The organism is Bradyrhizobium sp. 2TAF36 (assembly GCF_052114925.1).
Lineage (GTDB): Bacteria > Pseudomonadota > Alphaproteobacteria > Rhizobiales > Xanthobacteraceae > Bradyrhizobium > Bradyrhizobium barranii.
Genome location: NZ_JBFRFR010000012.1, coordinates 55,765 through 110,911, shown reverse-complemented (window position 1 = coordinate 110,911; position 55,147 = coordinate 55,765). Strand labels below are relative to the sequence as shown.

The window sequence follows — 55,147 nt, the reverse complement described above, 5'->3', positions numbered from 1 at the left end:
TGGCCTATCCAAACGCGAGACTGTTGCGGTTGGGCAAATACGGCCTGGAGCCGACGACGGTGGAGCAAACCGATCATTACCGGGTGATGCGCGAGTTCTGTGACGATCCGCGCGGGTTCGTGGAGGCGACACTGGCGGAGTAGGCGAGGGCGCGCTCCCACGGCACTCGCTCTTCTCGTGTCCCGGACGCGCTGCAGCGCGTAGCGGTGCGGCGCAGAGCAGGGACTCACGCAGTCACACGCTCGCTGATGCATGGGCCCCGGCTCTGCAGCGCACCGCCGCACTGGACGATGCTGCGCATCGCCAGGGAAGCGCTGCGCTGCGTCCGGGGCACGCGAGCAGCTTCTATCTTTGCATTCGAATTCAAATCGCACGCACGGATTCGCATCCTCGCGGCAAGATCTGCCCGAGCTCTGCTGTATTCATCGCCCCCAAAAGTGCCGAGGGCGCGGGGAAGGCCGGGTGCCGGCTGGCACCCGCGGTCCACTGTGCGGAAATTGCGCTACGAAGTTTGCACAGTGGCATAYAGGTGAAGCCAAACATCCGGCCTTCCCTGCGCAGTGGTTTTACGGCTTATGCCGAGCTCTCCCCGGGGAGYGATGCACTATTGCCCCCGTCGCCTTGCGGATGACTGATGTGCGGGCCCGGTCGGGCCGCCACATCACCGCAAGACTTGGCGCACAGGCTCCGGGCGCCAGGACGGCACGGTTTTACCGTACACAGGCTGCACCGGTCGTGTGCGCGCGGCGTTCGCTCACGGTTGCCCGCCCTGCAAACCACCTTCGCGCCGACGCCGCCTGCGTCCACCACGTCCCACCCCGCGTGTCGTGACGATCGCGATAACGCCCCTCGGCCCGGGGTGGGATGGCTTTCTATATGATAATCCGAAATGCGGATAAAGAGAATTATTTCTGCGTGGTGCGGTTGACCCGCCCATTGGGTGTTTTGCCCGACGGGCGGCGCAAGGGGTTGTGGGACGCGCGAGCGCGCGCCGCAACGCCGCCATGAACAGGTCTCCCCACGGCCGCAAAATGCGCTACCATGATCGCAGCGCGCCTCAAGTCGCGCACGATCCACGAGACGCATGAGGAAACGAGATGAGGGTGACGATTGGACGGCGCATGGTCATGGGCGCGGTGCTGACTGCCGCGGGCGCGGTGGCTTTGACGGCGGCGTTTGGCCCGGCTTGGGCACATGGGCCGACCCGGCAGAAGGTGCGCGAATCCATCGAGATCAACGCGCCGCCGGCCAAGGTGTGGGCCGCGATCGGCAATTTCCAGGACATGAGCTGGCTGCCGCCTGTCACCAAGACCGAGGGCGAGAAGGGCAATGAGATCGAAGCGACGCGGCGGCTGACCCTGACGGGAGGCGCCACCGTCGATGAGGAACTCTACAAGTTCGACGCTGCCGCGATGACCTATTCCTACCGGATCACCAAGGTGGACGTGAAGGTGCTGCCGGTCACCAATTATTCCTCGACGCTGACGGTGACGCCGAGCGCCGACGGCAAGGGCGCGACGCTGGAATGGGCGGGCGCGTTCTACCGCGGCTTCCCCAACAACGATCCGCCGCCGGAGCTCAGCGACGAGGYCGCGGTGAAGGCGGTGAAGGGGCTCTATCAGGCCGGCCTCGAAGCGCTGAAGAAGAAGATCGAGAGCGGAAGCTGACCGTGCGGGCGCGGATCCTGGCGGCGCTCGCCGCCAGCCTTTGCGCTGCCAGTATTGGCAGCGCGTCCGCCGAAGAGGCGTTCGTCACCAACCAGCTCAGCGACGATCTGATGGTCGTGGACCTCGCGACATCGCGCAGCGTCGCGACCATCCCGATCGGCGGCAAGCCGGCCGGCGTGGCCGTCAGCGCGGATGGGCGCTTTGCCTATGTCACGAGCCCCGACGCCAAGGCGGTGACCGTGGTCGACGCCGCAACGCGGCAGGTCTCGGGGCGGATCGAGGTCGGCGGCGGGCCGCTCGGCATTGCCGTGACGCCCGATGGCAAGACGGTCTACGTCGCGGACTGGTATGCGGCGGCAGTGCGGGTGATCGATACGGCCTCGCGCAGTATCACGGCCAGCATCGCGGTCGGCGCATCCCCGTCCGGCCTCGCGGTGACGCCTGATGGCAGGCTGCTGCTCTCGGCGGACCGCGACGACGACAGCGTCTCGGTGGTCGATACCGCGACGCGTGAGCGCAGGGCGACCATCAAGGTCGGGACCCGTCCGTTCGGCGTCACCATCGATGCCGAGGGAAAACGCGCCTACACCGCCAATGTCGGCTCCAACGACGTCTCGGTGATCGACATCGCCGCGAGCCAAGAGATCGGCCGCGTGCCGGTCGGGATGCGTCCTTATGCGGTGGCGCTGACGCAAGGGCGCGGCTTCGTCACCGACCAATATGGCGGCACCGTCAGCGTGTTCGACCTGGCGACGCTGAAGCCGGTCAAGCGGATCAATGTCGGCGACTATCCCGAAGGCATCAATGTGACCGCCGACGGCAAGCGCGTCATCGTCGCCTGCTGGGAGAGCAACACATTGAGCATCATCGATGCCACCGAGCTGAAGGTGATCGGCGAGGTCAAGACCGGCGACGGCCCGCGCGCGTTCGGGGCGTTCCTGCGTAGGACGGAGTAGGGGGCGCGGAGCATCTGTAGCCTGCATGGAGCGAAGCGGAATGCGGGGACACTTTCCCGGATTGCGCTTCGCTCCATCCGGGCTACGGCGCTAAACCACTCTTAGATCCGGCAAACGCCTTCAACTTCAGGAAAAAGTCCTTCAGGATCGGGTTGCGATCCACATAGGTCACGTAGCGGATCGGATGCCGCCGGCGATCGATGCTCCACGTGATCTGATCCGTGAGAACCGGAGCCGGCACGATCACGCTCGGCGCCCAATCGGGATTGAGAAGCCAGCCGACCGGCGCCATGTCCCAGATCTCCTTGGCCCAGCCCAGATGGTCGGACGAATAGTCCTTGAAGCGCATGGCGAGGAACGCGCCGATGCTGCCATGCGGTTCGACGTAGCGCTCGATCTCCGGCACCGTGCTGTGAAGGTGCGAGGTGACGCCCTTGCATGGCACGAGCACGAGCGGCACGCCGCTGTCGAACAGCACCTGCGCGCCGCCGACGTCCTGCCTGAGGTTGAACTCGATCGTGTGCGGCCATTCCAGCGCGTGACCGCCAAGCCAGACCACCACCACGCGGTCGATGATGTCGGGGGCCTCGAGCAGTGCCGAGGCGACATTGCTGATGGCGCCGATGGCAATGACGTAGAGCGGATTGTCAGGGGAGCCTGCGCGCGCCCGGGCCACGAGGTCGTTGACGGCGGGGGCCGCCTGCGCCGTCTTGCCGGGACCGACATAGTCGGTGACGCCGCGATGGACGAGGCCGTCCGGCGCGACGTTGAGGCGCTCCAGCAGGCGAAGGATTTCCTGGTAGCTCAGCYCCATGCCGTGGCCGGGACTGTCGGCGCGTGTGTTGAAGAACGGCGCGGCGTAGATCGCCTCGACGTCGAACCGGTCCTTCGACAGCAGCATCTGCACCAGCGCGAACTGATCGTCGATCTCGTTGTAGGTGTCGGTGTCGAGCACCACGCGCACCTTGCCGACCGGCGGCTCCAGGAGTTTGAGGCGGGCTGCGTCCGAGAGTGTCATCACCGTCTCCTTGGGCCGGGGGGGCCGATTGCGGATCAGGCCTTGAGCGAAATCCGGCAGACCACGTCTGCGATCTCATCCATCTGCGCGAACATGTGATCGGGCGCAAGCGCCCGCAGCGCCGCCGGCGCGGCGTAGCCCCAACTCACCGCGCCGCAGGCAATCCCTACCGCGCGCGCCGCCTCGATGTCGCGGACCTCGTCGCCGATCGCGATCACGCGGCCTGGCTCCACGCCCGCGCGCCGGATCACGCGGCGGAATTTCGCGGGCTTGCCGAACAGCGACGCCGCGCAGTCGAAATGCGCGAACAGGGCGGCGGACTCGCCGAGCTTCTCGCGCGCATTGGCTTCGCTATCCGACGTCACCAGCGCGAGCTGCACGCCGTTCCCGGCCAGCGTCTGCAGCATCGTCTCGACGCCGGCGAATAGGGGAATCTCCGCCGCCGCCTCCGCCTTCAGCCGCCGCGCATGCCGCGCGATCGCCGGCAGCTTCCACAGCGGCACCTCGAGCCGGGCGAGGATCTCGCGCGACGAGGCATGTCGCAGCGCTTCGATTTCGTCATCCGCGACGCGGCGAAAATTGAAGCGATCGGCGACATCGTTGATGGTGCGCAGGAACCACGGAAAGCTGTCGGCCAGTGTGCCGTCGAGATCGAAGATGGCGAGGGAGTAGTGCATGGAGGAGGTTTTGGAGTTCGCTGACAAACGAGACGTGGCGGCTATTATTTAGAAGAATTCGAGGACACCCATGCGACACGAGCGCATTGAAATCAACCCTGCGATCATGGCCGGCAAGCCCGTCAGCCGTGGGACGCATGTGCGTCACCGCAACCTGCGCACGTGAACATTGATGTCGAGATYGATGTTGCTGACGCAGGTCTGAGTAGTCCGGTGAGAGCCGCCCTCGTGCCAGGGGCCATCGCGCGTGCGGGCGTTGGTGATATTGGCGAGCTTCAGGCATCGCCATTGCGGCAGCGGTCCGCTGCTCTCGCCGCCAAATTGCCAGGCGAGGACGGCTTCCTCACCCATCTTGTTGGTGCCGATGATGTGGGGGCAGAGCTCGCGATAACGCCCCTCGTAGATGCAGGTTACCTGCTGCTCGGCGAGGATTGCCTTGCGGAAGAGCATGTAGGTGCGGCTGGGCATCGCGGACACTTGCAGCCTTTCCCCGATGATCCCGCGGACGAGGCGGAATGAACTCTACTCCGCCGCCTCGCTCGTGCTCCTCCGCTTCGGCTTCCGTGCCTTCTTCAGCACCGGCTCCAGAAACTTCCCCGTGTAGCTCCGCGGCGCTTTCGCGATGTCCTCCGGCGGGCCCCAGGCGACGATCTCGCCGCCGCCGTCGCCGCCTTCGGGGCCGAGGTCGATGACCCAGTCGGCCGTCTTGATGACTTCGAGATTGTGCTCGATGACGACGACCGTGTTGCCCTGTGCGACGAGCTCGTGCAGCACCTCAAGCAGCTTCTTGACGTCGTGGAAGTGCAGGCCGGTGGTCGGCTCGTCCAGGATGTAGAGCGTGCGGCCGGTGGCGCGCTTCGACAGCTCCTTCGCGAGCTTGACGCGCTGGGCTTCGCCGCCCGACAGGGTCGTCGCCTGCTGGCCGACATGGATGTAATCGAGCCCGACGCGGTGCAGGGTCTGGAAGGTCTCGCGCACGCGCGGCACCGCCTTGAAGAAGTCGGCGGCTTCCTCGACGGTCATGTCGAGCACGTCGGCGATGCTCTTGCCCTTGAACAGGACCTCCAGCGTCTCGCGGTTGTAACGCTTGCCCTTGCAGACGTCGCAGGTGACGTAGACGTCGGGCAGGAAGTGCATCTCGATCTTGATGACGCCGTCGCCCTGGCAGGCCTCGCAGCGGCCGCCCTTGACGTTGAAGGAGAAGCGGCCGGGCTCGTAGCCGCGCGCCTTCGCTTCGGGCAGGCCGGCGAACCATTCGCGGATCGGCGTGAAGGCGCCGGTATAGGTCGCGGGGTTCGAGCGCGGGGTGCGGCCGATCGGCGACTGGTCGATGTCGATGATCTTGTCGATGTGCTCGAGGCCCTCGATGCGATCGTGGGGTGCGGCGCCTTCGCTAGCGTTGTTCAGCTTGCGGGCGATGGCCTTGTAGAGCGTGTCGATCAGCAGCGTCGACTTGCCGCCGCCGGAGACGCCGGTGACGGCCGTGAACAGGCCCAGCGGAATCTCGGCCGTGACGTTCTTAAGGTTGTTGCCGCGCGCGTTGACCACCTTGATGGTGCGGCGATGGTTCGGCGGGCGCCGCTCCGGCACCTCGACCTCGAGCTCGCCGGTGAGATATTTGCCGGTGAGCGATTTCGGGTTGCGCATGATCTCGGCGGGCGTGCCTTCGGCGACGATGTTGCCGCCATGCATGCCGGCGCCGGGCCCGATGTCGAGGACGTAGTCGGCAAGCAGGATCGCGTCCTCGTCATGCTCGACCACGATCACGGTGTTGCCGAGGTCGCGCAGGCGCTTCAGCGTATCGAGCAGGCGGGCGTTGTCGCGCTGGTGCAGGCCGATCGAGGGCTCGTCCAGCACGTAGAGCACGCCAGTCAGTCCCGAGCCGATCTGCGAGGCGAGGCGGATGCGCTGGCTCTCGCCGCCGGACAGCGTGCCGGAGGAGCGGGACAGAGTGAGGTAGTTGAGGCCGACGTCGAGCAGGAAGGTGAGGCGCTCGCGAATCTCCTTGAGGATGCGGCCGGCGATCTCGTTCTGCTGCGTGTTCAGCGCCTCGGGCACGGTCTCGAACCATTCGCCGGCCTTCCTGACCGACAGCTCCGAGATCTCGCCGATATGCTTGCCGCCGATCTTGACGCAGAGCGCCTCGGGCTTCAGCCGGAAACCCTTGCAGCCTTCGCAGGGGACGTCGTGGAAATATTTTGCGAGCTCCTCGCGCGCCCACTCGCTCTCGGTCTCGCGATAGCGGCGGTTGATGTTGGTGATGACGCCCTCGAACGGCTTCTTGGTGTCGTAGGAGCGGACGCCGTCCTCGTAGGAGAACTTGATCTCGTCCTCGCCCGAGCCAAGGAGGATCGCGTTCTGCGTCTTCTTCGGCAGATCCTTCCATTTGGTGGTCAGGGTGAACTTGTAGTGCTTGCCGAGCGCCGTCAGCGTCTGAATATAGTAAGGCGATGACGACTTGGCCCAGGGCGCGATCGCGCCCTTGCCGATGGCGAGCTCCTTGTCGGGGATGACGAGGTCCTCGTCGACATGCTGCTCGACGCCGAGGCCGCCGCAGGCCGGGCAGGCGCCGTAGGGATTGTTGAACGAGAATAGGCGCGGCTCGATCTCCGGAATCGTGAAGCCGGTGACGGGGCAAGCGAATTTTTCCGAGAACAGGATGCGCTCAGGCCCGCTCTTGTCGTGGATTTTTGCGGTCTTCTTCTTCTCCTCGACGGGCGCAGCCGCTGCAGGCGCATCGGCGAACTCGACGACGGCGAGGCCCTCCGCGAGCTTCAGCGCGGTCTCAAAGCTTTCGGCGAGGCGCTGGCCGATGTCGGCGCGCACCACGATGCGGTCGACCACGACGTCGATGTCGTGCGGAAATTTCTTGTCGAGCGTCGGCGCCTCCGCGAGCTCATGGAAGGTGCCGTCGATCTTGACGCGCTGAAAACCCTTCTTGAGCCATTCGGCGAGTTCCTTGCGGTACTCGCCCTTGCGGCCGCGCACGACCGGGGCGAGCAGATAGAGGCGGGTGCCTTCGGGCAGCGCCAGCACGCGGTCGACCATCTGCGAGACGGTCTGGCTCTCGATCGGCAGACCCGTGGCGGGCGAATAGGGCACGCCGACGCGCGCCCAGAGCAGGCGCATGTAGTCGTAGATCTCGGTGACGGTGCCGACGGTCGAACGCGGGTTCTTCGAGGTCGTCTTCTGCTCGATCGAGATCGCCGGCGACAGGCCGTCGATCTGGTCGACATCAGGCTTCTGCATCATCTCCAGGAACTGGCGCGCATAGGCCGACAGCGATTCGACGTAGCGGCGCTGGCCCTCCGCATAGATGGTGTCGAAGGCGAGCGAGGATTTGCCGGAGCCTGACAGCCCGGTGAACACCACCAGCTTGTCGCGGGGAATCTCGACGTCGACATTCTTGAGGTTGTGCTCGCGCGCGCCACGAATCGTAATTGCGCGCAGGCTGGATCCCGCGTTCTGCTGTTGGCGCTTCGCCTTGATCACTTCATCCATCCGAGTTGCCCTCAAGGAATCCCAAAGGTGCGCGATCGCGCCAACAAAAAAGGCGCGCGTCGCCCGGAACCGGGATCGGCGCCGATGGGTATGGCAGCGAACGTAGGAAGAACGGGGACGGATTTCCAGTGGCGTGTGCGAATCGTCAACGGATTGTTGGCGCGCTGGCGGCATCTGGCAGGAGCAGGGCCCCCGGAACATGCGAAGGGCCGGCGCGAGGCCAGCCCTTCGTTCGCGTTTGAATGCGGATTTGGGGCAATCCGCACATGATCAGGACTTGGAGGTTCCTGAGGGAAGCTTGGTCTCAGTATTTGGCGACGACCGGGCCGCCCCAGCGGTAATTGATGCGGATCAGGCCCATGTCGATATCCTGGCCRATCCGGTCGGTGCGCGGGGCGAAGCCGCCGACGAGCGTTGCGAAGTCGGCGCTGTGATGGCCGAGGAAGACATGGTTGTACTCGCCGCCGACCGACCAGTTCTCGGCAAAGCCCCATTCCACGCCGATGCCGATGGTGTAGCCCCAGCGGGTCTGGTTGACGCTGTTGAACACCGCGGCCGGGACGCCGGGGACGAAGGTGTCGTACTTGTCGTGCGCCACCGCGGCGCCGGCCTTGCCATAGAAGAGCAGGTTGTTGACGGCGTAGCCCATCTGGCCAGTGAACAGGCCGAAGCTGTCGATCTTGGTCTGGTTGGTGAACAGCGGCAGCGCCACGCTGACATTGCTGCCCTTGAAGTCGGCCCAGTTGCCCTGGCCCTCGATGCCGAACACCCAGCGCGACTTCTGCCAGCGATAGCCGAGTTGTCCGCCGATCGTGCCACCGCCCGCATTGTGACAGCCTTCGCCAACGGCCGGATCGACAGCGACGCCGAGCGCGCGGGTCACGCCTCAGCAGCCCGCCGCCGCCGTTGATGCCGACATAGATGCCGCTCCAGTCGTAGAGGGGAACGGCGGCCGCCGGTGCCTTGTAGATCGGGAGATCGGCGGCGGTAGCCGGCGCGACCGCGCCAAGTGCGAACAGGCTGACCGCAGCCAGCATCCACGTCTTCATGTCACGTCCCCAACTCGCCAAAACCATTCGCGGACGCCTTGCGCGCGCCTCACGACTCCAAGACGGTTGGGTGCACCCTCGCGCGAAAACAAAAAGGCCGGCGCAAGGCCGGCCTTTCGTAACGCGATGGCGTCGGAGGCGAAGATCAGTATTTGGCGATGAGGGGGCCGCCGAACCTGTAACTGACGCGGGCCGTTGCAATGTCAACGTCCTGGCGGATTCGATCGGCGCGCGAGAACGTGCCGTTGTTGAACGTAAAGCGGTTGTCGCGCGATCCCATGAAGCCGTGCACATAATCGACGCCGACCACGATGTTGAGCGTTACGCCGAAATCGAGGCCAGCACCAACCGCTCCGCCCCAGCGCGTTTCATTCGTCCTGTCGAACACGAAGCCGGTGGCGGTGGTGAAGCCCTCGTATTTGTCGCTCACAACCATCGCACCACCCTTCGCGTAGAACAGCACATTGCTCCAGGCGTAGCCGACCTGGCCGGTCACGAGACCGAAGGCGTTGATCTTCGAGCGGTCTGAGCCGACGCCGCCGGCAGCCAGGCTCGGTCCATTGGAGCCGCTAAGGTGAGCCCAGTCGCCCTGGCCTTCCACGCCGAACACCCACGACGCGCTTTGCCAGCGAAAGCCGGCCTGGCCGCCAGCCACGCCGCCGGTCGCGGTGTGGCAGCCCTCCGACGCGGGGGGAGTGACCGGCGCACCGAGGATGTTGGTGACGATGTCCCAGCAATTATGGCTCCAGCCGCCACCACCGTTGGCGCCGATGTAGAAGCCGCTCCAATCGTAGACCGTGCCGATCATCGGGGCAGGAGCTTTGGTGTAGGGCCTCGCCGCCAGATCGGCCGCCGAAACGGACGTGGTCATCGCGACGATGCCGGCGGCGGCAAGCATAAACTTGTTCAAGACGGACCCCCCAAGGCCAAAGTTGTTGCGATCTTCGATACAACCTTCGAGGTGCGACAGTCTGTCACCGGAGGGTCACAGCGCGCCGAAAAATGGAACTTGTCCGCAAACGCTCATGCCGTACGCGCGAAAACAAAAAGGCCGGCGCAAGGCCGGCCTTTCGTAACGCGATGGCGTCGGAGGCGAAGCTTAGTACTTCGCCACGACCGGGCCGCCGAAGGTGTAGTTCAGGCGAACGGTGCCCATATCGACGTCCTGCTTGATACGGTCGATGCGGTCGTTGAAACCGATAAACGTAAAGCTGACATTGCGGCGGCCCATGAACAGATGGTCGTATTCGATCGCAACGGACCAGTTCGGCGCGAAACCGAATTCGAGGCCGGTGCCGACCGCGCCGCCCCAGCGCGTCTCGCTTGCGCTGTCGAGGACAACGCCGCCGATTAGACCGTTGTACTTGGCGTGCGTGACGGCCGCGCCGCCCTTCACGTACCAGAGCACGTTGTTCCAGGCATAGCCGACCTGGCCGGTGAACAAGCCAATCCCATCGATCTTGGTCTGGTTGACCAGCGGGGGCGGGGCAAGCACCAAGCTCGTATTCGAACCCTTCAGGTTGGCCCAGTCGCCCTGGGCTTCAAGGCCGAACACCCAGTTGGCCGACTGCCAGCGATAACCGATCTGGCCGCCGACGACGCCGCCTGTCGCATTGTGACAGCCTTCAGCCGTGTCCGGACCCGCAACGCCGAAGATATTATTGACATCCCAGCAGTTGCGGCTCGAAGCGCCGCCGCCGTTGATGCCGAGGTAGAAGCCGGACCAGTTGTAGATCGAGGCCACAGCAATGGGCGCCTTGGTGTAGGGACGGGCCGCCAAATCGGCCGCCGAGGCGGGAGCCAACGCGCTGAGTGCGAACAGACTGGCCGAGGCCAGCAAAACCTTCTTCATTTCAATTCCCCAGTTTCGTTTCTCTTTGTCGGCGAAAAACGGCCGACCCAATGACCCAACCGATGTCATCGCTCTACACCATTGAAGCCGAAGGTTGTGTCACCGGGATGCCACAGCTCTCCCCGAAAACGTTGGGAATCGGTAGGCCTGGATCGGTACGCGCGAAAACAAAAAGGCCGGCGCAAGGCCGGCCTTTCGTAACGCGGTGCGTTGGAAGCGAAGCTCAGTACTTCGCGACCACCGGGCCCCCGAAGTGATAGTTCACGCCGACCTGCACGGTGTGGAAGTTGAGCGTGCCGGTGGGCAGGGCGCCCGAGAAGTAGGTCTCGCCGCCGAGGCTGCGATAGAGGTACTCGCCCTTGACCGACCACTGCGGAGCGAAGAACGCCTCGACGCCCGCACCAACGGTCCAGCCGGAGTGCCACTTGCTGTCCGACGCGGTCAAGCCGAGAGCGGAGAGGCTGATCTTGTTGTCGATCCAGGCGTAGCCGCCGGTGCCGTAGAACAGGACCTGATTGACGGCGTAGCCGATACGGCCGCGCACGGTGCCCATGGCATCGGTCTTCGAGCTCGCCGTTGCGGTCACAACGCCGAAGCCGGGAACAACAGTGGCGCCGGTCGCCGAAGCGCTGACGTCAGCCCAGGAACCATCAGCCTCGACGCCGAACACGACGTTGCCGGTCTGCCAGTTGTAGCCGGCGGTGCCGCCGACGAAGCCACCCTTCATCTTCGGGTCGCCGGAACCGTTTTCCCAGGCGCCGCCGCCGACGATACCGAGGTAGAAGCCGGTCCAGTTGTAGACCGAGGCCACCGCCACCGGAGCCTTGGTGTAGGGGCGCGCCGCGAGATCAGCGGCCGAAGCCGGAGCAGCGAGAGCGAACAAACAGGCCGAAGCCAACAAAACCTTCTTCATTTTCAAACTAATCCCAGTCCCGGTTTCTGTTTTTGCCTTCCGTGCGTTCGGAAGGACATCGGACGCCGTGGTCCAACTGATGTCGTGCTTACATCAGCAAAGCCGCAAGTTGTGTCTCCTAAAAGCCACAATAATCGCAAAACGTAACGGTGACTGACCTATAATTCCCATTGCCCACGCAAAAAGGCCGGCGCGAGGCCGGCCTTTGATCTCCAAGCGATCCCAGAGAGATGTCAGTATCTTGCGATCAGCGGGCCGCCCCAGCGATAGTTCACGCGGACGAGGCCGATATCGACGTCCTGGCTGATGCGATCGGAGCGTGTGGCGACGCCGAGCGGGGCGAAATTGCCGGATCCGGTGAAGCTGATGGTGCGGTTGCCGAGGAAGATGTGGTCGTATTCGAAACCCACGGTCCAGTTCGGGGCGAATCCGAACTCGACGCCCGCACCCACGGTGCCGCCCCAACGGGTCTCGTTGGCCCGGTCGAACTCGAGGCCGCTGGCGACGTCGAAGCTGCGGTAGCGATCGCTGACGACGGCGCCGCCGCCCTTCACGTAGACCAGGACGTTGTTCCAGGCGTAACCGACCTGACCGGTAATCAGGCCGAACGCGTTGATCTTCGAACGATCGCGCAGGCCGCTGATCGCACTGATGTTGTCACCCGAGAAATCGGCCCAGTTGCCCTGGCCTTCGAAGCCGAACACCCAGTTGGCTGACTGCCAGCGGTAGCCGACCTGGCCGCCGACCGTGCCGCCGGTCGCGTTGTGGCAGCCTTCGCCTACGAGAACGCCACCGCCGATATCGACGTCCCAGCACTTGTGACTGGTGCCGCCGCCGCCGTTGATACCGATGTAGAAGCCGCTCCAGTCGTAGATGGTCGCGATCATCGGTGCCGGAGCCTTGGTGTAGGGACGCGCAGCGAGATCTGCCGCGCTTGCGGGAGCCGACAGCCCCAACGCGATTGCACCAATAGTACCAATCAAAATCTTATTCATTGCAGTCTCCCCCAGTTTCGGTCCGCTTCTCGAAGTCCCCGAAGCGGTTGATCAGGCGCAACGCCAATAAGAATCTAATTCCGAGCCAAGCGTAGCTTAGGCGGGAGGCGGAGTCCGTCTCCGGAATGCAACAGTCGGGCGGCATCTGAACTGCTTCTAACTTGATGAATGTTAAGCTGTTTCGCCGTCCTCAGGAATTCGGGGAAATTCCATTTGGCGCAGGCCGTCTTTGTGCAACGCGGTGTCGTCTTGCCAACGCAACAAGGTGAGGGGTGTCATAAGAACAAATCTGGAACGAGCCGGCCAGGGGTGCTATATGTGGGGATAAGTGGAGGGGTGACGGGCCGATCCGTCCGCGCAAGCGTATAGGGTCGCGTCAACAGGTTGCAGAGGACGCGGGCGCGTCCCGGGCCTTCTAAAATTCAGTGGCATTCGGAGTGGAGAGCGGCGATGGCGGGAAGCGTCAACAAGGTCATTCTGGTTGGAAATCTCGGCAAGGATCCCGAAATCCGCCGCACCCAGGACGGGCGGCCGATCGCGAATTTGAGCATCGCCACCTCGGAGACCTGGCGCGACAAGAATAGCGGCGAGCGCAAGGAAAAGACCGAGTGGCATCGCGTCGTGATCTTCAATGAAGGGCTCTGCAAGGTCGCCGAGCAGTACCTGAAGAAGGGCGCGAAGGTTTACATCGAGGGCGCGCTCCAGACCCGCAAATGGACCGACCAGAGCGGCGCCGAGAAGTACTCCACCGAGGTCGTGCTCCAGGGCTTCAACTCGACCCTGACGATGCTCGACGGCCGCGGCGGCGGTGGAGGCGGCAGCTTCGGCGACGAGCCGGGCGGCGATTTCGGCTCCTCCGGTCCCGTCAGCAGCRCGCCGCGCCGTGCCGTTGCCGCCGGCGGCGGCGGTGGTGGTGGCCGCAACAGCGACATGGACGACGATATCCCGTTCTGAGGCGGGCGGGGGCGCTTCGCCCCTGATGTCACCTTGCTCGCCTAGAACGACAGGATTCCTTACCAATTGATGGGCAAAGCTCGGTTTTTGCGTGTGCTGCCTCAGGCCTTTGACGAGGCGTGATGTGAATGATATTAACTTGATGTTAATCCTATTTACATGGGTCGGCCGTCGATCGGAGAAAGCCCTGCATGAGCGTTGCGCCGCTGCTTGAGGCCGCTCCAGCGATCCCGCTGCACGCCTTTGCCGCCATGGCCGCCTTCGTGCTCGGCCTCGTTCAGTTTGCCGCCCCCAAAGGCACGCTGCCGCACCGGACGATCGGCTGGATCTGGGTGGCGCTGATGGCGGTGGTGGCGGCCTCGTCGTTCTGGATCCATCAGATCCGCCTGGTCGGGCCGTTCAGCCCGATCCATCTCCTGTCGATCTTCACGCTGGTGATGCTACCGCTCGCGGTGTGGCGGGCGCACACCCATCGGGTCGCCGATCACCGGCGCATCATGATCATGACGTTCGTCGGCGCGCTCGTGATTGCCGGGCTGTTCACGCTGGTGCCTGGACGGATCATGCACCGGGTGATTTTCGGAGCCTAGGACGTGGTTCCATGCGGCTCATTCCGGCTTCCCTCGAGGCAGTGGTGCTGAGCTCGTAAGTCTCTGGAAAAACAGTCGGAAAAACCGCTTCCCCAGACCTCGCAAGGGTGGTTATCAGGGGGGCGATGCGCTATATGATTCCCAGATAAAATCTCACCGGATTTCCCCTTGGCTGACGACGACAACAAGCCCGGCGACCAGCCGGCGCAACCCTCGGACATTCGTCCCGTTTCCATCTACGAGGAGATGAAGAAGTCCTACCTCGATTACGCGATGAGCGTGATCGTGGCGCGTGCGCTGCCCGATGCGCGCGACGGGTTGAAGCCGGTTCATCGTCGCATCCTCTACTCGATGAACGAGCAGGGGCACACGCCCGACAAGAAGTACGTCAAGTCGGCGCGCGTGGTCGGTGACGTCATCGGTAAATACCATCCGCATGGCGACCAGTCGATCTACGACGCCATGGTCCGGATGGCGCAGGACTTCTCGATGCGCGTGCCGCTCATCGACGGCCAGGGCAATTTCGGCTCGGTCGACGGCGATCCCCCGGCCGCCTATCGGTACACCGAAGCGCGACTGACGAAGGTGGCGTTGGCTCTGCTGGCCGACATCGACAAGGACACCGTCGACTTCCAGCCGAACTACGACAACAACGAAACCGAGCCGTCGGTCCTGCCGGCCAAGTTCCCGAACCTCCTGGTCAACGGGGCGGGCGGCATCGCGGTCGGCATGGCCACCAACATCCCGCCGCACAATCTCGGCGAGGTCATCGACGCCTGCGTCGCGTTGATCGACAATCCTGCGCTCACCATCGAGGAACTCATCAACATCGTTCCGGGACCGGATTTCCCGACCGGCGGCGTCATTCTCGGACGCGCGGGCATCCGCGCCGCCTACCACCTCGGTCGCGGCTCCATCGTCATGCGCGGCAAGGTCGCGATCGAGACCATCCGCAAGGAGCGCGAGGCGATCATCATCACCGAGATTCCCTACCAGGTGAACAAGGCGACGATGGTCGAGCGCATCGCCGAGCTGGTCAAGGAAAAGAAGATCGAGGGCATCGGCGACCTGCGCGATGAATCCGACCGCGACGGCTACCGTGTCGTGATCGAATTGAAGCGCGACGCCGTGCCGGATGTGGTGCTCAATCAGCTGTACCGATTCACGCCGCTGCAGACGAGCTTCGGCGTCAACATGGTGGCGCTCGACAGCGGCCGTCCGCGGATCATGCATCTGAAGGATCTGCTGGCGATCTTCGTTGACTTCCGCGAGCGGGTCGTCACGCGGCGTACCAAGTTCCTGCTCGCCAAGGCGCGCGATCGCGCCCACATCCTGGTCGGTCTGGCGATCGCGGTCGCCAATATCGACGAGATGATCCGCGTCATCCGGACCTCGCCCGACCCGACCACTGCCCGCGACACCCTGATGGCGCGCGACTGGCCGGCACGGGACGTCGAGGACATGCTGACGCTGATCGACGATCCGCGTCACCGCATCAGCGAGGACGGCACGATCCGGCTGTCGATGGAGCAGGCGAGGGCCATTCTCGACCTGCGCCTTCAGCGCCTCACCGCGCTCGGCCGCGACGAAATCCGCGACGAGCTCGACAAGCTCGCCGGCGAGATCGCCGACTATCTCGACATCCTGCGCTCGCGCGCGCGCGTGCTGGGCATTATCAAGACCGAGCTTGCCGAGGTGAAGGCCGAGTTCGCGACCCCGCGCCGCACCGTGATCATCGAGCAGGAAGGCGAGGTCGAGGACGAGGACCTGATCCAGCGCGAGGACATGGTCGTCACCGTCTCCCACGCCGGCTACGTCAAGCGCGTGCCGCTGTCGGCCTACCGGGCGCAGCGCCGCGGCGGCAAGGGCCGCGCCGGCATGCAGACCCGCGACGAGGATTTCGTCAGCCGCCTGTTCGTGGCCTCCACGCATACGCCGGTGCTGTTCTTCTCCTCGCGCGGCCAGGTCTACAAGGAGAAGGTCTGGCGCCTGCCGATGGCCGCGCCGAACGCGCGCGGCAAGGCGCTGATCAACATCCTGCCGCTGGAGCAGGGCGAGCGCATCACCACCATCATGCCGCTGCCGGAGGATGAATCGACCTGGGGCAACCTCGACGTGATGTTCGCCACCACCGGCGGCAACGTCCGGCGCAACAAGCTGTCCGACTTCGTCGACGTCCGCCGCTCCGGCATCATCGCCATGAAGCTGGACGAGAATGAAGCGATCGTGGACGTGCAGATCTGCACCGAGCGCGACGACGTGCTTTTGACCGGCGCCGGCGGCCAGTGCATCCGCTTCCCCGTGCCCGACGTGCGCGTGTTTACCGGCCGCACTTCCATGGGCGTGCGCGGCATTGCGCTTGCCGAGGGCGACAAGGTGATCTCGCTGGCCATCTTGCGCCACATGGAGACCACCTCGGACGAACGTTCGGCCTATTTGAAGATGCGCCGTGCGGTGGCCGGCGAAGCCGTGGTCGACGAGGCTCCGGCGGATGCCGAGGCCGAAGAGACGACCTCCGGCAGCTTCCAGCTCCCGCAGGAGCGCTATGTCGAGATGTCGGCGGCCGAGCAGGTCGTGCTCACCGTCTCCGTCAACGGCTACGGCAAGCGGACCTCGTCCTACGAGTACCGCACCACTGGCCGCGGCGGCAAAGGCATCGTCGCCATGAGCGTCAACAACCGCAACGGCAACCTGGTGGCCTCGTTCCCGGTGGAAGACGCCGACCAGATCATGCTGGTCACGGACAAGGGCCAGCTGATCCGCTGCCCGGTCGAAGGCATCCGCGTCGCCGGCCGCTCGACCCAGGGCGTGATCGTGTTCGACACCGCCGAGGACGAGCACGTCGTCTCGGTCGAGCACATCACGGAAGAGGCCGATAGCGGGAACGGCGAGAATGGGAACGGTTCGTAGATCGAGCCGATCCCGTCAGGTGTCGTCTCCGTTGACGGTTGCAATCAACCGGATAGGTCCGGCACGGCACAACGCGCCGGTGTCCGGCCTATGATCCTGGAAGATGCGGCTGGCGCGATGCCTTCCAGCCGAGCACGGCCAGCGGAATTGCCAGTGCTGCCCAGGACAGCGCGTCCCAGCCATCGTCGCCGAACAGCGCCGACGCCAGCCCGACAAGGATGAGCCCCCCGAGCAGGAGCGGCCAGCGAAAGATCTCGTCCATGGTGTGGCGCTCGCGCTTCATGGACGGATCCCGGATGTCGCTACGACAGGCGGCCCGTCCTGCGCGCGCGTGGTGAAGCGAGGTGATTTGCGCTTGCCGAGCCAGAGATAGACGCCGCTGGCAAGCACGACGATGGCGGCAAGATCGAACAGCGCCCAGATGATCTTCAGCGGCAGGCTGCCGTAGTCCCCGAAATGAAGCGGGCGCGATACCTGCAACGCCCTGAGATACCACGGCAGGCCACGCGCGGTGACGAGCTGCCCGGTTTCGGCGTCGAGCATCGCGGGCGTGAACAGGCGCGAGGTGATCGGCGTCGTGCCCTTGGTCCAGACGATGAAGTGCCGTGGTGTCCCGAACCGTGCGACCGTCGGAAAGATGATGCTGGCCGGCGTGTTGCCGTCGAGCGCCCGACGTGCTGCGGCCGTGACGTCGTCGACGTCGGCCCATTTCGCAAGCGGCGGCTTGCCCAAGTGCGGCGCGATCAGCTCCGGCATCACGTCCGCGCGCCAGGCGGAGAACAGCGGCAACGATATCGTGTTGATGACACCGGTGACGCCGACGGCAAGCAGCCATATGAGAGTCACTCCGCCGATCAGATTGTGCAGGTCGAGCCATTTGACCCGCGACGCGCCGATACGACGCACCGTGCCGAAGTTGAGCCGGCGCATGAAGGGCGCGTAGAGCATGATGCCGGAAACGATCGCGATGACAAACAGCAGGCCCATGACGCCGAGAAACAGTTCACCCGGCAACCCCAAGAACATGTCGCGGTGGAACATGCGGATGGCGCTCATCAGGCCGCCCTGCTGCGTGTCTTCGCCGATCAATTCGGCGGTTCTGGAATCGAATGACAGCTTCAGGAAACGTTGGCCGGGGGGAGCTTCGGGCGTAGCCGAGAGGAATACGTTGACGACGTTAGCGCGATCGTCGTCCCAGCCGAGCACCTGGAGATAGCGCTGCGGATAGCGCGCCTTGGCGGCGTCGACCAGCCGGCTTAGCGGAGCCTGCGGAGTATCCGCCGGGAGCTCTCGGGCCGAGGCTTCTGACTTGAAGAGCTCGTCGATCTCGTCATGAAAGATCAGTGGGAGCCCGGTGATGCAAAGCATCAGGAGGAATAGCGTGCAGACCAGGCTGGTCCATTTGTGGACCAGCGAACACCATTTGACTGACTGTGCTGTCATCCCCTCACCACCGGTAGGTCAGCGTCGCCAGCACCGTGCGCCCCAGCGCCCAGCGGCAGCTGCCGGCCGTGCATAACGAGACATAGGTCTTGTCGAACACGTTGTTGACGTTCACCGCCGCACTGAGGCCCTTCCACTGCTGATACCGCATCCCGAAATCATAGGACAGCACCGCATCGAACACCGTGCTGGACGGAACGGTGGCGGCGGGCAGGAAGACGCCCGGCACGATGGTCGGAACCGTCAGATTGTTGGCGTTGGTCGTGTACATGTCGTGGACGTAGCGGACGCCGCCGCCGAAGCCGAAACCGGTCGCCGGACCGCCCTGCACCAGATAGTTGGCCCAGAGCGAGGCGGTGTGCATCGGGACGTTGGCGAGCCGCTTGCCGAAATTCACGTCCTGGGGCGAGCTGATCCGGTTGTCGAGATAGGAGTACTGCCCGCGCAGGCTCAGGCCGGGCAGGGGGCTGCCGACGACGGATCCTTCGAACCCGCGCGAGCTGACCTCGCCAACCTGCGCCGTGGTGTTGGCGGGAATGCCGGGGCCGCTGATGACCGTTGCCACGTTCTGCTGCTTGAGATCGTAGACCGCGGCAGTGAACATCAGATTGGTCCCGACCGGCTGATACTTCACGCCGCCTTCATACTGCTCGCCGGTGGTCGGCTTGAACGGTTGGCCGTTCGTGCCGACCGAGGTCGGCTGGAACGAGGTCGAGTAGCTGACATAGGGCGCAATGCCGTTGTCGAAATTGTAGATCGCGCCAATGCGGCCGGTTGGCTTCTGGTCGTCGTTCAGGACGCGAACGCCGGTGTTCTGCGCCAAGGTATTACCCTCGGCCCAGTCGTAGCGGACTCCGCCGAGGACGGTGAGCCGGCCGAGCCTGGCCTCGTCCTGGACGTAGAGGCCGCGCTGCGACAGGTGCTGGTCGAGGTTCTGGAAGAGCGCCGTGGGGACGGCGATGTTCTGCGTGTAATTCGGCGCCAGGATGTCGAGCGTGTTGGTGGCCGCGAAACGGGCGAGATTGTTGAAGTCGAACCGCTGGTAGTCGAGGCCGGCAAGCACCGTGTGCTGCAACGGTCCCATGTTGAACTTGGCCTGGAGCTGGTTGTCGGCAGCGAATGTGTCGAGGTTCTCGTTGGTCGAGAAGTAGCTCCGGTTGATCGTGCGGCCGTCGACCAGCCGGAGCGTGCCGCCCGCGCCCGTCGTCGTGAACCCGCCGGGCTGCACTTCGACATAGCTGAGCTCATTGTGCAGGTAGCGTACGTTCTGGCGCACCGTGAAGACGTCGTCGAAACGATGCTCGAACTCGTAGCCGGCGGTTGCCTGCTTGTATTTGAGAGTCTCGTAGTTGAGATCGCCGGCAAAGAAATTGCGCGGGATCTGCCCGAACGTCCCCGGCACCAGCGTGCCCTGGATCGGCAAGAGCGCGAAGGCACCACCCTTCGGGTCCTGCCGGTAGCTCGTCAGGAAGGTGATGGTGGTGTCGATACTCGGACGCCACGTCCAGGCCGGCGCGATCGAAAATCTTTGCTCGCCGATATTGTCGACCTGGGTGTCGGCGTTGAGGCCGATACCGGTGACGCGGTAGAGCAGCGTCTTGTCCTTGTCGACGGGGCCGCCGACATCGAAGGCGCCCTGGATCCGGTTGAACGAGCCGGTTTGCAGGGAGACTTCTCCGAACGGATTTTCAGTCGGGCGCTTGCTGACGAGGTTGAGGATGCCGCCGGGCGAGGCGGCGCCGTAGAGAATTGATGCCGGCCCGGTGATCACCTCGGCGCGCTCGAGCAAATAGGGATCGACCCGCGGCGCACCGAACGGTCCGCCCTGGAGCCGCAGCCCGTCCAGATATGTTTCGAGGCTGAAGCCGCGCGCGCTGACGTTCTGAAAGCGGAAATCGGTATCGTTGCTGAAATAGATTCCTGGCGCGTAGCGCAAGAGGTCGCGGACGCTCTGGGCGCGCCGCACATTCATTTCGTCGCGAGTGATGACGGCGATCGATGCCGGCGTCGACATGATCGGCGCATCCGTCTTGGTGGCGCCGGAGGCGCGGGTGGCGACGAACCCGTTGGTGCCGGCGTTGACGCGCGCTGCTGTTCCCACCAGCGCTTGGGGCTCCGGCTGTACTGTCGAACGGTTGGCCTGTTGAGCGGACCGCTGGCTCGCACTGCGCCGCGCCGATGCGTTGCGCCGGACCTGGACCGGACGTTGCGCGCGCTGAACGGGTGCGTCGACCGTCACCGGCGGCAACGCGGATGCACCGGATTGGCCAGTGTTCTGCGCGTTCACCGGCGTGACGGCCATCAGCAAGCAGCCCAGTGTGAGTGCGCTGGCTGTGCTCTTGAAAGTGTTCCTTAAAAAATAGTCCGCACGACCACGCAGGCCGTGTCCATCGCATTCCATGTCAGCGCCCCATCCGGCGATCGCCGCGCCGGCGGGATGATCCTTCTGACCTCACGCGACTTCGCACCCTCGCGCGTGTTAGATGGCGAGATTGCGAGCGTCGAGTTGGACAAATTTTGAATCACTCGAAACGTCATAATTGGAGGCATTCTTAGAACTTCTAAAAAAGCGAAGCTAACTGATCGACAAAACATTGGAATTTGTTGCTGCGTATGTCTGGTGATGGGCCAGACAAGATTGAGGTGCGCGCGAATGTCGCACACTCCCGGGTAAGCGGGCGTGACGAGCTCTACCTGTCGGTGATCGGCATCTCATCGAGACGCGTGGTGCGAAGCCTGCCTTGCCCTGAACGGGCGATCCGCACGACGATCAGATCTCCAGCTCGGTCCCGAACTCCACCACCTGCCTGGTCGGCACGCCGAAGAACGCGGCGGAGCGTTCGGCGTTGCGCTGGAGGAAGGCGAACAGGCCTTCGCGCCAGACCCACATGCCCGGGATGTCCTCGCTAGGGATAATGGTCTCGCGGCCGACATAGTAGGTGATGTCGGAGAGGTCGATGCCGGGCAGCTTGCCCTGGCGGCAGGCGAGCGTCAGGCCGGCATAGATCGTCGGATTCTGCATGAAACCGTAATGCAGGACCACGCGAGTGATACCGGGGATGATCTCGATCACCTCGGCGCGGTCTTCATCGGTGATGTGCGGGGATTCCTCGATCAGCACGGTGACGAGGACGATGCGCTCATGCAGCACGTGGTTGTGCTTGACGAATTGCGTCAGCGCCAGCGGCACGCCGCGCGGCGCGGATGCCAGGAAGACGGCGGTCCCGGGCAGTCTGGCGCGGCACTTGTTGACCGCGGTCTCGATCAGGTCCTCCTCGGGCTGGCGCAGCTTCGCGCGCGCCGCTTCGACCAGCTTCACGCCGCTGCGCCAGCAGCGACACCGCGATGCCGTAGGCGCCGGCGAGCGCTTCCGAGGTGCCGAAGCTCAGGACCGCGCCGAGCGTTGCGGCAGCGAGCAGCCAGTTCACCAGCGGCACGTAGATCTGGCCCATCGCATGGCTCGTGGTGTGGCGGATCTGCATGCGCGGCAGGAAGCCGAGCTGGATCGATTGCTGGGTCAGCGAGAACACGCCGGAGATGATCGCCTGCGAGGCGATCACGGTCGCGAGCGCCGAGAAGGCGACCAGCGGATAGTGCAGGGCGTCCGGGCAGAGCTGAAAGAAGGGGTTCTCGATCATCGCGGGATCGGTGATCAGCAGCGCGGCCTGCCCAAAATAGTTCAGCACCAACGCGGGCAGGCAGATCGCGAACCAGGCGAGCCGGATCGGGAAGCGGCCGAAATGCCCCATGTCGGCGTACATGGCTTCGCCGCCGGTCACCGCCAGGAAGGCGGCGCCGAGGATCGCGAAGGAGATGTGGAAGTCCTGGTGGATCAGGAAGTTGAAGGCATAGAGCGGGCTCAGTGCCGCGAGCACGGCCGGGGCCTTGACGATGCCGTGGACGCCGAGCGCGGCCAGCACGAAGAACCAGGCCAGCATCACCGGCCCGAAGATGCGGCCGATGAAGCCCGTGCCCTGCTTCTGGATCATGAACAGCCCGATCAGGATGGCGACGGTGATGGGCACGACGACCGGCGCGAGCGAGGGCGCATCGACCTTGAGGCCTTCGATGGCTGAGAGCACCGAGATGGCCGGGGTGATCGCGCCGTCGCCATAGAGTAGGGCGGCGCCGACGAGGCCGACCACCAGGAGATGCGCGCGCCAGGTGCCGGACTGGGCGTGGCGGGCGTGGAGCAGCGCCAGCAGCGCGACGATGCCGCCTTCGCCGCGATTGTCCGCGCGCAGGATCAGAAGCGCATATTTCAGCGAGATGATCAGCAGCAGGGCCCAGAGGATCAGCGAGGCAACGCCCAGGACAGCTTCGGGAGTCAGCGTAGCGCCATGGGCGGCCGCCTTGGCGGCTTCCTTCAGGGCGTAGAGGGGGCTGGTGCCGATATCGCCATAGACCACCCCGAGGGCGCCCATGGTCATGGCAATTGGCAGAGGGTCAGGGTGATGGCCGGAAACGACTGCGGGCGTACTGGACAAGGTCGACCCCCCGATGGGATCGCGCCCGCCGGGCCATTCCGACGGGCGCGAATATCAGACAGTCTGCGACGGGACGTCGCAAATATCCATGGGATTTATCTCGGGGTTTATATGACGCGAAGCTGACAGGTTCGACTACGGGGTCCGGTCGGCGGTCACGAGGCGGGCCTCGCGGATGTTGGCCTTGGTGCCGGCCTGGCGCAGGCAGGACGCCTCGAAGTTCGGCCAGGCCTGCTGCGAGCAGTCCTTGCCGACGGTGCGGATATCGAGGCGGTCGCTCTTGGCCAGCGGCTGCGGGACGCTCGCTTCGACGGACGGAGCGAAACCGGGAAGGACGGTGAGAGCGGCGGCAACAAACGCAGCAATAGCGACGGCCGAGATGGTCTTGATCATTGACGGTCCCCTGTGATGCGGCCGCTACGCCCAGTTGTGCGGCCCGTCATTCGTTGGGTGGATTAGTAACCATGGCCAGTTTCCGGACGTCTTCGCGGACGCCCGAAATGGTTTCGTTCGCACTTCGTTTTGTTTCATGGCCGTCCCGAGGACGAAACAATTCGGGGAATTCCGACTCGGCGCCGCCGAAAAACCGGCAGGGAACCCGTCTGGCTTGCCGGGCCGGGCCGGGCGCGGTAGGACGGGGACATGCCGCGTATCGCCTTCTATCCGGGTTCCTTTGACCCCATCACCAACGGCCATCTGGACGTGGTCCGGAACAGTGTCCCCCTGTGCGATCGGCTCGTGGTCGCGATCGGGGTCCATCCCGGCAAGAAGCCGCTGTTCTCAACCGAGGAGCGGCTCAAGATGCTCCATGACGTCTGCGGGCCGGTTGCGGCCCAGGTCGGCTGCACGCTCGAGGCCGTGACCTACGACGATCTTGCGGTCACCGCGGCACGCAGGCACGGCGCGACTGTCATGATTCGGGGTCTGCGCGATGGCACCGACCTCGACTACGAGATGCAACTCGCCGGGATGAACGGCGCCATGGCGCCCGACGTCCAAACCGTGTTCCTGCCGGCCTCTCCGGCCGTCCGCCCAATTACCGGCACGTTGGTGCGTCAAATCGCGGCCATGGGCGGAGATATCTCGACCTTCGTGCCGCCGCTCGTCGCCAACCTGCTCAAGGCCAAATTCGCCGGATAACGGCGCAATTCTTCGTCCTACCTGATCCGGAGTTCTCATGATCCGTCGTCTCGCAATTCTTGCCACGATCTTTGCCGCGCTCTTCAGTGCGGTCCCGGCGGTGGCGCAGCAGCTGCCAGCGAACCTCGACAAGGCCAACGCCATCGTCATCGATACCACCAAGGGCCGCATCGTCATCAAGCTGCGGAACGACATTGCGCCCCAGCATGCCGAGCGCATCAAGCAGCTCGCGCGCGAGGGCTATTACAACAACGTGCCCTTCCATCGCGTGATGGACGGCTTCATGGCCCAGACCGGCGATGGCGAGAAATTCAACGGCACCGGCGGCTCGAAATATCCGAACCTGAAGCAGGAATTCTCCAAGGTTCATTTCGCCCGCGGTATCGTCGGGATGGCGCGGCGCGGCGACAGCGTCGACAGCGCCAACTCGCAGTTCTTCATCATGTTCGCGGACGGCGGCAGCCTGGATAACCAGTACACCGTGATCGGCGAGGTCGTGCAGGGCATGGACGTCGTCGACAAGCTGAAGAAGGCACCGCCCGGTTCGGCCGGCGGTGCCGTCACCGATCCCGACAAGATGGTGAAGGTCCAAGTCGCTTCCGACATCAAATAGGATGGGGCCATGGCGCGCTGTGGCAATAGGCTTCTGCTGRCTGCCGCGCTGCTGCTTTCAGGCGTTTCCGGCGCGGCCGCCGGAGACGCAGAGGTCAACACCATCCAGGACATCTTCCTGCACTTGCGGACCTGCTGGAAGCCGCCGCCGCCCAGCAAGGCTCGCCCTATCGACATCACCGTCGTCGTGAGCTTTAACCGGGCCGGAAACATTCTGGGCCATCCGAGGATTACCTATGAATCCGCGGAGGCCTCCGACAATGACCGGCTGCAATACCGGGTCGCGGTGATGGAGGCGCTGCAACGCTGCACGCCGATGCCATTTACCGATGCAATGGCTGGCGCCGCCGCGGGACGTCCATTCGCGATCCAGTTCCGTAACCGGAAGACTTCACCCCCAACGCAAGAGAGACGAGCATGAGCGTCACCGAAAACACCCTGATCCTCGAGACCACGCAGGGCCCCGTTACCATCGAGATGCGGCCCGATCTCGCGCCTGGCCACGTCGCGCGCATCAAGGAACTGGTCCGCGAGGGCTTTTACGACGGCATCGTGTTCCACCGCGTGATCGAGGGCTTCATGGCGCAGACCGGCTGCCCGCAGGGCACCGGCACCGGCGGCTCCGGCAAGAAGCTGAAGGCCGAGTTCAACAAGGAACCGCACGTGCGCGGCGTCACCTCGATGGCCCGCGCCGCCAGCCCCGATTCCGGCGACAGCCAGTTCTTCATCGTCTTCGACGACGCCCGCTTCCTCGACAACCAGTACACGGTGTGGGGCAAGGTCACCGAGGGCATGGAGAACGTCGACAAGATCAAGCGCGGCGAGCCCGTCCAGAACCCCGACAAGATCGTCAAGGCGCGGATGGCCGCGGACGCGGAGTAACCGCTCAACCCTCATCCTGAGGAGCGCGGAACGCGCGCCTCGAAGGATGAAGGCCCCGCTGTTGCGGCTCGGCCTTCATGGTTCGAGACGGCGCTACGCGCCTCCTCACCATGAGGGTCTGACTGCGTGGCGCTGAGCCCGACATGCGCACTGATCTCTTCGATTTCGATCTGCCCGCCGAGCGCATCGCGTTGCGCCCGGCGAGCCCACGCGACTCCGCGAAGATGCTGGTCGTGGAAGGTGGCGCGCTGCGCGACCAGCTCATTTCCGAGCTGCCGCAATGGCTGAAGGCGGGCGACCAGCTCGTCGTCAACGACACCAAGGTGATCGCGGCGCAGCTCAAGGGCCGCCGCATCGGCCGCGAGACCGAGCCCAAGATCGAGGCGACGCTGATCAAGCGCCTCGACGGCTCGCGCTGGCAGGCACTGGTCAAGCCGGCAAAAAAGCTCGTGGCAGGCGACCGCATCCGCTTCGGCAACGAGGGCAAGGTTTGCCTGCTCGGCCATCTCGACGCCGAGGTCGAGGCCAAGGGCACCGATGGTGAAGTGACACTGTCATTCTCGTTTCACGGCCCGGCGCTGGATCAGGCGATCGAAGATCTCGGCAGCCCGCCGCTGCCGCCCTATATCGCTTCGAAGCGCACGCCCGACGATCAGGATCTCGCGGACTACCAGACCATGTTTGCTGCGAACGAAGGCGCCGTCGCCGCGCCTACCGCGGGCCTGCATTTCACCCCGGCGCTGGAGCAGGCGCTGCGCGACCGCGGCGTCGGCATCAACCGCGTCACGCTGCACGTCGGTGCCGGAACGTTTCTGCCGGTGAAGGTGGACGACACCGAAGGCCACAAGATGCATGCTGAGTGGGGGACRATCTCGGCCGAGACGGCGGAGCGGCTCAACACCGCACGGCAGAATGGCGGGCGCATCATCGCCGTCGGCACGACGTCACTACGGCTGCTCGAAAGCGCGGCCGGCGAGGACGGCACCATCCAGCCGTTCGCGGCCGAGACGTCGATCTTCATCACCCCCGGCTATCGCTTCCGTGCCGTCGATATCCTGCTGACCAATTTCCATTTGCCGAAGTCGACGCTGTTCATGCTGGTGTCGGCGTTCTCCGGGCTCGAGGCGATGCAGCGGGCTTACGCGCACGCGATCGCGAAAGGATACCGGTTCTATTCGTACGGGGATGCGTGCTTGTTGTTTCGGGCGCGCGACTAATTTCGGCGCCGTAGGGTGGGCAAAGCGAAGCGTGCCCACCATCTTTCTTAAATGCGCGAGAGAAGTGGTGGGCACGGCGCTTGCGCGCCTTTGCCCACCCTACGGCACCTTGCGTTACGCCATCACGCGCTGCGGCAAGAGCTCCGCGATCTGCACTGCGTTCAGCGCGGCGCCCTTGAGCAGCTGGTCCGCCGCCACGAACATCGAGATCGAATGCCCTGAGGGATCGCTGAGATCCTTGCGGATGCGGCCGACCAGGACGTCGTCTTGGCCCGAAGCGTCGATCGGCATCGGGAAGTAGTTCTTCACGCGGTCGTCGACGAGCTTCACGCCGGGCGCCTGCGCCATGATGGCACGGACCTGGTCCTCGCTGATCGGCTTCTCGCATTCGAAGGTGATGGCCTCGCAATGGGCGCGCAGCACCGGCACGCGGACGCAGGTGACGCCGATCGCGATCTTCTCGTCCTCGAAGATCTTGCGGGTTTCCTTGATGACCTTGGTCTCTTCGTCGTTGTAGCCGGTTTCAGGATCGACGGCCGTGTTGTGGTTGAAGAGATTGAAGGCGTAGGGGTGCGGCATGACCTTGGGCGTATAGACCTGCCCGTTGAGATTGGCGCGGGTGGACTCGACGAGCTCGTCCATCGCGGCGGCGCCGGCGCCGGAGGCCGCCTGGTAGGTCGAGATGATGACGCGCTTGATGCCGTTCTTCTGGTGGATCGGCCAGAGCGGCACCAGCGCGGTGATGGCGGCGCAGTTCGGGTTCGCGATGATGCCCTTGTGGTCGCGGATGCGGTTGGCGTTGATCTCGGGGATCACCAGCGGCACGTTGGGGTCGTCCATGGTGGCGATGAATTCGGCGCCCACCGCACCGGTGACGCCGACAATCGCGACGACGGGATCGTTACTCACATTCTCCTCCATTGCATTGAGCTGAAGACAACAAAAAAGCCCCGGACCAGAGGTCGGAGCTTCGGTAGAGTGGATTGCGTTTAAGTCGACGACCTACGCGCGCACGCCTCCCCGGGCCCCGAAGGCCGTGGTGGTTTTAGTCGTGCGTTTGGTGGTCGTGAACATGGCGGCGACTTATGCGGGAGAGTTTCGCGCCCGTCAATGGCTTTTCGGCGGGATTGTGGCCGCCGCTATTTCGTCCGGGCGCCCGGCGGCTCCAGGATGACCTCCTTGAGGTTGTCGCCGCTGATGACGACGATCGCGAAATTCAGCCGGCCGCGTTCGCGCACCAGTCCGCCGCTGATCGCCTTGCCCGAGGCCGCACGTTCGGCGACGTGCACGGCATCCGCAAGGCGGTGCTTGATGGCACCGAGCGCTGCGAGGTTGCTGCGGTCGTCGAGATCGAGTTCGGCGAGGGGGAGGGCGGCTTCGCCGCCGACGAGCTCGCCGGTTGCGGCGTTGATGGTGTGGCGCCAGATGCGGTCGTTGTGCAGGGTCTTCACCCGGTAAACCGGCACGCCGGAGGCTCCGTCGAAACTCACATCCGCCGTCGTGGCGCCGGCATGACGGGCTTCCGCAATCGCCATGGCCTGGCTGATCGAGATCGACGAGCTGCGGAATCGTTCGATTTCGCGGCTGACCGCTTGGCGGTCTGCCTCGGCATCACCATCTGTGTCGCCGTGAAGCGCGGTCGGCGTGCCCGTGGTGACGATGGCCCGCGCCGGCGCGGCAAGAAGCAGCGCGGGCAAGGCGATCGCAAGTAATCGCAAGGTCAATCGTTTGGCTGTCGTCATGCTCGAAACCCTCGGCCAGCGAGTGTGCCGGATGATCGTAAAGAATTCGCGGCCGACCTTGGGCATCGGCCGGCCGCGGAGCGTCGCAGCGGGCTGGACCCGGCACGGCGATCTTGGGCGGTACGGACCCCTTTGGGGCTGGTGAAAAAGCGGTCCGTATCGCTTATAACTAAACCATACCGTATCGTTTTGTTTTGGTCAACGACGCGGGCGTAACCTCCAGGGGGAAACGTCGCAACCTCACGGAATTGTCAGCGGGACGGGCGCCGCCGCTGTGTGCCCTTTGCGGCGCTCTGGATGCGGTCCGCGGGTCCCAGCGCGCCGGCCAGGAACAGCTTGATCGCCGCGCGCATGCGCTTCTCGGCGGCCTTCAATTCCAGCGCCGTGCCGAACGTCGCCAGGCGGTGGGTGTGACCGACGACGACGTCGAGGAACACCTCTGCCGCGATCGTGGTGTCGTCGACGTCGAGTGCGCCCTGCGCCACCAGACGGTCGAAGAAGCGGGCCGTGGTGGCGACGGCCTTCAGCCAGCCTTCCTCCTTGCCGAGCTTGGCGATGTCGGGGAAGTTGATGGCCTGCGACGTCATCATACGGCTGAATGCGACGGCATCGGGCCCGCAGGTGAAGGTCAGCATCTCGCGCCCGATCTCGACCAGCCGCTGCTCGACGGAAATGTCCGAGGCGCTGGAGAGCTGCGTCTCGGCGGCTGCCGATAGCGGCGCAAGCCAGCGCGCGATTTCGCGCCTCAGCACGGCGGCAAACAGGCCGCGCTTGTCCCCGTAACGGGAATAGACGGTGGGTTTGCTGACCCGAGCGGCTTCCGCGACCGCGTCGAGCGAGGTCGCGTCGAAGCCGCGATCCAGGAACAGGCGGGTGGCGACCTCGATCAGCCGCTGATCGCGCTCGATCGCAGCGGTTTTCGTCGGGCGGCCGCCGCGTGATTTCGGCACCTCGCGCCGTGGCGTTGCCGGCTTTGTCCTGGTCGCAGTCAATCCCATGCCCAATGATTCCTGCGCGCTTCTAATCGTCGTCATTCGCTCTATATCGCGCAGGAGCGGGGGCGTCATCGCGAATCTGGCCGAATTGGCCGTATCGTCAACGGTTTCGGCACGGTCTCGTTCCGTCACGAGAGATCACGGCAGCTTCGAAGTCCAGGCCTGGCCGGAGGCAGCCTTCTCGTATCCGTACTGATACAGCGCCCGCATATAGGCGGTGTCGAACCCTTCCGAAGGCGGCGCGGGGTAATCGCGCGCGATGTAGGAGAGGTGGAAGCCGAGATTGTTGCGCTTGGCGAAATCATAGGTCGAGAAGATGATCGAGCGCGTCTGCGACTGGGTGATCGACGACAGGCTGCGCGAGGCGACGTCGATGGTGCTGTTGGACACGAGCTCGAAATTGCGTTCGATCTTCTTGTTGACGAGGATGTAGATGTTCATCCGCGCGTTGCCGGGCAGGCGGTCCTGGGAGAGCAGGGCTTCCGGCAGCGTCAGCACCGGCGCGGTCACGCCGCCGTCGACATGCATCTCCTGAAATCTGCGGCCCTGRCCTTCGGCGTCGATCATGATGGGCGGAAACACCAGGGGAATGCTGGCGGAAGCCGCCATCACGTCGCGAAACAGTTTTAGCGCCTCGGGTGTTCCGACCGCTGCGATCTTGCCCATGTCCCAGATGGCGGTCCGCTGGGTGTCGAGATCGGTGGTCACCACCAGCAGCTTTCGGCCCTTGGCATTTTCACGCGCGACCTGCGCCATGATCTCCGGCCCGACATAGCGGGCGACGAGCTCGCGCAGCCGCGTGTTGCCGAACAGGCCGGACCCGAACAGCACACGCATGATGCTGGGATCGTTCAGGAGGCTCTCCGCGATGCCGCTGGTGTAGACCTCCCTCAGCGTGTCATCATACTGCGAGCCGAGGAACGCAAAGGGCGCGATCAGGCCGCCGGTGCTCACGCCCGAGACGACCGAGAAGGTGGGACGGGTTCTGGCAGCGGTCCAGCCGCTCAGCACGCCGACGCCATAGGCGCCATCGGCGCCGCCGCCGGAAAGCGCCAGATAGGACTTCGTCGCGGTGCTGGTGTCCTTCTCGAAGCTGAATTTCGTGACGGGCTCGTCGGCGTAGCGGCGCAAGCCGTCGATATCGAGCACGCGCGACGTGCTGGCCTCAGCGGCCGTATAGGGCGTGCGGGGCAGGGAGGTGCAGGCGCCGAGTGCCAAGCTGCATACCAGAACCAGGAATCCGGTCAGGCGGACGCCTGTCTGTCTGATCCAGCCGCGCGAGGGGCCGGACATTTCGGTCGAACATGAAGCGGAGGGCATTGTCGGTGGCTGGCGATCACACAAATACTGCCGCCGGCAAAATTCACCGCGGCATCTCGTCCAGCCCCGCGCAAAAACTACACTGTATCGTTTTGTTTGGCAAGCGCGCCGGGCGATCAAGTCGGCGTCAAATGTGTCCCGCTCTGAGCCACAAGCCGGCTCTGGCGTGGTCCGAGCGGGTTGATCAGCCTCTTCCGACACGCAATAAGCACGACCATGAATCTTCCTGACACCGGTCTACCCAATCACTTCGAGCTGCTCGCCACCGATGGCGCCGCGCGCACCGGGCGCCTGACCACGCCGCATGGCGTGGTGCGGACGCCGGCCTTCATGCCGGTCGGAACCGCCGGCGCCATGAAGGGCATGCACTGGCGCGAGGTGCGCGAGGCCGGCGCCGACATCGTGCTCGGCAACACCTATCATCTGATGCTGCGTCCCGGCGCCGAGCGGATCTCGGCGCTCGGCGGCCTGCAGCGGTTCACCGGCTGGAACGGGCCGATGCTGACGGATTCCGGCGGCTTCCAGGTGATGTCGCTGTCGGACCTGCGCAAGGTCACCGAGAACGCCGTCACATTCCGTTCGCATATCGACGGCGCCAAGGTCGAGCTGTCACCGGAGCGCTCGATCGAGGTGCAGCGCTTCCTAGGCTCCGACATTGCCATGCAGATGGACGAATGCGTGCGGCTGCCGGCCGAGCGGGACGACATCGAACGGGCGATGCGGCTGTCGCTGCGCTGGGCCGAGCGAAGCAAGCGCGCCTTCGAGAGTGCGCCGGACGGCTACATGCTGTTCGGTATCGTGCAGGGCGGCGACGTGCCGCAGCTTCGTCACGCCAGCGCCGAAGGCCTCGTTGCAATCGGTTTCCACGGCTATGCGATCGGCGGTCTTGCCGTCGGCGAGCCACAGGCGGTCATGCTGGCGATGATCGACGAGACCGCACCGATGCTGCCGAGAGAGCGGCCGCGCTACCTGATGGGCGTCGGCACGCCCGATGACATCCTCGAAGCGGTCAAGCGCGGCATCGACATGTTCGATTGCGTGATGCCGACGCGCAATGGCCGTCATGGCGTTGCCTTCACGCGCTTCGGCCAGGTCAATTTGCGCAACGCGCGCCACGCCGACGATCCGCGTCCGCTCGACGAAGAGAGTTCCTGGCCGTCGGCGCGCAACTACGCGCGCGCCTACCTGCATCATCTCGTCAAGGCGGGCGAGACGCTGGGAGCCATGCTGCTCTCCGAGATCAATATCGCCTACTACCAGTTCCTGATGCAGGGCATCAGGGACGCGATCGCACACGGGACGTTCGACGAGTTCTACCAGCGTACGCGCCAGGACTGGGCGAGGGGCGACATCGCCCCGCGCTAGTCAGTTGCAGACGATCCGCTGCTTGACGGCGTGCTTGGTCACGAAGCCGTAGCCGCAATTGTCGCAGGTCCAGAGATAGCTGATCATATGGTCGGAGATGTAGGCGGATGCTTCGGCGGCGACCATCGAGTCGGCGCAGACGGCGCAGGTCGGCAACTCGCTGCAACGCGGGGCGCGGTGATGTGCGACGGTCGACAACACTTCAGCGACTGCTGACATCGTGGTGACCTCTCTGCTTTGAGACCTAAGTCTAACATAGACCGAATCAGTTGACGAGGTCGCAACACAAATGCGTTGGTTTTCTGATAATTACAGCTCACGCGATTTTGCGATGCAGCGTATTTAACATGTGCCGCATTGTCGCTTGCGTGTCGTCCCAAGCTGTCCGTTACTGCGCAAGAGACGCTGCAGAAACAGAAATTGTCGTCACAGGGAGTTCATCATGGACGCATCGTCCAACACGGGTGCAGCGCACCAGCCCGGCCGCGGCCGGATCTACTCTTCGATCGTCGAGGCCTTTGGCGACACGCCGATCGTGCGCTTGCAGCGGCTGCCGGGCATGCACGGCGTCAACGCGACGATTTTGGCAAAACTTGAATATTTCAATCCCGCCGCGAGCGTGAAGGATCGCATCGGCGCGGCCATGATCATCGCGATGGAGAAGGCCGGCATCGTCAAGCCTGACACCGTGCTGATCGAGCCGACCTCGGGTAACACCGGCATCGCGCTCGCCTTTGTCGCGGCCTCGCGCGGTTACCGGCTCAAGCTGGTGATGCCGGAATCGATGTCGATCGAGCGGCGCAAGATGCTCGCCTTTCTCGGCGCAGAGCTGGTGCTGACGCCGGCGGCACAGGGCATGAAGGGCGCGATCGCGACCGCCGAGGAGCTCCTGAAGACGACACCGAATTCGGTCATGCCGCAGCAGTTCAAGAACCTCGCCAATCCCGAGGTGCACCGCCGTACCACCGCCGAGGAGATCTGGAACGACACCGGCGGCAACGTCGATATCTTCGTCGCCGGCGTCGGCACCGGCGGTACCATCACCGGCGTCGGCCAGGTGCTCAAGCCACGCAAGCCGTCCTTGCGGGTGGTGGCGGTCGAGCCGGAGGAAAGCCCGGTGCTCTCAGGCGGCCAGCACACGCCGCACAAGATCCAGGGCATCGGCGCCGGCTTCGTGCCCGACATCCTCGACCGCTCGGTGATTGACGAGATCGTGAAGATCAACTCGACGACCGCGATCGAGACCACCCGGGCGCTGGCGCGGCATGAGGGCATTCCCGGCGGCATCTCCTCGGGCGCGGCGATCGCAGCTGCGCTCCAGATCGGCAAGCGGCCGGAAGCTGCGGGAAAAACCATTCTGGCTATAGTGCCGTCCTTCTCCGAGCGGTATCTTTCGACGGCTCTGTTTGAGGGAATCTAGGACATGACGGATCAACCGAGGCGGCCGCGCACGCTTGGCGATGCGCGGTCGGAGGCCGAGGCGGCGTTCAAGAAGGTGACCGCCAAGGTCGCCGTGGCGCCACCGAAGCCGAACGTGGCGCCGGGAATCAAGGAGCAGGTCACGCTGCGCATCGACCAGGACGTGCTGGAGTTCTTCCAGCAGGGCGGTCCCGGCTGGCAGGACCGCATCAACGAGGCGCTGCGCAAGGCGGCGGGGAAGTAGCGCCTCCTGCCCAGGGGCGCCGAAGGGCGGCGCGCCGGCGAACTCAGAGGACCTGCGACAGAAACCGCTGCGTTCGCTCGTCCTTGGCCGCCGTAAACAAGGCTTCCGGCGGCCCGTGCTCGACGATCACACCGCGGTCGGTGAAGTAGACGTGATCGGCGACCTCACGCGCGAAGTTCATCTCATGGGTGACGAGGAGGCATGTCATGCCATCCTCGGCAAGCTCCCGGATGGTGACCAGGACCTCCTTGACCGTTTCCGGATCGAGGGCGGCCGTAACTTCGTCGAACAGCATGATGTCCGGTCGCATCGCCAGCGAGCGGGCGATGGCCACGCGCTGCTGCTGTCCGCCGGAGAGCTCGCCGGGATAGGTATCCTCCTTCCCCGCGAGCCGAACCTTGGCAAGCAGCGCCCGGGCGCGCGCTTCGACCTCGGCACGCTTCTGGCCGAGAACATGGATCGGCGCCATCATCACGTTCTGGAGCGCGGTCTTGTGCGGGAAAAGATTGTACTGCTGGAAGACCATCCCGACCTTGCGGCGCAGCGCCAGCTTGTCGAGCCTGGGATCGGACACCTCGATGCCTTCGATCTGAATGCTGCCGGACGAGATCGGCTGAAGGGCATTGATGCAGCGGATCAGCGTGGATTTCCCTGATCCGGACGGGCCGATGATACAGATCACCTCGCTCTTTTTGACCGACAGGCTGATGCCTTTCAGGACCTCGAGAGCTCCGAACGACTTTCTGACGTCGACGCATTGGACGATGGGCTGATCCGGAGTCCAGCTCGTGGCCATGCACTGCTCCCTCAGCGTATGCGGAACCGACGCTCGAGACGCGCGGTCCAGAGGTTGATCGGATAACAGTAGAGAAAGAAACACAGCAGCGCGAAACCGTAGAGCGGAGCGAACAGCTCCGGCCTGCCGCCTTCGGCGGCATGCACCTGCGCAGTCAGGGTGAGCATTTCCGAAACACCGACGATCGATGCCAGCACCGTCGACATCGCGACCAGCGCATAGACGTTCATCCAGGGCGGCAGCATGCGCTTGATGCACTGTGGCAGCATGATCAGCCACATCGTCTGGCGCCGCGTGAACGAGAGCGATTCCGCCGCCTCCCATTGCGTCGACGGAATGGAGCGGACGGCACCGCGCACGACCTCGGCGACGTTCGCCATGACCGGCAATGCGAAGCCCACCGTCGCCTTGATCCAGTCCGGCAAGGGGATGGTCGTCTTGAAGAGGGTGACCTGGAAGGGCACCAGAAACATGACGAAGAACAGCAGCACCAGCCAGGGTGCGTTGCGGAAGAATTGAGTCAGGAGCCAGCTGACGGCGGCGAGCGGTCGAAACTCCGACAACAACCCCAGACCCAGGCCAAGCCCGGCGATGGTCCCCAGCAGCATGGCCAGCAGGGAGATCAGGATGTTGAAGGCGAACCCGCGCAGCAGCAGCGGCGACCACTTCACAATGACTTGCAGCGGGGACAGCACCGCCGGTCCGGTCTGCGCCCACGCGGTGGACGCGGCCATGATGGCGCAGAAACCGAGGATCGCGGCGGCCAGCGGGCCGATCCGAACGGACATCCGGGTCGGCACGGGACGATACGGCAGAAGGACGGCAAGCCTGTGCTCGGGCTGGGCGCCTTTCATCGGGCGTATCCCGGGATGCGCATCGCTCGCTCCCAGCGATGCATCAGCCAGACGAGGACGCCGACAAGGATGCCGTAGGTCGCCAGCAATACGACCATCATTTCGAAGACGTTCTGCGATTCCGACCAGACCTGCTTGACCGCATACAGCGTCTCGGGAACGGCGATCGCGTAGGCGAGGGTGGTCGTCTTGAGCAGGTTGACGAGGTTGTTGTTCAGTGCGGGAAGGCAGACGCGAATGGCCAGCGGAAGGACGATATGGACGTAAGCCTTAAGGCGCGTGTATCCGAGCGCCTCCGCGGCTTCCAGCGTCGTCCTCGGCACCGCCTCGATGCCTGAGCGGAAGATTTCGACGTTGAAGGCGCCCGCGAACAGCGACAGAGAAATGATGGCCCATTGGACGTTGCTCAGCAGCGGAACGCGCATGCCTGCCGCCTCGACGGCCGGGAGCATGGTGCCGAGGCCGAAATAGAAAAAGAAGATCTGGACCAGCGGCGGCGTGTTGCGGAACACCACCACGAAAGCATTGACGGGCAACCGCAGCAGCATGGACGGACTGCCTTGCAGCAAGGCGCCGACCGCGCCGATGATCAGGCTCAGCAGGATGGTCGTGACACTCAGAAGCAACGTCATCTTGAGCCCGCCGAAATAGCGGTCCCAATCGTAGGCATCGTAGAATACGGAGAAATTCAGCCCCGTCGTTTCGTAGAGCCGTTGAAACCAGTCGCCGATTTCGTGCATTTTGCGCGACACCAAACTGTTGAGGCGATGCCTCGTATCAGTGCATTGGCTCGACCTGTTCGGAGCGCAAGACGGATCTGGCGCTCCGCTCTGCGCGTCTATTTGTCCTTGTATTGCTCGTGCATGAGCAGCGAATACTCGGTCGGCGTAATGCCCCACTTCTTTTCCGCTGCCACGATGAAGCCGGTCTTCATCCAGTCCTTTGTCATATCTTCGAGCAGCTTCTGAAGGCTGGAATTATCGAGCGYGACAGCGATCATCCATGGCGATGGCAAAATACCTTTCAGGGGCAAGTCGTAGTCCGCCTTCCACTCGTCCTCGAGCAGCTTGCCTTGCAGGAAGGTCTGATCGTAGACATAGCCGATGCAGTTGCCCTGCTTCATGGCGAACAGAGGCTTCTCCGAGCCGTCAAACGCAACGATTTCGGGGCCGTAGGATTTGGCAACGTCCTTGTTGTACCAGGCCCCCGACGTTGCACAGACGGGTTTTCCCTTGAGCTCGGCCCAGTCCTTGATGCCGGACTTCTTGTTGAGAAGGATGTTCACATAGTCCGAATAGTACAGCGGCTCGATGGCTTGAACCACGCGACGGCGTTCCGGCCTGTCCGACATGGTCGCGATCAGCAGGTCGACCTTTCCCTGCTGAAGAAATTCGATCCTGTTGGAGGCCGCGACCGGAACGAGTTCGAGTTTGACGCCGAGGCGTTTGGCAATGTCTGCGGCGAGATCCGGCTCGATGCCGACCACGTTTCCCGTGGGATCGCGGAAGCCGAAGGGCTTGTAGTCAGCCTTGACGCCGACATTCAACGTGCCGCGCTGCTTGATGGCATCGACGCCATCGGCGGCTTGGGCACTGCCAAGCATCAGCAGCGCCGCGATGCCTGTCATCATGGAACGGACAATGTCTCTCATCGGATGACGCCTCCAGGATTGTGATCACGACGCGCGTTGAGCGCGCTTGTTCAAGATACAAGGCTCGTGCCAAACGTCACGAAAAACGGGAGATGGAGAATGGGCTGAGGTCGATCGCGCTTCGACCGCCGGTCACCATCCCGGCGACGACGTTGCCGATACCTGCCGAGTGCTTGAAGCCGTGGCCCGAGCACGCCGAGACGACACAAATCCGGTCCTGGTCGGGATGGCGGTCGATGATGAAGCCCCGATCGGGCGTCACCGTGTAGATGCAGGCAGCCGCCTGCGCGACGCGCGGCGTGGCGCCGGCGAGCCGCCCCGCGACGTGCTTCCGGTACATTTCAACCGATTCCGCGGGATCGACGGTGCGGTCGATGGCGTCGGCCGTCGTGTTGGTCTCGTACTGCTCGGTCGCGACCTTGAGACGACGATCGCCAGGCAGCGGCGGGAAGCCGTAGAGGTAGTCGACATCCGTCGCGCCATGCATCCAGATGAACACAGGGGCGTCGGCGCGATACGCGCTGGTATCGTCGAGCTCGTACCAATGCAGCACCTGCCGCTTCACCGTGAGCACGCGATCAAACGGCGCGCCGAGCAGGTGGGAATTCCAGCCGCCTGCCGACACCACCACCTGGTCCGCCTCGAATGTGCCCGAGGACGTTTCCACCCGAACGGCGGGGCCGCGCTGCGCGATCGAGAGAACCTCGACTCCCGTGCGGATCGTTGCGCCGAGCTGCTCCGCGCGCGTCAGCTGCGCCTTGATGCAGCGCTCCGGAAAAACGTACCCTCCGCCGGGTTCGTAATAGGCCTTCTCGTTGCCCTGGAGATTCAGGAACTGCGGGAAGCGATGAGCCACCTCTCGCCCGTCGATCACTTCATGCGCGATGCCGAAGTCACGCGCGGCCCCAATCGAGCGCGCGACGAAATCCGGCTTGCCGTGGTGCGACGTCTCGCCGACACCGGGCGCTATGACGACGAGGCCGCATGGGTTCAGCAGCTCGGCAGACGTCTCGGCTTCGAGCTCACGCCAGATCCGGTGCGTATCCAGCACCAGGGGCACGTAATCGCGGCCTTCGCCGACCGCCTGCCGGGTGATGCGGGTTTCGCCGTGGCTGGATCCCATCGTGTGGGGCGGGGCAAAGCGATCGAGGCCAACCGCCTTTACCCCTCGCTTGGCCAGTTGATAGAGGGCCGCGCTGCCCATGGCACCGAGGCCGATCACCAGAATATCCGCTTGCTCGCTCATGGATCGGGACTGCTCAATTGTTAGGACGATCCGAAGTCTGCTTTCGGATGCGGCTCTCCTACAAGGATAATTCATATAATGAAGGCAATTTGCATGTTAATATGACTTCTGCTTAAGCTATGGATATGACGCCACCTGTTCCAGACTTGCGAAGCTTGCAGATTGTCGCTGCCGTCGCGGAGTCCGGCAGCATGCTTCAGGCGTCCCGTCAGTTCGGGATGACGCAATCAGCGGTTTCTCAGGCTGTGCGGCGGGCCGAGGCCTCGATCGGCGTCGCGTTCTTCAACCGTAGCCGGAGGCCGCTTACATTGACGCGGGCGGGTCGCATCCTTGCTGGCCGTGTTCGCGATCTGAATCGCGACTTTGACACGTTACTCAGCGCACTCCGGGACGCAGCGAAACTGCCTGAGCGTGTCGATCTGAGGCTCGGCCTCATCGACTCCTATGCCGCCACGGTCGGCGCACACCTCGTCAAGGAGCTCATGACGGGCGAGGTCGCACTGAGTCTGTCCGTTTGGTCGGGCCTTGCTCACTCGCATGCCGAGGCGCTGGTCCACCGAACGATCGACGCGGCGATCACATGCGATGCGATGGATGACCTGTATGATATCGAGCGCTTCCCGTTTTACCGCGAGCCAAATCTGCTGGTGGTGCCGCGCGGATTGGAAGCCGAATTTGCTGACCTTGATTTGCGGGAGATCCTGACCCGGCATCGCCTGGTCCGGTACAGCGAACGCTCCTATGCAGGCGCTCAGGTCGAGCGCCACCTGAGCCGTTTGGGCATTCGCCCACCGCGGGCCTTTGAGTTTGACACCTCGGACAGCCTGGTCGCCATGGTCGCCACCGGGATGGGCGTAGCGATCACCACGCCGCTGTGTCTGTTGCAGGGGCTCGCTCACGCTGGTCAAGTCAGCGCTCTCCCTCTGCCGGGCCCCGGATTTTTTCGTGAGCTGCTTCTGGTGACCCGCCGTGGCGATCTCTCATCACTGGCGCCGCGCATCGCGGAGATGGCTCGGACGAGCATTACGATGCAGGCGATGCCGCGGATCCGGACGCTAGTGCCTTGGTTCACCCAAGATTACTAGCCATTGCCACCACGAAAAAGGCCCGGCTCTCGCCGGGCCTTTTTGCGTTTTGGAGCCGGGTCCCGCCTCAGCGGCGGAACATGCCGCCCATCATGCCGCCGACGACACCGCCGACGAAGGCCGCGCCGGCATCGCCGCCGCCGCTGTTGCGATGCTGAACCGGTGCGCCGCTCTGGGCCTGGGCCGGGGCAGCACGCCGGGCCGGCTTCGCGCTGTCGTCGCTCGCGGTGGCCGGCGCGGCCGCCACGATCTCGGACAGCAGGGCCTTGTGCTGGAGCTTGTTGAGGTAGCCGGTCGACGGATAGCCGCGGGCGGCCTGCCAGCGCTTCAGCACCGAGCGGGTCTCGTCGGTGAAGGCACCGGTCACCTTGGTGTCGAAGCCGAGCCCGGTCAGGCGGCGCTGCACGTCGCGGCGCTGGCCCTTGTCGAGGCCGATCTGGTCCTCGGTGAGCTGGGTGGAGTCGTCGGTGAAGGTGGCGGGATCGATCCCGGAGTTCAGATTGCGGGTCGCCGTGGACGGGCCGCTCTTGATCGCCGCAAGCCGCGCCAGCGCCAGCGCCTTGAACTGGCCGTTCGGATAGGCCGAGAGATAGGCGTTGAGCTCTTCCGGCTTGTTGGATTCCTTGACCGAGCGCCAGTACTCGAGCTCGACACCGTCGGAGCTGCTCGCTGCCGCCGGCACGTTTCCGGAAGCGGTCGGGGCTGCGTTGGCAACCTGCGTCTGCTGCGACGGGTTGAGATAGACCGCGCCGATCAGGTTGGTGTGGCCCCAGGGAAGCTGGCCCTTACGGGTCTCTTCGTTGACCTGGGCGCRCACCGACGTCATCGCCTGCTGGATCTCGACGCCRGGCTTGGTGATGTTGTCGATCAGTGCGCGTGTGAACGGGCTGTTGTTGCCCTCCTGGCCGTCGAGCGCGGTCTGGCCTGGGCCGGTGGCGAACGCGATCAGCGTGCCTTCGCCCGACTTCATCTCGGCAAGACCGCTCTGCACGTTGACGCTGCGCGTTGCCGAGTTCGACTTGATCTTGGCGGCGAACGGATTGTCGCGGCAGGCATCGAGGAAGACGAGCTTGACCTTGGCGTCGCCCATGGTCTGCTCGAGCGTCAGGTCGATATTGATGGCTGCGCCGAGCTTGACGTCCATCTCCGACTTGATGTCGGCGTCGACGGGCAGGAGGTAGTTGCTGCCGCTGACGGCGATGCCGTGGCCGGCGTAATAGAACACTGCGACATCGGAGCCTTGCGCCTTGCGGCCGAAGTCCAGGAGCTTCTCCGTCATCTGGTCGCGGGTGAGGTTGGATCCTTCGATCACCTCGAAGCCGACATTGCGCAGGGTCGCCGCCATCGCCTTGGCGTCGATCGGCGGGTTCGGCAATTGTGCGACGTTCTTGTAGGAGCCGTTGCCGACGACGAAGGCGACACGGCGGTCGGCCTTCGCGGCACTGACCGACAGTGCCATGCACATCAGCGAAACGAGCAGGGTGAGAGTGCGCATCTGAAATCCCCAACAGAATCGAATTGCAGGCAGCAACAAATTGGCAACGAACCTACACGAAGTGCCCGACTTCGCGCCACCAAAACGGCAGTACGTCGTATTCAACCCGCTGCTGTGTGGCCGAATGTGCACGATGGAAAGACCCTCCAACGTGATCCAGATCACACGGCCACTTCGTTTTTGTCGCGTGAGGCTGCGCGCGGGTTCACTGCGCGCGGGCGGGAACCGGGGCAGTCGGCTTCAGGTTCAGGAGATTGCCGCACAGGATCAGCGTCGCGCCGAGCACGGTCCAGGCGTCGAGCCGCTCCGAATACAGCAGCCAGCCGACAGTCGCGGTGAGCGGCACCCGCAGGAAGTCCATCGGCACCACGATGGTTGCATCCGCGTAGCGGAGCGCGCTGGCGAGGCAATAGTGCGAGAATGTGCCGCAGACCCCGATGACGAAGAGCCATCCCCAGAGAGTGGTTGACGGCCAGGTCCAGACATAGAGCGTCGGCAGCAGGCCCACGACCATCTGCACGACGATCATCCAGAACAGGATCGACAATGCGCTCTCGGTCCGGGTCAGCGATTTCGCCAAGATCATGGAAATGCTGAAGCCGATCGCGGCTCCGAGTGCGATCAACTGGCCCGGATTGATCTCGCCGGTGGCGGGCCGCACGATCATGACAACGCCGACGATGCCGAGCGCGATGGCGGCGATCTTCCAAACGGTCATGCGCTCGGACAGAAACGTTGCGGCCAGCACCGCAGTCCAGATCGGCATGGTGAATTCGATCGCGACGACCTGACCGATCCCGATCAGCGTCAGTGCGTAGAACCAGCCGAGCTGCGCGAAATAATGGACCCCGTTGCGCGCGAGGTGCTGGGGCAGGCGTTTGGTCGCGACCGCCTTGAAACCGCCGGCCCGGTAGATGATCGGCAGCAGCAGCGTGAAGCCGATCACCGAGCGCACTTCCATGATCTGGAAGACGTTCAGCTCGCGCGTGGTCTCGCGGCCGGCAACCGCCATGACCAGCATCAGCGCCAGCCAGCCGGCCATCCACAGTGCAGCCATCGTTTTGGACGGTGTCGCGGTCATCGTTGCTGGTGCGGGTGATCGAGCCCGAGGGGAGGGCCGGTATCGGCGACATCGCCGGCGTTTGCAACGGCCAAAACTGCGGATGCAGCGATGCAGGGCGGCGTGCTAAGGCATCATTGAACAACAAGAAAAGGGAGATCTTCGCTCATGCAAATCTTGCAGCCGGCCGAATGGAAGAAACCGCGGGGCTTTTCTCACGGCGTGGTGGCCGAAGGGCCGGGCCGCTGGGTGGTGCTGGCCGGGCAGACCGGCGGCGACGAGACCGGCAATTACGCGCCTGACATGGCGGCGCAGGTCGCAACCGCGCTGAAGCGGATCATCAAGCTCCTTGGCGAGGCCGGAGCCGGTCCGGAGCACATCGTCCGCCTGACCTGGTACCTGACCAGCCGCAGCGAATATGAGGCCGCGGGCGCCGGCATCGGCGCGGCCTGGAAGGAAACGCTGGGGCGCAATTTTCCGCCCTCGACGCTGCTCTACATCGGCGGTCTCGTGGACGAGCGCGCCAAGGTCGAAATCGAGGTCACGGCGTTCGTGCCGAACGTATAAAACGGATAAAAAAAGCCCCGGCGGAATCGCCGGGGCTTTTGGCTTGAACGCGGTCCGCCTTAGCGCGACAGCGAGATGTTGGCGCCGCGGAACTGGCTGTCCGCGCGCATCGTGACGCTCTGCTTGTTGCCGGACGTCTTCAGCGAGATGTTGGCGTTGAAGCCGGCGGTCGAGGCGACCAGGTCGTAGTTTCCGCCGGCGCCGCGGCCCTGGAGCGAGCCGGAGATGTTGCGGCTGGCCTCGGACCAGCTGCCGGCGATGGTGCCGCCTTCAGCCCTGACGTTGGCGCCGAGATTGAACTTGTAGGCGTCGCTGGCGCAGGTCAGCGACATCTCCATCGTCGGTCCGATCGGGGCGTATCTGGCCCGGCAGCGGATCCGCTCGGTCGAGCCGTCATCGAGCGTGACGGTGCCGGCACCGCTCCAGCTCCCCGCCAGCGGGGCGAACGGGCCGGACTGGGCCTTGCTCTCAGAGTTGGCGATCCCCGCCGCAAACAAAACGGCGGCCGCGATCAGCAGCCGCCGGCTTACGACGCTGATCCCGAATTTCTTACTGGCGCGATGCTTCCCACCGCCCGCTGCACGGTATGCCTGCAGATGCTCCATTCCACTTCCCCGATCCGGCGTTGCCGCTGAGTTGACCGTTGGCATATGCACCATTGATCGAAACTTTCACAAGTCCCCCGCTGCCGATGGTGCCGGAAACGTTAGCGCCGGGCGCGGTGATCTTGCCGTCGGCAACCGTCAGCATGGAGCTCGCGGTCGGCTCGCAGGTACCGCTCTTGGTCACGATGGTGACATGCCAGTTGCCGTCATAGGGGGTCTGGGCGAAAGCGGGAGCGGCGAGGGTGATAACTGAAGCGGCACAGAATGCCGTAATGCGACCAAAACGCATGAATTCCGTCCTTGAATCTGTCTGATATGCTGACGCTTATTCGGCCCAAATGTGACGGAAATTTGTTGCATTGCCAAAGCGAAAATTGTTCCAGTGGAAACAATAGTTTATTTGTGTTTCCGGCTCCAATTTTCGAAGCAGAATCAACGCGCCTTCACGTTAAGGGTAAACGTCAGGAGAGACTCAGGGGAAGGACTGCGGAAGGGACTCACGAAAGACTTGGCGCCAAGGTGGCGAACTGCTCGTCCTGAACCTTGGAGGGCAGCGCCTTGTGGACCTTGACGTAGTCGATCACGTCGGCCAGCAGCTTGAGGCCGAGCGGAGCGAGCGCACGCTCCCAGAGTTCGCGAGCCGTCTCGCCCTTCCTGACGAAGCACCAGTCCTGGGCGGCGATGGCGCCGGCGTCCATGCGGTCGGCAAGATGATAGATCGTGCCGCCGGCGATCGGATCGCCTTCCTTGATGGTCCATTCCACAGCGGCTTTGCCCCGATGACGCGGCAGCAGCGAGGGATGATAGCCGATCCCGCCGTACTTCGCGGCGGCCAGGGCGTCCTTGCCGATCCGGGCGTGGCTGTGGGCGGTGATGATCAGGTCGGTGTCGGGGCCGATTTCGGAGGCGACCACCAGCTTCGGATTGGCCTGGACCGTCACCTCGATGCCAGCCGCCTTGGCGCTCGCCGCGAGGCGATCCTCGGCGTCGGCCACGACGACCCGCACGATCGGGACGCCGTGCTCCCGGAGCATGTTCAGGGTGGTCACGCCGAAATGGCGGGAGCCGACGAGGGTAATGCGCATGGGTGTCCGATCCGTCTCGCAACTGCGTCATCCCCCGATAACACGTCGGTGCGTCCTGTCACCAGCCGCGGGCGGTTTGTGCCGGTTATCAACAATGCACCGGGCGCGGGGCGCGACGGGCTCCGCGATTGCGCAGCCGGCCGTTCCGGTGCTTCCATGCGCGTATTGCACCGTATCAGGAGCGAGCGCATGCGAAGCGCGTGGTTTTTCCTTCTCGCGGCACTGAGCGTAGCCACGCCCGCGCGCGCCGGCGGGCCGTATCCGGCGGTCCCGCCCGAGGTCGGGGTGGCGCCGTTCATCGGTCCGACGTGGGATGCCTATCGTTGCGTCGAAGGGCCGGTCTATAATTTCTACCACGACGCCTATTACGGCGAGGAGCCGCCCGCACTCTATCGCGGCTACGCCTACAGGCCGTACTACCGCTACAGCGCCTACCGCAGGCTGCCGCGCAAGTATTTTTGCGTCACGGATTAGCGTTGCCGGGCGGCCACATCGACAGCAAATGATGTATCCGCCGGTTCCTCTGTTTCATTTCTGACATAAGCAGCCCCCGTGTGCCGCTAGAATGCACTAACCGGGGCTGGCCAAATTTGATTCCGAATCCGTTTTCGAACCCGGCTTTGGCCGCTGGCGAGTGATCGCCAGCGGCTTTTCATGCCGGCGCCATCGCGAAATCATCAAACGGTAACGCGTTCTCAACCTGCCTGTCGTATCGACGAATCCGTCGCGGATTTGTATTGCGTACCGCGACACCAAAAATGTCCCGCCGGCGTGGGTGCGCCGCGGGCTTTTTTGCCGGGACCGATTTCATGCCGAGCGCAATTGAGCAGATCGTGGACGCCTATGTGCGGCTGAAGAACCGCCGTGGGCTGGACGAGCTGATGATGCACAGGCAGCGGCTCGCGGTCGATCTGAAGAGCAGGTCCGGCTATGATTTCAGCCTGCCGATCGGCAAGATCGACGAGGAGATCGCGATCATCGAGGAGGGGCTCAGCCGGCTGAAGGCCCAGTCCGTGGATCCTCGCGGGATACGTCCGATCTGACGCGCTCAGTCGCGCCGGCCACCGTCGATGACGGTGAACAGCGGCCGTGCCTGGGTCGGCTCGACCAGCAGTTCCTCCACCAGCGCGGTTGCCGCATCGACATATTTGCGCGTCGGTTTGTCGAGCTCACGTTTGGCCTCGTCGTCGAGCGCGACCTTTGCGGCCTCGACCAGCTTGCGCATGCGCGCCGCATGGTCGTCGCCCGCCGTCAGCGTCGCGCGCGCCAGCGAGCGCAGCACGAACAGCTCGCCTTCGAGGCGGAGCAGGCGGTCGTTGAGCCTGGAGAGGACTGCGTTGAGATCGGCCATAGCTGCTGTTCGTCGCGGAGGATCCATTCTGATCTAGCGGCGATCGGTGAACGGAATCCAAACGCCATTGGCGCAATTGGGTTGATCTCCGGCGTCTCGTGGCAGCAGCGATGCCGCCGATGTGAGACATCGTGACGTTGCGACGCATCGTTCCAGCGTGGTTCCCGCACCACATGGTGCCCGGGTGGACGTCTGGAGCACGTATGATGCGGTCTATCCTGGCTTTGGTCCTCCTGATTGCAACATGTCTGTCGGCGGCTGCCGCGCCGGCGCATCATGCCCGCCCGCGCCATCACGTCGTCGCCCATCTGCCCGAGGACGCGCCGGTCCCGCCCGGCTGGTACAAATTTCCCGGGTGGCCGCCGATCCCGCCGTCGGAGAACAGGAATCTCGATCCCTCCAATTTCGGCGGCGGTTGATCGAAGCTACGCCGCGGTTCGGGCGAGATAATCGCGGGCGAAGGCGAGATACCAGTCGAGGCAGGCGGGATTGGCCATCGCCTCCCTGTTGATGACCTTTTCGACGGGCTGGCCCAGCAGCAGCTTCTTGATCGGCAGCTCCTGCTTCTTGCCCGAGAGCGTGCGCGGGATCTCGGCGACGGCAAAGATCTCGTTCGGCAGGAATCGCCGGGACAGGCCGGCCTCGATCGTCTTGTTGATCCTGGCCTGCATCGCAGCGTCGAAGGCTGTGCCCTCGCGCAGCACCACGAACAGCGGCATGTAGCTGTCGCGGCCGAGATATTCGAGGTCGACGACGAGGCTATCCAGCACCTCCGGCAGCGCTTCGATCGCGGAATAGAGCTCGCTCGTGCCCATGCGCAGGCCGTGCCGGTTGATGGTCGCATCGCTGCGGCCATAGATGATGCAGGAGCCGTCCGGATTGACCTTGAGCCAGTCGCCGTGCCGCCACACCGGCCCGCGGCCGCTGCCGTCGAAATTGTCCGGATAGGTCTCGAAATAGCTGGCGCGATAGCGCGCATCGCCCCTGTCGTTCCAGAAACGGAGCGGCATCGAGGGCATCGGCTCGGTACAGACGAGCTCGCCGACCTCGTCGATGACGGCGCGGCCCTGCTCGCTGAAGGCTTCGACCGCCGCGCCGAGCAGGCGGCACTGCATCGCGCCCGGCGTCTGCGGCAGTTCGCGGTTGCCGCCGATGAAGGCGCCGGCAAAATCGGTGCCGCCGGAGATGTTCGCCCACCAGATGTCGGCCTGCGCCTTGCTGCCGTTGATTTTCGACAACGCCGCGAAGCGATCGTTGAACCAGGCTTGCGTATCGGCGCTGAGCGGCGAGCCGGTCGAGCCGAGGCAGCGCAGCCGCGACAGATCGCCGGCCGCAGTGAGATCGATCTCGGCCTTGGCGCAGTTGGCGAAGAACGCCGCGCCGGCGCCGAAGAAGGTCGCTTTCGACTGTGCCACGAACCGCCACAGCGTGGTCCAGTCCGGCTTGTCCTTGGTGCCGCCCGGGCTGCCGTCGAAGATGCAGCAGGTGGTGCCGCTGAGCAGGCCGCCGACCTGCGAATTCCACATGATCCAGCCGGTCGAAGAGTACCAGTGATAGCGCTCGCCGAACGAGTTCGCGTGGTAGGAGCAGCCGAGGTCGTTGTGCAGGCCCAGCAGCGCCAGCACCACGATGACGATGCCGCCATGGCCGTGCACGATCGGCTTCGGCAGGCCGGTGGTGCCGCTGGAATAGACGATCCAGAGCGGATGATCGAACGGCAGCCAGGCCGGCTCGAACGCGTCGATCGCGGCGCCTGTCCTTGCGGCGATGTCGGCGAGCCGGGCGTCCGGCGCTGCGGGCGCGGCCTCGCTGTGCAGGATGACGTGCTCGACCGTCGGCAGCGATCGCCGCAGCTCCGCGACGACGTCCTTGCGATCATGCCGGCGGCCGGCATAGGTGACGGCATCGCAGGCGATCAGCACCTTCGGCTCGATCTGCTTGAAGCGGTCGATCACGGCCGGCGCAGCCATATCGGGCGCACAGACGCTCCAGACCGCGCCGATGCTGGCGCTCGCCAGAAACGCGATGATGGTTTCGGGGATGTTGGGCAGGTAGGCCGCGATCCGGTCGCCGGGCTTGATACCCCGATCCTTCAGATGCAGCGCGAGCGCCGCCGCCTTGCGCCGCAGCTCCGGCCAGCTCGTTTCGTTGAGCTTGCCGTCCTCGCCGCTACTGACGATCGCGGGCAGGCCGGCGGCGTCGGCGGCCTCGACATGCCGGAACACCTGCCGCGCATAGTTGACCTGCGCGCCGGGAAACCACACCGCGCCCGGCATCTTGCGCTCGGCGATCACGGCCGCAAACGGCGTCGGCGATTGCAGATCGTAATAGTCCCAGATGCTGCGCCAGAAGCCGTCGAGATCGCGCACCGACCACTGCCGCATCTCCTCGTAATTCGCGAAGGAGAGGCCACGCTGCTCGGCGAGCCAGTTGCGGTAGAGGGCGATCTGGGGAACGAAGGGGGCGGTCATTTGCGTGTCGGCTTCTGTTGCGGGGAGGGGGAGTTTATCCGGTGTCTCGGCGTAGCAGAAGGCGCACCTCGATGGGCGGATGGCAGACATGACGTCGCCTTCTCGCGGCGCATTTCGCCCGAGTCTTGCGTCGTCCTTTTGGTCTCGTCGAAACAAGGGCGCAGGAAAGGCCGGGCGCCGACTGGCACCCGCAGGTCCGTGCGCTGGAGATGCGCGCGCCCGATCCGCCCCTTGTCTCGGGCCAGGGTGTGTCGTGTGCGATAAATCTGAAATTCGGTAAAGTGGAATGCAATTGCGATGAGGGCTTGACGATGGGCGCCCGGTGTCCCGACGGTAGCTACGGGTTGATCGTCTTCATGCAGACCGGCTCACTATTGGGGATGCTCTTGCATTTCCAATTTGAGCCGAAGCCTGTGGCTTGATTGGCGGATGGGAACCACACAAGCACGACAGCGGAAATGCAAATCAGGGCGAGCGCGAACAAGATTCCCATTGTCTCGGCCCGCGTCGGACATCTTCCAAGCCAACTTATTTTTCGTTTGTTGAGCTCCACTGGCCTACCACTGCACGCCCGCCCAGCGCCGTCCGAACACCGGCGGTTTTGTCTTCACCGCCCGCCAGCCGAAGAAGTGATGCTTCCCCGACCAGGTGTGCACCACGCCGCTGCAGATGCTGCATTTGAAGCTGCCGGTGTGGGCTTCGCTGTGCTCTTCCCGTGTCGCGGTGTAGTTCATGCTGCAACCCGCGCAGGTGAATTCTTCGGTCGTCCAGATGCTGTTGGCCATTGCACATCAGTGTTTTTGAATGTTGGCGAGAAGCGTAGGTGCGGGGATTTGCATCGGCGTAAACTGACCTCGGGAAATCCGGTTAATCGCCGTTAGCCAAACCGGGCTCCGGTCGCGGCGTTGCAGGAGCTTCCCGGGTCTGACGAGCGCCCGTCAGTCCAAATCGCGCCGCCGATTGGTCCAAGCGCGCGCTTGATCCCACAGCTAGATTTCATCGTCGCCTCGGTCGGAGGGCGGACAATTTGGGGGTGAGATCATGCGGAAGAAACTGGTTTTGGCGTCTGCGCTGCTGTCATTGGCAACGCCAGCATGTGCAGCTGACATCATTGCGCCCGCGCCGGTCAAAGCGCCGGTGGCGGCCCAGATCTTCAGCTGGACCGGCTTCTACATCGGCGCGCATGGCGGCGGCGCCTGGAGCAAATGGACCGGCATCGACCCGACCGATCCGACAGCGACCTGGAGCTCGGCCACGGCCAGCGGCGGCATCGTCGGGGGCCAGATCGGCGGCAACTACCAGATCAGCAATTTCGTGATCGGCCTCGAAGGCACCGGCGCCTGGTCCAGCGTCACACTCAATGCCGGCGGCCCGTTCGGTGGCGGTGCCGGCTTCAACCTGTCGCTGAAGAACGACTACATCGCCACGGTCGCCGGCCGTTTCGGCGTCGCCTTCGACCGCGTGCTGCTCTACGCCAAGGGTGGCGCGGCCTTCACCCGCGACAAGTATAGCGTCAACAACGGCCTTGCCGGCCCGCTCGCCGGTTCCGCCTCGGGCAGCTTCAATCGCACCGGCTGGCTTGCCGGCGGCGGCATCGAGTGGATGTTCATGCCGAACTGGTCGGTGCGGGCCGAGTACAACTATATGGGCTTCGGCACGATCACCGAGCAGCCGGTGACGACAGGCAATCTGGTGGCGACTCCAGCCAATGTGAAGCTGAACATCCAGACCGGCACGGTGGGCGTGAACTACCACTTCTGAGCGGAYGGAGCGCCACCGCTCGGCCGACTGGACCAACCCGTTCGGCGACAGCTGATGCCGCGCCGGGCGGCGCAGCGGTCCGATCCCTTGCGCCGCCGCGGGTCCGGTCGTCTTGACGCCGGATGCGCGGCTGGCAATAACGCTTTGCCGCGCAAGTGTCGGAACCCGCGTCAATGCCGCAAGGAAAGGCGTGCCCGTGAAAAGTCTCCGTCAGCTCCTGACGGGAGAGGACATTATCCAGCTCCTGATCCGGGTCGGCCTGCTTGGCCTRCTGATCATCTGGACCTTCCTGATCATCCGCCCGTTCGTGCCGATCCTGGCCTGGAGCGCCGTGCTCGCGGTCGCGTTCTATCCGGCCTTCAGCTGGGTCGCCAAGATCCTCGGCGGCCGCCCGAAGACTGCGGCCGCGATCCTCACCCTGATCACGCTCGGCATCGTCATTGGCCCGGCGACCTGGCTCGGCCTCAGCGCGGTGGACGGTGCGCGCGAACTGGCGAAGCAGCTCGGCACCGGCGACCTCGCGCTGCAGTCGGCGCCGGAGCAGCTCAAGTCGTGGCCGGTGGTCGGCCCTTGGCTCTACGATCTCTGGGATCAGGCCTACAACAACATCCGTGCGGTGCTGCGCGAGGTCGCGCCCTATCTCCAGCCGCTGGCGGGACCCCTGTTGTCGCTTGCGGGCGATGCGAGCCTCGGCACGCTCCAGTTTCTGGTCTCGGTGTTCGTCGCCGGCTTCCTGTTTCCGCATGGGCCGCGGCTGGTTGCGGCCGGGCGCGGCTTCCTGTTTCGCATCGTGCCCGAGCAGAGCGAGCATTTTCTCGAGCTTGGTGGCGCCACCATCCGCGCCGTGGCGCAAGGCGTGATCGGCGTCGCCATCGTGCAGGCGCTGCTCGCCGGCATCGGCTTCAAGATGGCAGCCGTGCCGAGCGCCGGCCTGCTCGCCTTCATCGTGCTATTGCTGTCGATCGTGCAGATCGGCGCGTTCCTGGTGATCCTGCCGGTGATCATCTGGATCTGGACCGCCAAGGACGTCACCACGGCGCTGCTGCTCACCGTGTTTCTCGTCCTCGTCGGCTTCATCGACACCATGTTGAAGCCGCTGGTGATGGGGCGCGGCCTCACCACGCCGACCATCGTGATCTTCGTCGGCGTGATCGGCGGCACGCTCGCCCACGGCATCGTCGGCCTGTTCATCGGGCCGATCATCCTGTCGGTGGCCTGGGAGTTGATGATGGCCTGGATCAGGACCGAGGACCGGGCGGCGGCGAGCGAAAGCTGAGCTGCTCGCACGGGCTGTGGTCAAAGCGCCCCGCGAACTTGTCTATTCAACTAGACAAGTTACGATAGGGCGATTCTGTTTTCGATCTACGGCAGTAATGGCGAAGTCTTCCAAGCTGGTTGCCGCAAAACGCGGCAAGGTATTGTTGGTCAGACGGCGGTCGGACGGCCTGTGGATGTTCCCGGGCGGCCGCAAGCGTTCGCGCGAGTCCGACAAGGACTGCCTGCGGCGGGAGATCAAGGAGGAGCTGCCCAAGCTCAAGCTCGGCCGGATCAGCCTGTGGAAGGAAGTGACGGCCAGGAATAAGCGCTCCGGCCGCAAGATGAGCGACGCGATCTTCATCGCCAAGGGAGCCAAGGGCAGGCTCGAGATCGGCGACAAGAAGGAGATCGACCGCGCCGCCTGGCAGAAGCCGCGCGGCATCCGCCTGACGCCGACCTCGCGCTACATCCGCGATCGGCTGTTTCCGAGCAAGCCGCGGCGCCAGTGAGGAGGGGGCCGCGTCTTCGCGGCGCCGGTGCGACAAATCGCCCGCTGGTCCACAACACGAGCCCGAAATCGACAGATCATCGTGCGGTCAGGTCGGCCTACGGTCGTGGTCTGATCGAGACGGCCCCAGCCAGCTGCTATTGCTTGACCGCCAGCGTGTCCAGGCAATGGTTGAGATAGACGGTGCGATCCCTGGGCAGCACCTTGTCGAGATCCGCCTTCAGTGCGCATTCGCGCTGCCGCATCTGCTCGGCCCGGCGCTTCTCGGCCGCCTCGCGATATTCGGGGGCAACCTTGTTGGGATCGACCAGCGCCTGCGCGCGGGCGGGAGCAGTCACGGCGAGCGCGATGGCGGCGATGATGATAATGAACTGCTTCAAATGAGCCTCCGTAAAAGGGCTCATGCTAGCGCGAGGGTAGCGAGGGCTCAAACGGCAAGTACGGCGAGGCGACCGATCGCGCAGCCTGTCCAAGCTGCGTCCGAGAGGCTGTCGGCGGAGTCGGTTTCGACGACCTGAAGTCGGCCAAATGAAGTGGGCCAAGCGAAATCGGCCAAGTGAAGTCCATTCACTTCGAGGCGTGGTCGATCTTGTGCCCGAGATGCCCGGTGTCGTGATCGCGACGCAACTGGCTCAGCGAGGTCTCGTTCAATTGATGCAAGACCTCGCTGAGCGGGGTCGCATCGGGATAACCGGCCGCAAACGCCTTTCCGTAGATCTTGCGCAACGTACCGACCAGCGTGTTGCCGTGCTTCTTGCTGATCGCGCCATCCTTGTCCCGATGGCGGCCGTCCAGGCCCGGTTCCTTCATGTGGTTCTCCCTGTGCGGCGTCTTAAGCGCCTGGAGAGAGCGTGCTCCCAAACGAATTGGTTGGCAACGGTGCGGCGCGCGGGAGTTGAGCGGCGGTCCGTTCGATCGCAAGAGCGTCGCGTTCGCGCTTCGCTCTCCTAGCTGTGAAGCCGCGTCAGATCGCGGTGGGTCGGTCGGCGTATTACATGAGCGGGAACGGACTCGATTGGAGCCGATACGATGCGTGTTGTTTTGGCCCTGGGCCTCCTGATCGTCTTGTGTACGTCTGCGGACGCCGCGCACCACGCTCGTGCGCACAATCCTGCGACACGCCATCCTCCGGTTGATCGTTTCGGCACGGAAGTGAATCCTCGCGTGCGCTTCGCGGTCCCCGGCTGGAGCGATGAAGCAACGGCGCGCTGGCTCAATGATGCCTCGTCCAACGTCGGCCGAGGCGGATAGCCACACCCGGACGCGGTACGCGAAGATCGGCGGAGCCGTGTGAACCAGTTCACACTCGCGCTTCGAGACCGGTGCTATGAAGGCCTCATTGCTTTTACCGATTGATATTTTGAAAACGCCCCAGCGCTCCCTACCAGGCGCTGGGGTTTTCATTTCGATCGCGGTCACGGCCACGGCTCGCGAAGCGTGATCGGATCGGGCGGATGATTTCTGAAAAGTGCCGAGGGGCGGGCGCGACTAAGCGGCTTGCTCCTCGAACGAGGTGTAGACCTGCCCAGCCGGATCGACGATCTGAACGTCCCAGCACCCGTCTTCGACGAGCTCTCTGGCCTTCTTGAGGGCGGCCGCGAGTGACAGCCGCTTGAGGCTGACGACGCCTGCCGTGTCGAAACCGCTGATTTCAAACATGCCGTTCCTCCGGTTTTCCTGAATCTTACACCTTTCGAGGGCGTTGTCTCCCGGCTTTTGTGGCAAGGCCCTTGGAACTGCAGACAGCTGCAGCGTCCAGTGCAGCGCGGTGGCCGCCATCGTGCCATCGGCCGACCCTGATGGTCGTGGCGCTCTCGTCGCGTTCAGGCGTCATTCAGAGGGGTTGTCTATCTTGCGGCCTTGGAGGACCGCTTCGATGTTGATCACCACTATTGCGACAATCCTTGCTCTTCATGGCGGTGCAACGGCGCCTGCCGCAGCTGTCGAACGCCCGCTCGAGGTGCAGTATCGCGGCGTACCGAGGCATCCGCCGCCGTGCGGCGATCATTGGGATCAGAGCGCCCGCGACGGGATGTGCTATCCCAACGGCTATCTCCGTCCCGAAGACCAGGCGGCGCTGCAGGGATACTATCAGGGCCCGCGGCCTTACTATGGAATGCGCCGGCGTCCGGTGCCATGCGGCCACGGCGCTGACGTCGATATCCGCGACGGTGTCTGCTACCCCAACGGCACGGTTCCACTACAATTCCAGGACCGGCCAGAGAATTATTATCGGCGGTACTGAGAGACGGGCCGTCAGGCGTGAGACCGGGTGTGCTCCGGATCAGTGTGCTCCTGATCAGCGTGCTCTTGATGAGCTAGCCGCGGAGCCGGTCCAGCGCTACGCTAAGCGGCCTGCTCCTCAAACGAGGTGTGTACGCGCCCGGTTGGATCGACGATCTGAACGTCCCAGCACCCGTCTTCGACAAGCTCTCGGGCCTTCTTGAGGGCGGCCGCGAGTGACAGCCGCTTGAGGCTGACGACGCCTGCCGTGTCGAAACCGCTGATTTCAAACATGCCGTTCCTCCGGTTCTCGTGAATCTTACACCTTTCGGGGGCCTTGTCTCTCGGCTTTGGTGCTTCGAAGCAGGCGGCCGCGTGACTCATTCGGTCGCATAGCCCCCCGTAATCGGCCGGGGCGGCCGGGCCTGCCAGGCGGCCACGTCGCTAACGTGGAATTAATCCAAAATGCCCACAATTTTAGGCAGTTGTAGGTGGGTGCTGCGTAGAGGAGCCGTCGCGAGGACGTTCCGGCGTCGGCTTCCTGTTGCTCGCTCATTTGAGGTCAATGGACATGGCCACGACATCCGAGGCGCAAGGCCTCGTCGAACAACTCGACCCCGCGGCGCTCGCGCTCGCAGTCGCAGGACTCGAGCCCGCAGCCCCGGAAGCTCCGGCCAAGCGGTCCAGCCGGAAATCGGTCCTGGCACTGTCGGTGTGTGCCCTGGCCATCAATGGTGCGGCGGCGATCTATACATTGCCGGCTGATCTTCCGTCGCCGAATCTCAGCAGTCTGGCTGAACTGCTTCCGCGCCGGGAAGCGTCCGCGCCAAAGGCGGATCCGGTTGTCGCTGCCTTGAAGGACATTCAGTCGGCCCAGCAGCAACACACGGCTTCGCTGCAGGAGAACAACCACGCCTTGCAGCAAAATGCAGCCCTGCTGCAGCAGGATTCAATGGTGCTGCTGTCTCTGCGACAGAGCATCACGGACGAACGGGTGGATGTGAGGAAGATATCTTCACAGCTGTCCACGCTCATCGCGAAGGTCGATACGCTGCAAAATGCGATGATGTCGGACGTCACGTCCTCGATCCGAAAAGCGAATGCACGCTATGGACTGTCGGCAGCGATGCGGAAGCGGATGGTTCGGCAGTCGAAGTCTGTCGGGCCGGTTTCAGTTGGGGGAG

At 64.2% G+C, this 55,147-nt stretch carries 58 protein-coding genes and 2 pseudogenes (2 of these 60 running past the window's edge); 24 read left to right on the top strand and 36 right to left on the bottom strand.

The genetic code is table 11. The annotated features are described in order from the left end of the window. The 3 genes from AB4Z51_RS09265 to AB4Z51_RS09255 all read left to right on the top strand — a co-directional run. Positions 1 to 143 carry the 3' end of an AAA family ATPase gene (locus AB4Z51_RS09265; RefSeq protein ID WP_135213716.1) on the top strand. Its footprint begins 625 nt before the window's first position, so the window shows 143 of its 768 coding nt (coding positions 626-768); the start codon falls outside the window, past its left edge; it ends in the stop codon at positions 141 to 143. Between the two features lie 954 nt (positions 144 to 1,097). Beyond that, on the top strand, positions 1,098 to 1,667 hold the full coding sequence (locus AB4Z51_RS09260; RefSeq protein ID WP_441497312.1) for an SRPBCC family protein: 570 nt from the start codon (positions 1,098 to 1,100) through the stop codon (positions 1,665 to 1,667). Positions 1,668 to 1,669: 2 nt separating this feature from the next. Beyond that, positions 1,670 to 2,623: a YVTN family beta-propeller repeat protein gene (locus tag AB4Z51_RS09255; RefSeq protein WP_135213715.1), complete on the top strand. Its 954-nt coding sequence runs from the start codon at positions 1,670 to 1,672 to the stop codon at positions 2,621 to 2,623. A gap of 82 nt (positions 2,624 to 2,705) precedes the next feature. Here the strand turns inward: AB4Z51_RS09255 and AB4Z51_RS09250 are convergent, their stop codons facing one another. From AB4Z51_RS09250 to AB4Z51_RS09210, 9 genes and pseudogenes are all read right to left on the bottom strand, one after another. Continuing rightward, complete coding sequence (locus AB4Z51_RS09250) at positions 2,706 to 3,641, bottom strand: nucleoside hydrolase (protein ID WP_441497311.1); 936 nt, start codon at positions 3,639 to 3,641, stop codon at positions 2,706 to 2,708. 35 nt (positions 3,642 to 3,676) lie between these two features. Next, on the bottom strand, positions 3,677 to 4,318 hold the full coding sequence (locus AB4Z51_RS09245) for an HAD-IA family hydrolase (RefSeq protein WP_135213713.1): 642 nt from the start codon (positions 4,316 to 4,318) through the stop codon (positions 3,677 to 3,679). 144 nt (positions 4,319 to 4,462) lie between these two features. Further along, the gene (locus AB4Z51_RS09240) at positions 4,463 to 4,795 is read right to left on the bottom strand and encodes a hypothetical protein (protein WP_441497310.1); all 333 of its coding nucleotides are present in this window, start codon (positions 4,793 to 4,795) and stop codon (positions 4,463 to 4,465) included. 45 nt (positions 4,796 to 4,840) lie between these two features. Beyond that, positions 4,841 to 7,819 (bottom strand): excinuclease ABC subunit UvrA, encoded by a 2,979-nt coding sequence (uvrA, locus tag AB4Z51_RS09235; protein WP_135213711.1) that lies wholly within the window; start codon positions 7,817 to 7,819, stop codon positions 4,841 to 4,843. 304 nt (positions 7,820 to 8,123) lie between these two features. Further along, positions 8,124 to 8,868: pseudogene (locus AB4Z51_RS09230) on the bottom strand (outer membrane protein). 145 nt (positions 8,869 to 9,013) lie between these two features. After that, on the bottom strand, positions 9,014 to 9,778 hold the full coding sequence (locus AB4Z51_RS09225) for an outer membrane protein (RefSeq protein ID WP_441497309.1): 765 nt from the start codon (positions 9,776 to 9,778) through the stop codon (positions 9,014 to 9,016). Positions 9,779 to 9,967: 189 nt separating this feature from the next. Then, a complete protein-coding gene (locus tag AB4Z51_RS09220) occupies positions 9,968 to 10,720 on the bottom strand; it encodes an outer membrane protein (protein WP_439036677.1) in 753 nt (250 codons plus the stop codon). A 223-nt stretch (positions 10,721 to 10,943) separates the two neighbouring features. After that, the gene (locus tag AB4Z51_RS09215) at positions 10,944 to 11,633 is read right to left on the bottom strand and encodes an outer membrane protein (RefSeq protein ID WP_071913698.1); all 690 of its coding nucleotides are present in this window, start codon (positions 11,631 to 11,633) and stop codon (positions 10,944 to 10,946) included. A 233-nt stretch (positions 11,634 to 11,866) separates the two neighbouring features. Beyond that, complete coding sequence (locus AB4Z51_RS09210; RefSeq protein ID WP_071913701.1) at positions 11,867 to 12,628, bottom strand: outer membrane protein; 762 nt, start codon at positions 12,626 to 12,628, stop codon at positions 11,867 to 11,869. Positions 12,629 to 13,078: 450 nt separating this feature from the next. Between AB4Z51_RS09210 and AB4Z51_RS09205 the strand changes: the two genes are divergently transcribed. The 3 genes from AB4Z51_RS09205 (at position 13,079) to gyrA (ending at position 17,082) form a co-directional block, all read left to right on the top strand. After that, entirely contained in the window at positions 13,079 to 13,582 is a 504-nt protein-coding gene (locus tag AB4Z51_RS09205) for a single-stranded DNA-binding protein (RefSeq protein ID WP_441497308.1), read from the top strand. A 191-nt stretch (positions 13,583 to 13,773) separates the two neighbouring features. After that, positions 13,774 to 14,172: a DUF2306 domain-containing protein gene (locus tag AB4Z51_RS09200; protein WP_063983161.1), complete on the top strand. Its 399-nt coding sequence runs from the start codon at positions 13,774 to 13,776 to the stop codon at positions 14,170 to 14,172. Positions 14,173 to 14,340: 168 nt separating this feature from the next. Continuing rightward, complete coding sequence (gyrA, locus tag AB4Z51_RS09195; protein WP_135213710.1) at positions 14,341 to 17,082, top strand: DNA gyrase subunit A; 2,742 nt, start codon at positions 14,341 to 14,343, stop codon at positions 17,080 to 17,082. An 88-nt stretch (positions 17,083 to 17,170) separates the two neighbouring features. Here the strand turns inward: gyrA and AB4Z51_RS09190 are convergent, their stop codons facing one another. The 5 genes and pseudogenes from AB4Z51_RS09190 to AB4Z51_RS09170 all read right to left on the bottom strand — a co-directional run bounded on the left by AB4Z51_RS09190 (position 17,171) and on the right by AB4Z51_RS09170 (position 23,405). Beyond that, entirely contained in the window at positions 17,171 to 17,365 is a 195-nt protein-coding gene (locus tag AB4Z51_RS09190) for a hypothetical protein (RefSeq protein WP_071913707.1), read from the bottom strand. Continuing rightward, a complete protein-coding gene (locus tag AB4Z51_RS09185) occupies positions 17,362 to 18,525 on the bottom strand; it encodes a PepSY-associated TM helix domain-containing protein (RefSeq protein ID WP_135213709.1) in 1,164 nt (387 codons plus the stop codon). Before AB4Z51_RS09185 ends, AB4Z51_RS09190 begins: the two co-directional genes overlap by 4 nt. Positions 18,526 to 18,529: 4 nt before the next feature. Further along, positions 18,530 to 20,827 carry a TonB-dependent siderophore receptor gene (locus tag AB4Z51_RS09180; RefSeq protein WP_441497307.1) on the bottom strand — a complete coding sequence of 766 codons (2,298 nt, stop codon included), beginning with the start codon at positions 20,825 to 20,827 and terminating at the stop codon, positions 18,530 to 18,532. Positions 20,828 to 21,295: 468 nt separating this feature from the next. Then, positions 21,296 to 22,955: pseudogene (locus tag AB4Z51_RS09175) on the bottom strand (potassium transporter Kup). Positions 22,956 to 23,147: 192 nt separating this feature from the next. Beyond that, on the bottom strand, positions 23,148 to 23,405 hold the full coding sequence (locus tag AB4Z51_RS09170; protein ID WP_135213706.1) for a hypothetical protein: 258 nt from the start codon (positions 23,403 to 23,405) through the stop codon (positions 23,148 to 23,150). Between the two features lie 249 nt (positions 23,406 to 23,654). Between AB4Z51_RS09170 and coaD the strand changes: the two genes are divergently transcribed. The 5 genes from coaD to queA all read left to right on the top strand — a co-directional run bounded on the left by coaD (position 23,655) and on the right by queA (position 26,863). Next, complete coding sequence (gene coaD, locus AB4Z51_RS09165; RefSeq protein WP_085404698.1) at positions 23,655 to 24,152, top strand: pantetheine-phosphate adenylyltransferase; 498 nt, start codon at positions 23,655 to 23,657, stop codon at positions 24,150 to 24,152. A 37-nt stretch (positions 24,153 to 24,189) separates the two neighbouring features. Continuing rightward, complete coding sequence (locus AB4Z51_RS09160; RefSeq protein WP_135213705.1) at positions 24,190 to 24,765, top strand: peptidylprolyl isomerase; 576 nt, start codon at positions 24,190 to 24,192, stop codon at positions 24,763 to 24,765. 9 nt (positions 24,766 to 24,774) lie between these two features. Beyond that, positions 24,775 to 25,185: a hypothetical protein gene (locus tag AB4Z51_RS09155; protein WP_441497306.1), complete on the top strand. Its 411-nt coding sequence runs from the start codon at positions 24,775 to 24,777 to the stop codon at positions 25,183 to 25,185. Next, on the top strand, positions 25,182 to 25,646 hold the full coding sequence (locus AB4Z51_RS09150; RefSeq protein WP_129271760.1) for a peptidylprolyl isomerase: 465 nt from the start codon (positions 25,182 to 25,184) through the stop codon (positions 25,644 to 25,646). Before AB4Z51_RS09155 ends, AB4Z51_RS09150 begins: the two co-directional genes overlap by 4 nt. A 143-nt stretch (positions 25,647 to 25,789) precedes the next feature. After that, positions 25,790 to 26,863, top strand: coding sequence for a tRNA preQ1(34) S-adenosylmethionine ribosyltransferase-isomerase QueA (gene queA / locus AB4Z51_RS09145; RefSeq protein ID WP_135213703.1), 1,074 nt, complete (start codon positions 25,790 to 25,792; stop codon positions 26,861 to 26,863). 114 nt (positions 26,864 to 26,977) lie between these two features. Here queA and AB4Z51_RS09140 read toward each other — a convergent pair whose 3' ends face one another. The 4 genes from AB4Z51_RS09140 to AB4Z51_RS09125 all read right to left on the bottom strand — a co-directional run bounded on the left by AB4Z51_RS09140 (position 26,978) and on the right by AB4Z51_RS09125 (position 30,893). After that, complete coding sequence (locus AB4Z51_RS09140) at positions 26,978 to 27,784, bottom strand: aspartate-semialdehyde dehydrogenase (RefSeq protein WP_441497305.1); 807 nt, start codon at positions 27,782 to 27,784, stop codon at positions 26,978 to 26,980. A gap of 218 nt (positions 27,785 to 28,002) precedes the next feature. Next, positions 28,003 to 28,605 (bottom strand): PepSY domain-containing protein, encoded by a 603-nt coding sequence (locus AB4Z51_RS09135; RefSeq protein ID WP_167767904.1) that lies wholly within the window; start codon positions 28,603 to 28,605, stop codon positions 28,003 to 28,005. A 251-nt stretch (positions 28,606 to 28,856) separates the two neighbouring features. Then, positions 28,857 to 29,603, bottom strand: a complete 747-nt coding sequence (locus AB4Z51_RS09130; RefSeq protein WP_135213700.1) for a TetR/AcrR family transcriptional regulator — start codon at positions 29,601 to 29,603, stop codon at positions 28,857 to 28,859. 135 nt (positions 29,604 to 29,738) lie between these two features. Next, on the bottom strand, positions 29,739 to 30,893 hold the full coding sequence (locus AB4Z51_RS09125; protein WP_167767903.1) for a patatin-like phospholipase family protein: 1,155 nt from the start codon (positions 30,891 to 30,893) through the stop codon (positions 29,739 to 29,741). 243 nt (positions 30,894 to 31,136) lie between these two features. Between AB4Z51_RS09125 and tgt the strand changes: the two genes are divergently transcribed. Continuing rightward, positions 31,137 to 32,285 (top strand): tRNA guanosine(34) transglycosylase Tgt, encoded by a 1,149-nt coding sequence (gene tgt, locus AB4Z51_RS09120; protein WP_038932997.1) that lies wholly within the window; start codon positions 31,137 to 31,139, stop codon positions 32,283 to 32,285. Here tgt and AB4Z51_RS09115 read toward each other — a convergent pair whose 3' ends face one another. Further along, positions 32,286 to 32,504 carry a hypothetical protein gene (locus AB4Z51_RS09115; protein ID WP_028152106.1) on the bottom strand — a complete coding sequence of 73 codons (219 nt, stop codon included), beginning with the start codon at positions 32,502 to 32,504 and terminating at the stop codon, positions 32,286 to 32,288. 223 nt (positions 32,505 to 32,727) lie between these two features. Here AB4Z51_RS09115 and cysK point away from each other — a divergent pair, with 223 nt between their 5' ends. After that, positions 32,728 to 33,705, top strand: a complete 978-nt coding sequence (gene cysK / locus AB4Z51_RS09110) for a cysteine synthase A (RefSeq protein WP_166096645.1) — start codon at positions 32,728 to 32,730, stop codon at positions 33,703 to 33,705. Positions 33,706 to 33,708: 3 nt separating this feature from the next. Continuing rightward, on the top strand, positions 33,709 to 33,948 hold the full coding sequence (locus AB4Z51_RS09105) for a BrnA antitoxin family protein (protein ID WP_028152108.1): 240 nt from the start codon (positions 33,709 to 33,711) through the stop codon (positions 33,946 to 33,948). Between the two features lie 43 nt (positions 33,949 to 33,991). Here AB4Z51_RS09105 and AB4Z51_RS09100 read toward each other — a convergent pair whose 3' ends face one another. From AB4Z51_RS09100 to solA, 5 genes are all read right to left on the bottom strand, one after another. Beyond that, positions 33,992 to 34,744 carry an amino acid ABC transporter ATP-binding protein gene (locus AB4Z51_RS09100; protein ID WP_038955459.1) on the bottom strand — a complete coding sequence of 251 codons (753 nt, stop codon included), beginning with the start codon at positions 34,742 to 34,744 and terminating at the stop codon, positions 33,992 to 33,994. A gap of 11 nt (positions 34,745 to 34,755) precedes the next feature. Continuing rightward, complete coding sequence (locus tag AB4Z51_RS09095; RefSeq protein ID WP_166096644.1) at positions 34,756 to 35,598, bottom strand: amino acid ABC transporter permease; 843 nt, start codon at positions 35,596 to 35,598, stop codon at positions 34,756 to 34,758. Continuing rightward, complete coding sequence (locus AB4Z51_RS09090) at positions 35,595 to 36,338, bottom strand: amino acid ABC transporter permease (protein WP_166096643.1); 744 nt, start codon at positions 36,336 to 36,338, stop codon at positions 35,595 to 35,597. The genes AB4Z51_RS09095 and AB4Z51_RS09090 overlap by 4 nt, the downstream gene beginning before the upstream one ends. A gap of 98 nt (positions 36,339 to 36,436) precedes the next feature. Beyond that, on the bottom strand, positions 36,437 to 37,249 hold the full coding sequence (locus AB4Z51_RS09085; protein ID WP_441497304.1) for a transporter substrate-binding domain-containing protein: 813 nt from the start codon (positions 37,247 to 37,249) through the stop codon (positions 36,437 to 36,439). Between the two features lie 76 nt (positions 37,250 to 37,325). Then, positions 37,326 to 38,495: an N-methyl-L-tryptophan oxidase gene (gene solA, locus AB4Z51_RS09080; protein ID WP_135213697.1), complete on the bottom strand. Its 1,170-nt coding sequence runs from the start codon at positions 38,493 to 38,495 to the stop codon at positions 37,326 to 37,328. 119 nt (positions 38,496 to 38,614) lie between these two features. Between solA and AB4Z51_RS09075 the strand changes: the two genes are divergently transcribed. Beyond that, on the top strand, positions 38,615 to 39,580 hold the full coding sequence (locus AB4Z51_RS09075; RefSeq protein WP_343287528.1) for a LysR family transcriptional regulator: 966 nt from the start codon (positions 38,615 to 38,617) through the stop codon (positions 39,578 to 39,580). Positions 39,581 to 39,647: 67 nt separating this feature from the next. Here AB4Z51_RS09075 and AB4Z51_RS09070 read toward each other — a convergent pair whose 3' ends face one another. Together AB4Z51_RS09070 and AB4Z51_RS09065 are read right to left on the bottom strand one after the other, a co-directional pair. Beyond that, the gene (locus tag AB4Z51_RS09070; RefSeq protein WP_441497303.1) at positions 39,648 to 41,075 is read right to left on the bottom strand and encodes a caspase family protein; all 1,428 of its coding nucleotides are present in this window, start codon (positions 41,073 to 41,075) and stop codon (positions 39,648 to 39,650) included. A gap of 205 nt (positions 41,076 to 41,280) precedes the next feature. Next, positions 41,281 to 42,156 carry a DMT family transporter gene (locus AB4Z51_RS09065; protein WP_135213695.1) on the bottom strand — a complete coding sequence of 292 codons (876 nt, stop codon included), beginning with the start codon at positions 42,154 to 42,156 and terminating at the stop codon, positions 41,281 to 41,283. 147 nt (positions 42,157 to 42,303) lie between these two features. Between AB4Z51_RS09065 and AB4Z51_RS09060 the strand changes: the two genes are divergently transcribed. Beyond that, positions 42,304 to 42,702, top strand: a complete 399-nt coding sequence (locus AB4Z51_RS09060; RefSeq protein ID WP_071913733.1) for a RidA family protein — start codon at positions 42,304 to 42,306, stop codon at positions 42,700 to 42,702. Positions 42,703 to 42,761: 59 nt separating this feature from the next. Here the strand turns inward: AB4Z51_RS09060 and AB4Z51_RS09055 are convergent, their stop codons facing one another. The 3 genes from AB4Z51_RS09055 to AB4Z51_RS09045 form a co-directional block, all read right to left on the bottom strand. Beyond that, on the bottom strand, positions 42,762 to 43,307 hold the full coding sequence (locus tag AB4Z51_RS09055) for a hypothetical protein (protein ID WP_167767902.1): 546 nt from the start codon (positions 43,305 to 43,307) through the stop codon (positions 42,762 to 42,764). Continuing rightward, entirely contained in the window at positions 43,252 to 43,596 is a 345-nt protein-coding gene (locus AB4Z51_RS09050) for a hypothetical protein (RefSeq protein ID WP_014495138.1), read from the bottom strand. The genes AB4Z51_RS09055 and AB4Z51_RS09050 overlap by 56 nt, the downstream gene beginning before the upstream one ends. 208 nt (positions 43,597 to 43,804) lie before the next feature. Then, complete coding sequence (locus AB4Z51_RS09045; protein ID WP_063983185.1) at positions 43,805 to 44,392, bottom strand: formyltransferase family protein; 588 nt, start codon at positions 44,390 to 44,392, stop codon at positions 43,805 to 43,807. Positions 44,393 to 44,581: 189 nt separating this feature from the next. On the opposite strand from AB4Z51_RS09045, the gene AB4Z51_RS09040 reads away from it, so the two are divergent. Further along, positions 44,582 to 44,866, top strand: coding sequence for a hypothetical protein (locus AB4Z51_RS09040; RefSeq protein WP_063986359.1), 285 nt, complete (start codon positions 44,582 to 44,584; stop codon positions 44,864 to 44,866). 335 nt (positions 44,867 to 45,201) lie between these two features. Then, on the top strand, positions 45,202 to 45,435 hold the full coding sequence (locus AB4Z51_RS09035; RefSeq protein WP_135213693.1) for a hypothetical protein: 234 nt from the start codon (positions 45,202 to 45,204) through the stop codon (positions 45,433 to 45,435). Between the two features lie 5 nt (positions 45,436 to 45,440). On the opposite strand, the gene AB4Z51_RS09030 is transcribed toward AB4Z51_RS09035, so the two are convergent. After that, on the bottom strand, positions 45,441 to 45,743 hold the full coding sequence (locus AB4Z51_RS09030; protein WP_063983186.1) for a hypothetical protein: 303 nt from the start codon (positions 45,741 to 45,743) through the stop codon (positions 45,441 to 45,443). A 203-nt stretch (positions 45,744 to 45,946) separates the two neighbouring features. Between AB4Z51_RS09030 and AB4Z51_RS09025 the strand changes: the two genes are divergently transcribed. Then, entirely contained in the window at positions 45,947 to 46,162 is a 216-nt protein-coding gene (locus AB4Z51_RS09025; RefSeq protein ID WP_244623042.1) for a hypothetical protein, read from the top strand. A gap of 6 nt (positions 46,163 to 46,168) precedes the next feature. On the opposite strand, the gene AB4Z51_RS09020 is transcribed toward AB4Z51_RS09025, so the two are convergent. Both AB4Z51_RS09020 and AB4Z51_RS09015 read right to left on the bottom strand, forming a co-directional pair. Continuing rightward, the gene (locus AB4Z51_RS09020) at positions 46,169 to 48,214 is read right to left on the bottom strand and encodes an acetoacetate--CoA ligase (protein ID WP_135213692.1); all 2,046 of its coding nucleotides are present in this window, start codon (positions 48,212 to 48,214) and stop codon (positions 46,169 to 46,171) included. Between the two features lie 557 nt (positions 48,215 to 48,771). Beyond that, positions 48,772 to 48,999 (bottom strand): hypothetical protein, encoded by a 228-nt coding sequence (locus AB4Z51_RS09015; RefSeq protein ID WP_135213691.1) that lies wholly within the window; start codon positions 48,997 to 48,999, stop codon positions 48,772 to 48,774. A 256-nt stretch (positions 49,000 to 49,255) separates the two neighbouring features. On the opposite strand from AB4Z51_RS09015, the gene AB4Z51_RS09010 reads away from it, so the two are divergent. From AB4Z51_RS09010 to AB4Z51_RS09000, 3 genes are all read left to right on the top strand, one after another. Beyond that, positions 49,256 to 49,975, top strand: a complete 720-nt coding sequence (locus AB4Z51_RS09010) for an outer membrane protein (protein WP_135213690.1) — start codon at positions 49,256 to 49,258, stop codon at positions 49,973 to 49,975. A 190-nt stretch (positions 49,976 to 50,165) separates the two neighbouring features. Further along, positions 50,166 to 51,251 carry an AI-2E family transporter gene (locus tag AB4Z51_RS09005; protein ID WP_063983192.1) on the top strand — a complete coding sequence of 362 codons (1,086 nt, stop codon included), beginning with the start codon at positions 50,166 to 50,168 and terminating at the stop codon, positions 51,249 to 51,251. A gap of 97 nt (positions 51,252 to 51,348) precedes the next feature. Then, positions 51,349 to 51,741, top strand: a complete 393-nt coding sequence (locus tag AB4Z51_RS09000; RefSeq protein ID WP_028152127.1) for an NUDIX hydrolase — start codon at positions 51,349 to 51,351, stop codon at positions 51,739 to 51,741. A gap of 136 nt (positions 51,742 to 51,877) precedes the next feature. Here AB4Z51_RS09000 and AB4Z51_RS08995 read toward each other — a convergent pair whose 3' ends face one another. From AB4Z51_RS08995 to AB4Z51_RS08985, 3 genes are all read right to left on the bottom strand, one after another. Continuing rightward, entirely contained in the window at positions 51,878 to 52,120 is a 243-nt protein-coding gene (locus AB4Z51_RS08995; protein WP_063983193.1) for a hypothetical protein, read from the bottom strand. A 187-nt stretch (positions 52,121 to 52,307) separates the two neighbouring features. Beyond that, positions 52,308 to 52,550, bottom strand: coding sequence for a hypothetical protein (locus AB4Z51_RS08990; protein ID WP_028152129.1), 243 nt, complete (start codon positions 52,548 to 52,550; stop codon positions 52,308 to 52,310). A 678-nt stretch (positions 52,551 to 53,228) separates the two neighbouring features. Next, entirely contained in the window at positions 53,229 to 53,519 is a 291-nt protein-coding gene (locus AB4Z51_RS08985) for a hypothetical protein (protein ID WP_135213689.1), read from the bottom strand. Positions 53,520 to 53,616: 97 nt separating this feature from the next. On the opposite strand from AB4Z51_RS08985, the gene AB4Z51_RS08980 reads away from it, so the two are divergent. Beyond that, positions 53,617 to 53,985: a hypothetical protein gene (locus AB4Z51_RS08980; protein WP_049807936.1), complete on the top strand. Its 369-nt coding sequence runs from the start codon at positions 53,617 to 53,619 to the stop codon at positions 53,983 to 53,985. A gap of 101 nt (positions 53,986 to 54,086) precedes the next feature. Here the strand turns inward: AB4Z51_RS08980 and AB4Z51_RS08975 are convergent, their stop codons facing one another. Then, on the bottom strand, positions 54,087 to 54,257 hold the full coding sequence (locus AB4Z51_RS08975) for a hypothetical protein (RefSeq protein ID WP_166096634.1): 171 nt from the start codon (positions 54,255 to 54,257) through the stop codon (positions 54,087 to 54,089). A 271-nt stretch (positions 54,258 to 54,528) separates the two neighbouring features. On the opposite strand from AB4Z51_RS08975, the gene AB4Z51_RS08970 reads away from it, so the two are divergent. Then, on the top strand, positions 54,529 to 55,147 hold the 5' portion of the coding sequence (locus AB4Z51_RS08970) for a hypothetical protein (RefSeq protein ID WP_167767901.1). The gene runs 44 nt beyond the window's last position; only the first 619 of its 663 coding nucleotides appear in the window; its start codon is at positions 54,529 to 54,531; the stop codon falls past the right edge of the window.

Bases quoted from the DNA above. Each gene is read 5' to 3' on its own strand.
- AB4Z51_RS09075 (WP_343287528.1), top strand. From the start codon at position 38,615: ATGGATATGACGCCACCTGTTCCAGACTTGCGAAGCTTGCAGATTGTC.
- AB4Z51_RS09095 (WP_166096644.1), bottom strand. From the start codon at position 35,598: ATGAAAGGCGCCCAGCCCGAGCACAGGCTTGCCGTCCTTCTGCCGTAT.
- AB4Z51_RS09100 (WP_038955459.1), bottom strand. From the start codon at position 34,744: ATGGCCACGAGCTGGACTCCGGATCAGCCCATCGTCCAATGCGTCGAC.
- AB4Z51_RS09140 (WP_441497305.1), bottom strand. From the start codon at position 27,784: ATGGAGGAGAATGTGAGTAACGATCCCGTCGTCGCGATTGTCGGCGTC.
- AB4Z51_RS09215 (WP_071913698.1), bottom strand. From the start codon at position 11,633: ATGAAGAAGGTTTTGTTGGCTTCGGCCTGTTTGTTCGCTCTCGCTGCT.
- AB4Z51_RS09000 (WP_028152127.1), top strand. From the start codon at position 51,349: ATGGCGAAGTCTTCCAAGCTGGTTGCCGCAAAACGCGGCAAGGTATTG.
- AB4Z51_RS09020 (WP_135213692.1), bottom strand. From the start codon at position 48,214: ATGACCGCCCCCTTCGTTCCCCAGATCGCCCTCTACCGCAACTGGCTC.
- AB4Z51_RS09220 (WP_439036677.1), bottom strand. From the start codon at position 10,720: ATGAAGAAGGTTTTGCTGGCCTCGGCCAGTCTGTTCGCACTCAGCGCG.
- AB4Z51_RS09105 (WP_028152108.1), top strand. From the start codon at position 33,709: ATGACGGATCAACCGAGGCGGCCGCGCACGCTTGGCGATGCGCGGTCG.
- solA (WP_135213697.1), bottom strand. From the start codon at position 38,495: ATGAGCGAGCAAGCGGATATTCTGGTGATCGGCCTCGGTGCCATGGGC.
- AB4Z51_RS09035 (WP_135213693.1), top strand. From the start codon at position 45,202: ATGCCGAGCGCAATTGAGCAGATCGTGGACGCCTATGTGCGGCTGAAG.
- AB4Z51_RS09210 (WP_071913701.1), bottom strand. From the start codon at position 12,628: ATGAATAAGATTTTGATTGGTACTATTGGTGCAATCGCGTTGGGGCTG.
- AB4Z51_RS08990 (WP_028152129.1), bottom strand. From the start codon at position 52,550: ATGAAGGAACCGGGCCTGGACGGCCGCCATCGGGACAAGGATGGCGCG.
- AB4Z51_RS09065 (WP_135213695.1), bottom strand. From the start codon at position 42,156: ATGACCGCGACACCGTCCAAAACGATGGCTGCACTGTGGATGGCCGGC.
- AB4Z51_RS09115 (WP_028152106.1), bottom strand. From the start codon at position 32,504: ATGTCAGCAGTCGCTGAAGTGTTGTCGACCGTCGCACATCACCGCGCC.
- AB4Z51_RS09150 (WP_129271760.1), top strand. From the start codon at position 25,182: ATGAGCGTCACCGAAAACACCCTGATCCTCGAGACCACGCAGGGCCCC.
- cysK (WP_166096645.1), top strand. From the start codon at position 32,728: ATGGACGCATCGTCCAACACGGGTGCAGCGCACCAGCCCGGCCGCGGC.
- AB4Z51_RS09010 (WP_135213690.1), top strand. From the start codon at position 49,256: ATGCGGAAGAAACTGGTTTTGGCGTCTGCGCTGCTGTCATTGGCAACG.
- uvrA (WP_135213711.1), bottom strand. From the start codon at position 7,819: ATGGATGAAGTGATCAAGGCGAAGCGCCAACAGCAGAACGCGGGATCC.
- AB4Z51_RS09030 (WP_063983186.1), bottom strand. From the start codon at position 45,743: ATGGCCGATCTCAACGCAGTCCTCTCCAGGCTCAACGACCGCCTGCTC.
- AB4Z51_RS08975 (WP_166096634.1), bottom strand. From the start codon at position 54,257: ATGTTTGAAATCAGCGGTTTCGACACGGCAGGCGTCGTCAGCCTCAAG.
- AB4Z51_RS09200 (WP_063983161.1), top strand. From the start codon at position 13,774: ATGAGCGTTGCGCCGCTGCTTGAGGCCGCTCCAGCGATCCCGCTGCAC.
- AB4Z51_RS09050 (WP_014495138.1), bottom strand. From the start codon at position 43,596: ATGCGTTTTGGTCGCATTACGGCATTCTGTGCCGCTTCAGTTATCACC.
- AB4Z51_RS09040 (WP_063986359.1), top strand. From the start codon at position 44,582: ATGCGAAGCGCGTGGTTTTTCCTTCTCGCGGCACTGAGCGTAGCCACG.
- AB4Z51_RS08985 (WP_135213689.1), bottom strand. From the start codon at position 53,519: ATGGCGGCCACCGCGCTGCACTGGACGCTGCAGCTGTCTGCAGTTCCA.
- AB4Z51_RS09170 (WP_135213706.1), bottom strand. From the start codon at position 23,405: ATGATCAAGACCATCTCGGCCGTCGCTATTGCTGCGTTTGTTGCCGCC.
- AB4Z51_RS09045 (WP_063983185.1), bottom strand. From the start codon at position 44,392: ATGCGCATTACCCTCGTCGGCTCCCGCCATTTCGGCGTGACCACCCTG.
- coaD (WP_085404698.1), top strand. From the start codon at position 23,655: ATGCCGCGTATCGCCTTCTATCCGGGTTCCTTTGACCCCATCACCAAC.
- AB4Z51_RS09185 (WP_135213709.1), bottom strand. From the start codon at position 18,525: ATGACAGCACAGTCAGTCAAATGGTGTTCGCTGGTCCACAAATGGACC.
- AB4Z51_RS09130 (WP_135213700.1), bottom strand. From the start codon at position 29,603: ATGGGATTGACTGCGACCAGGACAAAGCCGGCAACGCCACGGCGCGAG.
- AB4Z51_RS09245 (WP_135213713.1), bottom strand. From the start codon at position 4,318: ATGCACTACTCCCTCGCCATCTTCGATCTCGACGGCACACTGGCCGAC.
- tgt (WP_038932997.1), top strand. From the start codon at position 31,137: ATGAATCTTCCTGACACCGGTCTACCCAATCACTTCGAGCTGCTCGCC.
- AB4Z51_RS09190 (WP_071913707.1), bottom strand. From the start codon at position 17,365: ATGAAGCGCGAGCGCCACACCATGGACGAGATCTTTCGCTGGCCGCTC.
- AB4Z51_RS08980 (WP_049807936.1), top strand. From the start codon at position 53,617: ATGTTGATCACCACTATTGCGACAATCCTTGCTCTTCATGGCGGTGCA.
- AB4Z51_RS09160 (WP_135213705.1), top strand. From the start codon at position 24,190: ATGATCCGTCGTCTCGCAATTCTTGCCACGATCTTTGCCGCGCTCTTC.
- AB4Z51_RS09060 (WP_071913733.1), top strand. From the start codon at position 42,304: ATGCAAATCTTGCAGCCGGCCGAATGGAAGAAACCGCGGGGCTTTTCT.
- AB4Z51_RS09090 (WP_166096643.1), bottom strand. From the start codon at position 36,338: ATGCACGAAATCGGCGACTGGTTTCAACGGCTCTACGAAACGACGGGG.
- AB4Z51_RS09025 (WP_244623042.1), top strand. From the start codon at position 45,947: ATGATGCGGTCTATCCTGGCTTTGGTCCTCCTGATTGCAACATGTCTG.
- AB4Z51_RS09135 (WP_167767904.1), bottom strand. From the start codon at position 28,605: ATGACGACAGCCAAACGATTGACCTTGCGATTACTTGCGATCGCCTTG.
- AB4Z51_RS09055 (WP_167767902.1), bottom strand. From the start codon at position 43,307: ATGGAGCATCTGCAGGCATACCGTGCAGCGGGCGGTGGGAAGCATCGC.
- AB4Z51_RS09180 (WP_441497307.1), bottom strand. From the start codon at position 20,827: ATGGCCGTCACGCCGGTGAACGCGCAGAACACTGGCCAATCCGGTGCA.
- AB4Z51_RS09015 (WP_135213691.1), bottom strand. From the start codon at position 48,999: ATGGCCAACAGCATCTGGACGACCGAAGAATTCACCTGCGCGGGTTGC.